The 57,671-nt window shown below is 71.4% G+C and carries 46 protein-coding genes (1 of these 46 cut by a window edge); 27 read left to right on the top strand and 19 right to left on the bottom strand.

Annotated features, from left to right (window positions below):
• Window positions 1-244 precede the first annotated feature (244 nt).
• Both ASG91_RS03410 and ASG91_RS03405 read right to left on the bottom strand, forming a co-directional pair.
• Window positions 245-904, bottom strand: a complete 660-nt coding sequence (locus tag ASG91_RS03410) for a response regulator transcription factor (RefSeq protein WP_056921158.1) — start codon at window positions 902-904, stop codon at window positions 245-247.
• On the bottom strand, window positions 901-2,049 hold the full coding sequence (locus ASG91_RS03405) for a sensor histidine kinase (RefSeq protein WP_056921157.1): 1,149 nt from the start codon (window positions 2,047-2,049) through the stop codon (window positions 901-903). The genes ASG91_RS03410 and ASG91_RS03405 overlap by 4 nt, the downstream gene beginning before the upstream one ends.
• Window positions 2,050-2,209: 160 nt before the next feature.
• On the opposite strand from ASG91_RS03405, the gene ASG91_RS03400 reads away from it, so the two are divergent.
• Both ASG91_RS03400 and ASG91_RS03395 read left to right on the top strand, forming a co-directional pair.
• Entirely contained in the window at window positions 2,210-2,734 is a 525-nt protein-coding gene (locus ASG91_RS03400; protein WP_056921156.1) for a DUF6326 family protein, read from the top strand.
• A 71-nt stretch (window positions 2,735-2,805) separates the two neighbouring features.
• Window positions 2,806-3,174, top strand: coding sequence for a DNA polymerase ligase N-terminal domain-containing protein (locus tag ASG91_RS03395; protein ID WP_056921155.1), 369 nt, complete (start codon window positions 2,806-2,808; stop codon window positions 3,172-3,174).
• Between the two features lie 13 nt (window positions 3,175-3,187).
• Here ASG91_RS03395 and ASG91_RS03390 read toward each other — a convergent pair whose 3' ends face one another.
• A complete protein-coding gene (locus ASG91_RS03390) occupies window positions 3,188-4,081 on the bottom strand; it encodes a hypothetical protein (RefSeq protein ID WP_157605963.1) in 894 nt (297 codons plus the stop codon).
• Between the two features lie 271 nt (window positions 4,082-4,352).
• Between ASG91_RS03390 and ASG91_RS03385 the strand changes: the two genes are divergently transcribed.
• The 3 genes from ASG91_RS03385 (at window position 4,353) to ASG91_RS03375 (ending at window position 6,370) form a co-directional block, all read left to right on the top strand.
• On the top strand, window positions 4,353-4,979 hold the full coding sequence (locus ASG91_RS03385; protein ID WP_082592476.1) for an ANTAR domain-containing response regulator: 627 nt from the start codon (window positions 4,353-4,355) through the stop codon (window positions 4,977-4,979).
• A gap of 2 nt (window positions 4,980-4,981) precedes the next feature.
• Complete coding sequence (locus tag ASG91_RS03380) at window positions 4,982-5,512, top strand: GNAT family N-acetyltransferase (RefSeq protein WP_157605960.1); 531 nt, start codon at window positions 4,982-4,984, stop codon at window positions 5,510-5,512.
• Window positions 5,513-5,785: 273 nt separating this feature from the next.
• Window positions 5,786-6,370, top strand: a complete 585-nt coding sequence (locus ASG91_RS03375) for a GNAT family N-acetyltransferase (RefSeq protein WP_157581932.1) — start codon at window positions 5,786-5,788, stop codon at window positions 6,368-6,370.
• A 3-nt stretch (window positions 6,371-6,373) separates the two neighbouring features.
• Here the strand turns inward: ASG91_RS03375 and ASG91_RS03370 are convergent, their stop codons facing one another.
• The gene (locus ASG91_RS03370) at window positions 6,374-6,766 is read right to left on the bottom strand and encodes a PaaI family thioesterase (RefSeq protein ID WP_235545370.1); all 393 of its coding nucleotides are present in this window, start codon (window positions 6,764-6,766) and stop codon (window positions 6,374-6,376) included.
• A 97-nt stretch (window positions 6,767-6,863) separates the two neighbouring features.
• Here ASG91_RS03370 and polA point away from each other — a divergent pair, with 97 nt between their 5' ends.
• Complete coding sequence (gene polA, locus ASG91_RS03365) at window positions 6,864-9,536, top strand: DNA polymerase I (protein WP_056921150.1); 2,673 nt, start codon at window positions 6,864-6,866, stop codon at window positions 9,534-9,536.
• 34 nt (window positions 9,537-9,570) lie between these two features.
• On the opposite strand, the gene ASG91_RS03360 is transcribed toward polA, so the two are convergent.
• Complete coding sequence (locus ASG91_RS03360; RefSeq protein ID WP_056921149.1) at window positions 9,571-11,610, bottom strand: hypothetical protein; 2,040 nt, start codon at window positions 11,608-11,610, stop codon at window positions 9,571-9,573.
• A gap of 26 nt (window positions 11,611-11,636) precedes the next feature.
• Window positions 11,637-13,109 (bottom strand): bifunctional glycosyltransferase/class I SAM-dependent methyltransferase, encoded by a 1,473-nt coding sequence (locus tag ASG91_RS03355; RefSeq protein WP_056921148.1) that lies wholly within the window; start codon window positions 13,107-13,109, stop codon window positions 11,637-11,639.
• Between the two features lie 109 nt (window positions 13,110-13,218).
• On the opposite strand from ASG91_RS03355, the gene ASG91_RS03350 reads away from it, so the two are divergent.
• Window positions 13,219-14,064, top strand: coding sequence for a 2OG-Fe(II) oxygenase (locus ASG91_RS03350; protein WP_056921147.1), 846 nt, complete (start codon window positions 13,219-13,221; stop codon window positions 14,062-14,064).
• Between the two features lie 43 nt (window positions 14,065-14,107).
• Here ASG91_RS03350 and ASG91_RS03345 read toward each other — a convergent pair whose 3' ends face one another.
• Both ASG91_RS03345 and ASG91_RS03340 read right to left on the bottom strand, forming a co-directional pair.
• Entirely contained in the window at window positions 14,108-15,238 is a 1,131-nt protein-coding gene (locus tag ASG91_RS03345; RefSeq protein WP_162257497.1) for an acyltransferase, read from the bottom strand.
• A 91-nt stretch (window positions 15,239-15,329) separates the two neighbouring features.
• Window positions 15,330-16,502: an acyltransferase gene (locus ASG91_RS03340; RefSeq protein ID WP_056921145.1), complete on the bottom strand. Its 1,173-nt coding sequence runs from the start codon at window positions 16,500-16,502 to the stop codon at window positions 15,330-15,332.
• Window positions 16,503-16,648: 146 nt separating this feature from the next.
• On the opposite strand from ASG91_RS03340, the gene ASG91_RS03335 reads away from it, so the two are divergent.
• Window positions 16,649-18,397: a hypothetical protein gene (locus ASG91_RS03335; protein WP_056921144.1), complete on the top strand. Its 1,749-nt coding sequence runs from the start codon at window positions 16,649-16,651 to the stop codon at window positions 18,395-18,397.
• A 31-nt stretch (window positions 18,398-18,428) separates the two neighbouring features.
• Window positions 18,429-18,569 carry a hypothetical protein gene (locus ASG91_RS20500; protein WP_157581938.1) on the top strand — a complete coding sequence of 47 codons (141 nt, stop codon included), beginning with the start codon at window positions 18,429-18,431 and terminating at the stop codon, window positions 18,567-18,569.
• Between the two features lie 35 nt (window positions 18,570-18,604).
• Here the strand turns inward: ASG91_RS20500 and ASG91_RS03330 are convergent, their stop codons facing one another.
• Window positions 18,605-19,771 (bottom strand): glycosyltransferase family 4 protein, encoded by a 1,167-nt coding sequence (locus tag ASG91_RS03330; RefSeq protein WP_056921143.1) that lies wholly within the window; start codon window positions 19,769-19,771, stop codon window positions 18,605-18,607.
• A gap of 67 nt (window positions 19,772-19,838) precedes the next feature.
• On the opposite strand from ASG91_RS03330, the gene ASG91_RS03325 reads away from it, so the two are divergent.
• Both ASG91_RS03325 and ASG91_RS03320 read left to right on the top strand, forming a co-directional pair.
• A complete protein-coding gene (locus ASG91_RS03325) occupies window positions 19,839-20,570 on the top strand; it encodes a class I SAM-dependent methyltransferase (RefSeq protein ID WP_056921142.1) in 732 nt (243 codons plus the stop codon).
• Window positions 20,567-24,769 (top strand): alpha-(1->3)-arabinofuranosyltransferase family protein, encoded by a 4,203-nt coding sequence (locus ASG91_RS03320; RefSeq protein WP_162257496.1) that lies wholly within the window; start codon window positions 20,567-20,569, stop codon window positions 24,767-24,769. The genes ASG91_RS03325 and ASG91_RS03320 overlap by 4 nt, the downstream gene beginning before the upstream one ends.
• On the opposite strand, the gene ASG91_RS03315 is transcribed toward ASG91_RS03320, so the two are convergent.
• The gene (locus tag ASG91_RS03315; protein ID WP_162257495.1) at window positions 24,711-25,814 is read right to left on the bottom strand and encodes an acyltransferase; all 1,104 of its coding nucleotides are present in this window, start codon (window positions 25,812-25,814) and stop codon (window positions 24,711-24,713) included. The genes ASG91_RS03320 and ASG91_RS03315 overlap by 59 nt on opposite strands.
• Before the next feature lie 179 nt (window positions 25,815-25,993).
• Between ASG91_RS03315 and ASG91_RS03310 the strand changes: the two genes are divergently transcribed.
• Window positions 25,994-26,953 carry a DUF3068 domain-containing protein gene (locus ASG91_RS03310; RefSeq protein WP_056921140.1) on the top strand — a complete coding sequence of 320 codons (960 nt, stop codon included), beginning with the start codon at window positions 25,994-25,996 and terminating at the stop codon, window positions 26,951-26,953.
• 80 nt (window positions 26,954-27,033) lie between these two features.
• Here the strand turns inward: ASG91_RS03310 and ASG91_RS03305 are convergent, their stop codons facing one another.
• Window positions 27,034-27,849, bottom strand: a complete 816-nt coding sequence (locus ASG91_RS03305; RefSeq protein ID WP_056921139.1) for a class I SAM-dependent methyltransferase — start codon at window positions 27,847-27,849, stop codon at window positions 27,034-27,036.
• Window positions 27,850-28,001: 152 nt separating this feature from the next.
• Between ASG91_RS03305 and rpsA the strand changes: the two genes are divergently transcribed.
• Complete coding sequence (gene rpsA, locus ASG91_RS03300) at window positions 28,002-29,519, top strand: 30S ribosomal protein S1 (protein WP_056921138.1); 1,518 nt, start codon at window positions 28,002-28,004, stop codon at window positions 29,517-29,519.
• 102 nt (window positions 29,520-29,621) lie between these two features.
• Here rpsA and ASG91_RS03295 read toward each other — a convergent pair whose 3' ends face one another.
• Genes ASG91_RS03295 through ASG91_RS03275 form a run of 5 tightly spaced genes read right to left on the bottom strand, consistent with a single transcriptional unit; the run spans window position 29,622 to window position 35,510 of the window.
• Window positions 29,622-30,581, bottom strand: coding sequence for an ABC transporter permease (locus tag ASG91_RS03295; RefSeq protein WP_056921137.1), 960 nt, complete (start codon window positions 30,579-30,581; stop codon window positions 29,622-29,624).
• A 7-nt stretch (window positions 30,582-30,588) separates the two neighbouring features.
• A complete protein-coding gene (locus ASG91_RS03290) occupies window positions 30,589-31,569 on the bottom strand; it encodes an ABC transporter permease (RefSeq protein WP_200961205.1) in 981 nt (326 codons plus the stop codon).
• The gene (locus ASG91_RS03285) at window positions 31,566-32,645 is read right to left on the bottom strand and encodes an ABC transporter ATP-binding protein (RefSeq protein ID WP_056921136.1); all 1,080 of its coding nucleotides are present in this window, start codon (window positions 32,643-32,645) and stop codon (window positions 31,566-31,568) included. The genes ASG91_RS03290 and ASG91_RS03285 overlap by 4 nt, the downstream gene beginning before the upstream one ends.
• Window positions 32,642-33,700 carry an ABC transporter ATP-binding protein gene (locus ASG91_RS03280; protein ID WP_056921263.1) on the bottom strand — a complete coding sequence of 353 codons (1,059 nt, stop codon included), beginning with the start codon at window positions 33,698-33,700 and terminating at the stop codon, window positions 32,642-32,644. Before ASG91_RS03280 ends, ASG91_RS03285 begins: the two co-directional genes overlap by 4 nt.
• Window positions 33,701-33,710: 10 nt before the next feature.
• Window positions 33,711-35,510, bottom strand: a complete 1,800-nt coding sequence (locus ASG91_RS03275; RefSeq protein ID WP_162257494.1) for an ABC transporter substrate-binding protein — start codon at window positions 35,508-35,510, stop codon at window positions 33,711-33,713.
• 239 nt (window positions 35,511-35,749) lie between these two features.
• Between ASG91_RS03275 and ASG91_RS03270 the strand changes: the two genes are divergently transcribed.
• The 8 genes from ASG91_RS03270 (at window position 35,750) to ASG91_RS03235 (ending at window position 44,025) form a co-directional block, all read left to right on the top strand.
• Window positions 35,750-36,433, top strand: a complete 684-nt coding sequence (locus ASG91_RS03270; RefSeq protein ID WP_056921134.1) for a response regulator transcription factor — start codon at window positions 35,750-35,752, stop codon at window positions 36,431-36,433.
• Between the two features lie 80 nt (window positions 36,434-36,513).
• On the top strand, window positions 36,514-37,836 hold the full coding sequence (locus ASG91_RS03265; RefSeq protein ID WP_056921133.1) for a HAMP domain-containing sensor histidine kinase: 1,323 nt from the start codon (window positions 36,514-36,516) through the stop codon (window positions 37,834-37,836).
• Between the two features lie 13 nt (window positions 37,837-37,849).
• Entirely contained in the window at window positions 37,850-38,398 is a 549-nt protein-coding gene (locus tag ASG91_RS03260) for a GerMN domain-containing protein (RefSeq protein ID WP_056921132.1), read from the top strand.
• Between the two features lie 352 nt (window positions 38,399-38,750).
• Window positions 38,751-41,456, top strand: coding sequence for a hypothetical protein (locus tag ASG91_RS03255; RefSeq protein ID WP_056921131.1), 2,706 nt, complete (start codon window positions 38,751-38,753; stop codon window positions 41,454-41,456).
• A 185-nt stretch (window positions 41,457-41,641) separates the two neighbouring features.
• The gene (locus ASG91_RS03250) at window positions 41,642-42,106 is read left to right on the top strand and encodes a PPOX class F420-dependent oxidoreductase (protein ID WP_056921130.1); all 465 of its coding nucleotides are present in this window, start codon (window positions 41,642-41,644) and stop codon (window positions 42,104-42,106) included.
• Between the two features lie 38 nt (window positions 42,107-42,144).
• The gene (gene coaE, locus ASG91_RS03245) at window positions 42,145-43,335 is read left to right on the top strand and encodes a dephospho-CoA kinase (protein ID WP_056921262.1); all 1,191 of its coding nucleotides are present in this window, start codon (window positions 42,145-42,147) and stop codon (window positions 43,333-43,335) included.
• Window positions 43,328-43,705 carry a YidH family protein gene (locus tag ASG91_RS03240; RefSeq protein WP_056921129.1) on the top strand — a complete coding sequence of 126 codons (378 nt, stop codon included), beginning with the start codon at window positions 43,328-43,330 and terminating at the stop codon, window positions 43,703-43,705. Before coaE ends, ASG91_RS03240 begins: the two co-directional genes overlap by 8 nt.
• The gene (locus tag ASG91_RS03235; protein ID WP_056921128.1) at window positions 43,702-44,025 is read left to right on the top strand and encodes a DUF202 domain-containing protein; all 324 of its coding nucleotides are present in this window, start codon (window positions 43,702-43,704) and stop codon (window positions 44,023-44,025) included. Before ASG91_RS03240 ends, ASG91_RS03235 begins: the two co-directional genes overlap by 4 nt.
• Before the next feature lie 188 nt (window positions 44,026-44,213).
• Here ASG91_RS03235 and ASG91_RS03230 read toward each other — a convergent pair whose 3' ends face one another.
• Window positions 44,214-45,437, bottom strand: coding sequence for an MFS transporter (locus ASG91_RS03230; protein ID WP_235545354.1), 1,224 nt, complete (start codon window positions 45,435-45,437; stop codon window positions 44,214-44,216).
• A gap of 93 nt (window positions 45,438-45,530) precedes the next feature.
• Here ASG91_RS03230 and uvrB point away from each other — a divergent pair, with 93 nt between their 5' ends.
• The 3 genes from uvrB (at window position 45,531) to ASG91_RS03215 (ending at window position 53,385) form a co-directional block, all read left to right on the top strand.
• Window positions 45,531-47,639, top strand: a complete 2,109-nt coding sequence (gene uvrB, locus ASG91_RS03225; RefSeq protein WP_056921127.1) for an excinuclease ABC subunit UvrB — start codon at window positions 45,531-45,533, stop codon at window positions 47,637-47,639.
• Window positions 47,640-47,800: 161 nt separating this feature from the next.
• Window positions 47,801-49,519, top strand: a complete 1,719-nt coding sequence (locus tag ASG91_RS03220; RefSeq protein WP_157605957.1) for an MFS transporter — start codon at window positions 47,801-47,803, stop codon at window positions 49,517-49,519.
• Complete coding sequence (locus ASG91_RS03215; RefSeq protein ID WP_056921125.1) at window positions 49,516-53,385, top strand: AAA family ATPase; 3,870 nt, start codon at window positions 49,516-49,518, stop codon at window positions 53,383-53,385. The genes ASG91_RS03220 and ASG91_RS03215 overlap by 4 nt, the downstream gene beginning before the upstream one ends.
• Here the strand turns inward: ASG91_RS03215 and ASG91_RS03210 are convergent.
• Window positions 53,376-54,323 carry a hypothetical protein gene (locus tag ASG91_RS03210; RefSeq protein ID WP_157605955.1) on the bottom strand — a complete coding sequence of 316 codons (948 nt, stop codon included), beginning with the start codon at window positions 54,321-54,323 and terminating at the stop codon, window positions 53,376-53,378. The two genes, ASG91_RS03215 and ASG91_RS03210, sit on opposite strands and share 10 nt — an antisense overlap.
• A gap of 155 nt (window positions 54,324-54,478) precedes the next feature.
• Between ASG91_RS03210 and ASG91_RS03205 the strand changes: the two genes are divergently transcribed.
• Both ASG91_RS03205 and ASG91_RS03200 read left to right on the top strand, forming a co-directional pair.
• The gene (locus tag ASG91_RS03205; RefSeq protein ID WP_056921123.1) at window positions 54,479-54,832 is read left to right on the top strand and encodes an MmcQ/YjbR family DNA-binding protein; all 354 of its coding nucleotides are present in this window, start codon (window positions 54,479-54,481) and stop codon (window positions 54,830-54,832) included.
• A gap of 275 nt (window positions 54,833-55,107) precedes the next feature.
• A complete protein-coding gene (locus tag ASG91_RS03200; protein WP_056921260.1) occupies window positions 55,108-56,112 on the top strand; it encodes a TerC family protein in 1,005 nt (334 codons plus the stop codon).
• Here the strand turns inward: ASG91_RS03200 and ASG91_RS03195 are convergent.
• Window positions 56,101-56,994 (bottom strand): DMT family transporter, encoded by an 894-nt coding sequence (locus tag ASG91_RS03195; protein WP_056921122.1) that lies wholly within the window; start codon window positions 56,992-56,994, stop codon window positions 56,101-56,103. The genes ASG91_RS03200 and ASG91_RS03195 overlap by 12 nt on opposite strands.
• 488 nt (window positions 56,995-57,482) lie before the next feature.
• Here ASG91_RS03195 and ASG91_RS03190 point away from each other — a divergent pair, with 488 nt between their 5' ends.
• A protein-coding gene (locus tag ASG91_RS03190; protein ID WP_056921121.1) for a sensor histidine kinase KdpD crosses the window boundary here: on the top strand, window positions 57,483-57,671 show its 5' portion. Its footprint extends 300 nt past the window's final position; 189 of the gene's 489 nt are visible here — the first part of the coding sequence; the start codon lies at window positions 57,483-57,485; its stop codon lies off the right edge, out of view.

Here is a 57,671-nt window from a genome sequence, read left to right as displayed (position 1 = left end):
GCACAACGGTGCCTGCGTCAAAGTGGTGCCGGAAAGCCGCGTGGTGGCAGCGAGCGCGGCAGAGGCTCCAGCCGCACTGCGATGCCATCGGGGCGCGAGCCGGTGGACACATCCAGGCCTCCGCTGATGACGGCCGACATCGAGCCAACTGGCTGTCGCTGGCCAGACTCCTCAGCGGCATTCCACTGGGCGAATTCCCGCCTACGGCACCCACGTGACCTGAGGAAACGACTCCAGGCAGTGGTCAGTTTCGCGCCTGCACTCGGCCGGTCTCGTGGGCCCAGATGGCGACCTCGACGCGGTTGCGGGCGCCGAGCTTCCTCATCAGGCTGGCGAGGTGGGCCTTGACGGTGCTGGGGGTGATGTAGAGCTCAGAGGCGATCTCGCTGTTGGTCCGGCCCTGGGCTACCGGCAGGAGGACTTCCTCCTCGCGGGCCGTGAGCGGTTCGATCGGCTGGCGGGGCGGTGAGGTCTGGGTCTGCGCGAAGGTGGCGAGGAGTCGGACGGTCACATTGGGTGCGATCAGTGCGTCTCCCTCGGCAGCGGCGTGGATGGCCTGGGTCAACAGGGCGGGTCCGGCGTCCTTGAGGAGGAATCCGCGGGCGCCGGCCTTGAGCGCGCCGTGGACGTACTCGTCGAGGTCGAACGTGGTGATGACCACGATCGGCAACGGGTCGATGACGTCGGGGCCGGCGAGTCGGCGGGTGGCTTCGATGCCGTCCATCAGCGGCATCCGGATGTCGAACAGGCCGACGTCGGGGCGCAGCTCGAGCGCCAGGCGCACCGCCTCTCGCCCGTCGGCGGCCGCGCCGACGACCTCGATGTCGGGTTGGGCGTCGAGGAGCATCGTCAGCCCGGTGCGCACGATCGGCTGGTCGTCGGCGATGAGGACCCGGATGCTCATCGTGACGTCGCCGTTCGGGGCAGGTTCGCTTCGACCCGCCAGCCCCGGCCGGCGGTGGGGCCGGCGTGGAACGTGCCACCGAGCAGGGTGGCGCGCTCGCGCATCCCGACCAGGCCGTAGCCGGCTGGGGCGCGGCCGGTGGGGCCGGACGCGCCGTCGTCGTCGACGGTCAGCCGCACCTGGTCCGCGTCTCCTGTGACGGCCACGGTGACCTGGGTGGCGTGGCGGGCGTGCCGGCGAGCGTTGGTGATGGACTCCTGGGCGAGGCGGTAGATGGCGGCCCCGACCGCGGGGCTGAGATCGTCGAGCTCCCCGGCGAGCGTCACCTCGACGCAGGGACGGGTCTGGCCATCGCTGGCGAGCTGCTCGACCTCGGCCACGCCCGGCTGCGGCTCGAACTCGGTGTGCTGCGATGCCCGCAACACACCGACGATGGCGCGCAGCTCGGTCAGCGTCCGGGTGGCCGCGTCCTCGATGGTGGCCAGGGCTTCGATGGCCCGATCGGGGTGGGCGGCCGCGATGGCCCGGCCCGCCTGAGCCTGGATGGCGATGCCCGAAACGTGATGGGCGACGGTGTCGTGGAGCTCGCGCGCGAGCTGCTCGCGCTCGCGGGCCTTGGCTTCGTCGATGTCGCGGAGTCGGATCCTCGCGCGATAGCGGATCGCGGCCCCCAGCGCTGCGGCGAACAGGAAGAACGCGTACGCCGCGACCCTCTCGGCCAGGCTCACAGGGTCGGCGACGTTGGTGATTGGCAGCCAGACGAGGATCACGGCGAGACCGCCTGCGGCCTCCCGACCGGAGCCCCACCGGAACAGCGCGTAGGTCAGGACCAGGGTGGCCGACACACTCGAGGGCAGAGCGCCGTGCGATCCGGTGAGGATCCTGACGAGGTCGACCACCGTCAACGGGCCGAACGCCACCGCAGCCGCCGCGAGCGGGTGCGCACGTCGCCACGGCAGTGGGGCGACGGCGGCCAGCGCAGCGAGCAGCAACAGCGGGGGAGGCGCCATGTCCTGGCGCAGCAGTGTTTCGAGCCCTGACCAGCAGAAGAAGGCCGCGACCATGGCCCAGTCCCGAGGCCCTCTGTCCGGGGGGTCCGTGGGTCGGGGTTCGACCCACAGCGAGCGCAGTGCGTCGGTGGCCACCCGCTCAGCCTAGGCAGCCGGCGTCACGGGCGTACCGGCCGAAAGTACAACAGGACGACTGGGCCAACGGCCAGGTCAGATCCCGCTCCGGGGCCGATGTGCCCGCCGCCGGTAGTCGTGAAGGTGGAAGCACCTACCCGATCAAACCGAGGAGCATGTGATGAGAACGCCTGAGTCCCGCACCGCGCTGGAGAGTCCGCCATCCGAGAGCACGCTGGAAAGCCTGCGCATGCCCGTGCAGGCCAAGCTCGCCGCCGCATGGGCCAGCTTCATGTTCCTGTACCTCTACGTCGACTACTTCCACCTCTACAAGCCAGGCGTCATCGACGACCTCCGCGCCGGCGTCGTCTTCGAGTACGACATCAGCCCGACGTTGTTGACCGTCATGCTCGCGTCCGTGGCGATCCCGGCCCTGATGGTGTGGCTCTCCATGACGCTGCCGGCGAAGGTGAACCGCGCCACGAACCTCGTCTTCGCATCGCTCTACATCCCCTACTCGGTGGTCAACGCGGCAGGGGAGTCGTGGGACTGGGCCTTCTTCTACGGCCTCTCCATCGGACTCGAGGTGCTGCTCCTGGCCTTCATCCTGCGCTCCGCCTGGACCTGGCCACGCCGCACCCCAGCTCCGGCGACCCCGGCAGCCGGCCGTGCCAGCGAGCCGCTCCGAACGCCACAGCAGGCGTGACAGGATCAGCGGCAGTCCTGCTGGTTGAAGTCCCGCCTTCGGCACCCAGCCGGCGCAGCTCGGAGGTGCTCGTGTCCGTTGAGCAGGGGAGTGGTCGGCCGGTCTTCGTGCTGCACGAGCACGACAAGCCGCAGCACCACTTCGACCTGCGGCTCGAGGAAGACGGTGTGCTGCGCTCGTGGGCCGTGCCACGCGGACTGCCGACCAGCCCGGCGAAGGACCGGCTCGCGGTGCCCGTCGACGACCACGCGCTCGAGCACGCGACCTACGAGGACGAGACGAAGTCGATCGCGGACGCCGGCTGGTGGGAGCTCGAGGACCGCAACGACCGACGCACCGTCTTCGTGCTGCACGGCCGCCGGGGAGCGCGCCGCTACGCCCTCGTCAGCACCGACCGGGGCGCACTGCTCCACCTCCTGAAGGACCAGCCGTACACCTGAGTGGCGGCGGTCGCTAGCGCCAGCCGGTCGTGTGGACGCCGCAGCGCGCCGGGTCGGTGGCCGCCGTGCGGCGCACGAGGCTCCGCACCGCCCACCGGATCCGGCGGCGGGCCAGGAGCAGCACGACCCCGATCCACAGGGCGATCGCCCACCCCTGCGGCCCGCGAGGCGGGTCGGGCGGCGCGGGGTAGGCCCCGTCGAACAGACCCGCGGCCTGTTCGAAGTGGTTCTCCGACCCGGGGTAGAGCGTGTCGTCGACGAGGTAGAGGACCGGGAGCAGCGAGATGCCGCCGACGATGGTGCACACGGCCCACTGGTCGACGTGGCGTGACTCGTGCTCGGCCAGGTCGCGGGCCCGCACCGGGTTGATCCGGGGCACGGGCGAGGCCAGGAAGACCTCGCCGACCATGCTGCCCATGTGCTCGCCGGCCTGCGGCACGAAGGCCAGGGTGATGGGCGGGTCGCCGACACTGCACAGGCCCTGGCCCCGGGCCTCGGCGAACCCGAGCGCCAACCCGCTCACCGGCGCCGTCATCACCGAGCGCACCGTCGACCACGGCGGCGGCCGGCTCGGGGCCCGCGGGTCGATGACGCGGCGGCCCTCCGCGATCGAGGTGTCCGCAGCACAGGCCGGCAGCTCACGGGCCCGCTGCGAGACCCGCAGCCCGAGGCCGGCGACGGAGAGCAGGGCGAGCACCACCATCGCCGCCAGCAGGCGTCGGTGTCGTCGCTGGCACAGGTCACAGGCGAGCACGCGGCGTGGGCGCAGCATCCGGGTGCGGGGGAGGACGAGGAACAGCCCGAGCAGGCCGCCGCCCACGAAGGCCACGAGCATCCACACCACCCGCATCGACGCGGACGTCGGTCGGCGGCGCGGACGGGCAGCCGCACCCACCACGTTCTCCACTTGCCACGGCTCCCACTGCCATGCCACGGGCGGCGACACCACGGACAGCCGGACCGCGACGGACGAGGACGCCCGGTCGGCTCCGGGACCGGCTCCATTCTGGTCCTTCGGCGGGCCCACAACCAGAGCCGGTATGCCGCGTGCGGTGCCTGCGCGGCATACCTCGGGTGCGCTTGGTTGCGGGTCCGCGTCGGCGCCCGCGCCGAGGGCGGCGGGTCCGTCCGTGGACCGCCGCAACCTGCCGTTAACGCACGTCCCCTAGGCTCCTTCCGTGAGCGACACCCGTGACACCACCACGCCCCTGCCGACGCCCGCGGCCTCCGCGCCCACCCGGATCCTGGTGGCCGAGGACGAGGCCCTGATCCGCCTCGACCTCGCCGAGATGCTCGTCGAGGCGGGCTACGACGTGGTCGGACAGGCCAGCAACGGCGAGCAGGCCGTCGAGATGGCGACCGAGCTGACCCCCGACCTGGTGATCATGGACGTGAAGATGCCGGTCATGGACGGCATCACCGCCGCCGAGCAGATCGGCGCCGCCCGGATCTGCCCCGTCGTCATGCTCACCGCCTTCAGCCAGACCGAGCTGGTCGAGCGGGCCCGTGACGCGGGGGTGATGGCCTACATCGTCAAGCCGTTCACGGCCTCCGACCTCACGCCGGCCATCGACATCGCGCGGCACCGCTGGACCGAGGTCAAGGCACTCGAACGGGAGATCAGCGACCTGGGCGAGCGGCTCGAGACCCGCAAGGCGGTCGACCGCGCCAAGGGCGTGCTGATGAAGAAGCTCAAGATCAGCGAGGCGGAGGCGTTCCGCTGGATCCAGAAGACCGCGATGGACCGTCGCCTCGGCATGCGTGAGGTGGCCGAGGCCGTCGTGGCAGGGATGGACAAGGCCTGAGCGTGGACGCGGTGGTTCGCCCGGCTGGTCAGGGTGATGCTGGTGTGCTGGCCCAGGTGGCGGCGGCGACGTTCGCGCTGGCCTGCCCTCCGCACATCACCCCGCAGGCGATCGACGCCTTCATCGCCGAGGTCCTGTCGCTGGAGTGCTTCGAGCGCTATCTCGCCGACCCGGCCCGTGACCTGTTCCTCTCGGTGGGGGACGACGTGGTGACCGGCTACGCGATGGTCGTCCACGGGGAGCCCACCGACCCGGACGTGCGGGCTGCGCTGACGCTGCGACCGACCGCCGAGCTGAGCAAGATCTACGTCCTGCCCGACCACCACGGCGCAGGCACCAGCCGGCTGCTCATGGCGGCCTCGATCGACGCGGCCCGGGCTCGTGGCGCGGTCGGGGTGTGGCTGGGGGTCAACCAGGAGAACGAGCGGGCCCAGCGGTTCTACGCCAAGAGTGGCTTCGCCAGGGTGGGCACCAAGCGGTTCCTCGTGGGTGACCGCTACGAGGACGACTACGTCTTCGAGCGCCCCGCCTGACCGGTCGGGACCCGTCCCGGGGGACCCGGATGGCGAGTCCGCGCGGACGCCGTGCAACGATGGCCAAGCAGCGAATCGGCGCCGACCCGTGATGTAACAGCCGTGGAACAAGGGCTGCGACAAGAGTTAACACGGGAAAGTTGTTGAACTCTTCACGAGCGCCCTCGAATGGGCCTAGAGTCCTGAGTCGGTCGCCTTTCGAGGCGCCGCGGCCGTCGGGGGAGCCGTCTGCAGTGGTGAGCAGTCCAGACCGACGATGATGGAGGAACCCCGGTGAGCCGTCCCGTGATCAGCGTCAGGCGCGTCTCCGCGGATGAGGAGCGGTCCTTCACCGAGCTCTGGATGACCTCAAGGGTCGAGGCCGGGGTCAGCCCCGAGGTGGTCGCCCGCGCCGCCTCCGAGGGGCGCATCTCGACCGCGCTGCACCGCGAGGACGTCCGGGCCTACGTCGCCATGGCGGACGGCCAGCCGGTCGGGTTCGCGGTCGCCGCCACCAGCCCGTTCTCGTCCCTGACCGACGCCCCCTGCGTCACCATCGACCAGCTCTACGTCGTGCCCGACTCGCGCAAGCACGGGGTCGCCCGCCAGCTGATGAGTGCCGTCACCCTCTACGCAGACTCCCGCGGGTGCGAGCAGATCGGCTGCAACGTGCCGGCCCAGCACCGCGACGCGAACCGCTTCTTCGCCCGCCTCGGCTTCTCCTCGCAGATGGTGCGCCGGGTAACCAGCGTGTCCGCGCTGCGTCGCCGCCTGGGCCAGGACGAGCCGCGGCACCACTCGATCGAGGCGCTGCTCCACCGCCGCCGCTCCCTGCGCGCGCGGGCGACCGCGAGCGCCGAGAGCCGGCTGGCCGGCTGACCGCTAGGCGCCGGGAGCTGCGTCGCGCAGCAGGCAGGTGATCCGGCAGGTGCAGATGCGCCGGTCCTGGTCGTCGGTGATGACGATCTCGTAGCACGTGAGGGTGTTGCCCAGGGACAGGGCAGTGGCGGTGCCGGTCACGAAGCCCGAGCGCGCGGCCCGGTGGTGGGTCGCGTTGATGTCGAGACCCACGGCGACCCGGTCCGGGCCAGCGTGCAGCGCGGAGCCGACCGACCCCAGGGTCTCGGCCAGCACCACGGAGGCGCCACCGTGCAGCAACCCGTAGGGCTGGGTGTTGCCCTCGACGGGCATCCGGGCGACGAGACGCTCGGGCGAGGCCTCGAGCACCTCGATCTGCATGCGCTGGAGCAGGGAGTTCGGGTTCATCGCCAGCATCGCCTCGAGGGCGGCGGCGAGCTCGGGGTCGGTGGGGCCGGCGCTCGTGGGGCTGGCGGTCGCGGGGGTGTCACTCATAACCAATAGGCTGCCATGCGTGAGTCGCCTCCTGCTCCTCGACGGTCATTCCCTTGCCTACCGCGCCTTCTTCGCGCTGCCGGCCGAGAACTTCTCGACCAGCACGGGCCAGCACACCAATGCTGTCTACGGCTTCACGTCGATGCTCATCAACGTGCTGCGCGACGAGCAGCCGACCCACGTGGCGGTCGCGTTCGACGTGTCCCGGCAGACCTTCCGCCTGGCCGAGTACGCCGACTACAAGGCGGGTCGCTCTGCCACACCCAGCGAGTTCTCCGGCCAGATCCCGTTGGTGCGCGAGGTGCTGGACGCCCTCAAGATCCGGTGGGTGGAGGTCGACGGCTACGAGGCCGACGACGTGATCGCCACGCTGGTCACGGAGGCGACCGCGCAGGACATGGACGTCGTCATCTGCACCGGCGACCGCGACGCCTTCCAGCTCGTCACCGACCGGGTCACGCTGCTCTACCCCGTGCGTGGGGTGTCCGAGGTCTGGCGGATGACCCCGGCCGCGGTGGAGGAGAAGTACCTCGTCGCCCCGGAGCGCTACAGCGACCTCGCAGCCCTCGTGGGCGAGACGTCCGACAACCTGCCCGGCGTGCCGGGGGTCGGTCCGAAGACCGCGGCGAAGTGGCTCGGCCAGTACGGCGACCTCACCGGGGTCGTGGCCCACGCCGACGAGATCAAGGGCAAGGCGGGCGAGTCGCTGCGCGAGCACCTCAACGACGTGCTGCGCAACCGGCGGCTCAACCAGCTCGTGCGTGACCTGCCGCTGCCGGTGACGGTCCCCGAGCTCGAGCGCCAGAACTGGGACCGCGAGCTGGTCCACACCGTGTTCGACAGCCTCGAGTTCCGGGTGCTGCGCGACCGGCTCTTCGAGTACCTCGAGGCACCCCAGGAAGAAGCCGACCACGGCTTCGAGCTCGACGGCACGGTGCTCGCTCCTGACGAGGTGGCCGGCTGGCTGGAGGAGTATGCCGCGCCCGGCACCACCGTGGGTGTGCACCTGGTGGGACAGTGGGGCCGGGGGACCGGCGACGCCACCGCCCTGGCGCTGGCCACCGACGGTGACGCCGCGGCATACCTCGACCTCACGGCGCTCGACCCGGCCGGCGAGGCCGCCGTCGGCGCGTGGCTGGCCGACCCCGAGCGTCCCAAGGTGCTCCACGACGCCAAGGGGCCGTTGCTCGCGCTGGCAGCCCGTGGCTGGCACGTCCACGGCATCGCGACCGACACGGCCCTGGCGGCCTACCTCGTGCGCCCCGACCAGCGGTCCTACGACCTGGCTGACCTCGTGCTCCGCCAGCTCGGCCGTGAGCTGCGGGCCGAGGCCGACAGCTCGGGCCAGGGCCTGCTCGACTTCGGCGACGAGGGCGACGCCGGCGCGCAGGACGCGATGGTCCGGGCCCGCGCAGTCCTCGACCTGGCCGGTTCGCTGGCCGAGCAGCTGGAGGCCACCGGCGGCACCTCCCTGCAGCAGGACCTCGAGCTGCCGCTCGAGCAGGTGCTGGCGGGCATGGAGCGCACCGGCATCGCGGCCGACGTCGACGTGATGACGGGGCTGGAGGCCGACTTCGCGGCCAAGGTGCGCGAGGCCCAGCAGGACGCCTACGACGCGCTCGGTGGCGACCAGATCAACCTCGGGTCGCCCAAGCAGCTCCAGGTCGTGCTCTTCGACACGCTCGGGCTGCCCAAGACCCGACGCACCAAGACCGGCTACACCACCGACGCCGACGCGCTCAACGACCTGTTCACCAAGACCGAGCACCCGTTCCTCGAGGCGCTGCTGCGGCACCGTGACTCGTCCCGGCTGCGGGTCACCGTCGAGGGCCTGCTCAAGTCCGTGGCCGACGACGGGCGCATCCACACCACCTACCAGCAGACCATCGCGGCGACCGGCCGGCTCTCCTCGACCGATCCCAACCTCCAGAACATCCCGATCCGTACCGACGAAGGACGCCGGATCCGCGAGGTGTTCATCGTGGGCGAGGGCTACGAGTCGCTGATGTCCGCCGACTACAGCCAGATCGAGATGCGGATCATGGCGCACCTGTCCGGCGACGAGGGCCTGATCGAGGCTTTCCGGTCGGGGGAGGACCTGCACCGGTTCGTCGGGTCGCGGGTGTTCTCGGTCGAGCCCGAGGACGTCACGGCGGCGATGCGCTCCAAGGTCAAGGCGATGTCCTACGGCCTGGCCTACGGCTTGTCGGCGTTCGGGCTGTCCAAGCAGCTGACCATCTCGACCGGCGAGGCCCAGGGCCTGATGGACGAGTACTTCGCGCGGTTCGGCGGGGTCAAGGACTACCTCGACTCGGTCGTCGCCGAGGCGCGGGGGACCGGCTACACCGAGACCATGCTGGGGCGGCGGCGCTACCTGCCCGACCTCACCTCCGACAACCGACAGCGTCGCGAGATGGCCGAGCGGATGGCTCTCAACGCGCCGATCCAGGGGTCAGCGGCCGACATCATCAAGCTCGCGATGCTGCGGGTCGAGAAGGCGCTGGCCGAGTCCGGTGCCCGCTCCCGTCAGCTGCTCCAGGTGCACGACGAGCTGGTGCTCGAGATCGCCCCAGGTGAGGCAGCCGACGTCGAGGCGCTGGTCCGCAAGGAGATGGGCGGGGCCATCGAGATGGACGTGCCGCTCGACGTCAGCGTCGGCGTCGGACGCTCCTGGTTCGACGCGGCGCACTGACCGTCAGGGGCCGCGAGGGTGGCACCCGCTCGGCTCAGCGGGTGGCCGAGCTCTTGGCGTCCTGCAGGAGCCGTTGACACAGGGCGGGCTCGCGACCCCAGCTGTTGCTGACGCGCACGTGGTCGGTGCGGCCGCCATCGTGCCCGGTCATGAACGTCAGCCGGGTCAGGTCGTTGTACCAGTCCGTGTTCCATTCGCCGACCGGGACGTAGAGGTCGTAGTCAGGGTTGTCGTCGACCCGGATCCGGGTCTGGAAGACCTCGGTGACCGCGTGGGCCGTGACCCGGATGCTGTGGCCACGCGCGACCTCGAACCACGGTGAGTAGAAGTTGCCGTCCTTGTCCTCGACGACGAGCCGAGCCTGGGGGGTGTCCTTGTCGAACTCCAGCGAGACGTAACGCATCTCCACACCGTCCTGCTCGAGCAGGCGCAGGGTGCCGGGGCGGTAGTGGACGGAGACCGGCGTGACGTCGACGACCATGTCCCGCTGCTCGACGAGGTTCCATGGTTCGTACTGGTCGCCGGTGTTGACGTAGAGCGACGCGCAGTCGCCGGTCACGTGCAGGTCGTCTGCCGTGCCGGCACCGGGCAGCTCGTCGGACTGCGACACCAGCCTGGCGAAGGAGGAGCCCGGCCCGCCACTCAGGCGTTCCTGCAGCGACAGGTAGGAGGTCAGCTCGTCGCCGCGGTGGGTCTGCGCCGCGATGAGGGACCCGGTGGCCACCTGTGCCACCACGCTGAAGGCACACAGCGTGGCCATCGCGACCACGAGGACCGGGCGGAGCAGGGCGGCGCGCGGGAGGCGCCGGCGGGAGGTCGACCAGAGGCCGATGGTCCCCACGACGACCAGCGCCGGCACGAAGTCGCTGGTGTAGCGGTTCGCGAGGTAGCCGTAGCCCATCACGCCGCCACCGACGAGGATCGTGCCGAGGGCCGGCCACCGCAGCGCGGCCACCGGGCCCTTGGCCCGACGGTCGAGCAGCACGGGGAGCGCGGCCAGCGCGAGCAGGAGCAGCAACGGCATGAACGCCGTGACGCTGCCGGTGCGGTAGGACTGGTCGAGGAAGGCGCCGGCGTAGGCGCGGGCCGGCTCCGCGGGCAGCGTGACCCACGGGAAGTAGTCCACGAACCGGATGCCGTCCGGCCGGAAGTAGTTGACCAGCGACGTCTCGAAGAACTGTGGCCCGGTGATGGTGCCGCCGTTGGCCGCCAGGGCCTGGCGCCGGTGGGCGTTCACCTGCGTCCAGACCTGGGACTCCAGGGGGAAGAGGTAGGGGTGGCCGAACTTCACCCAGTTGTAGGTGATCGAGGCACCCAAGGGGACCAGCCCGGCACTGAGGACGGCCAGCGGTCTGAGCAACACCAGTCGACCGCGGTTCGGCCGCCGACGCCGCAGCGCCGTGAGGAGCATCCAGCCGGCCAGGGCCATCGCCGCCCCACTCATCGCCCACCCACCCGGCGTGCGCGTCAGTGCCGTCGCCAGCGTGAAGCCGCCGAGCCACAGGATCGCCGTGCGTGAGGGGTCGAGGGCGACCCGCAACAGCCAGTAGGCGCAGCCCACGGCGAGGGCCGACGCCCAGAGGTAGACCTCGTGGTAGACCCACGGCAGCGCGGCGTCGAAGGTGAGAACCGTCCCTCCGGTGGCTGCGGCCAACAGGATGGCCGCGACGAGCCCGTCGGTGCGGCTGACGGCCTCGCCCGGCCGCAGGCAGTCCCTGACGAGCCAGACCATCCGCGTCGTCATGACTGCGAGCACCACCCAGGCGAGCACCATCGACGGCAGGGTGAGGCGGCCGTCGAACTCGTGGGTGAGCAGCTGCACGGGGATGCGCAGCAGGGCAGGGAAGGGCGGGAAGTACATGTAGGTCTTGCCGTCGATGATGAAGCCCTCGATCCCCAACGACCCGTTGGGGACCGCCAGCCGCCCATGGAGGAAGGCGGTGGCCTGCAGGTCGAAGAAGTTGGAGGCGAACCGTTGGGCGACGGCGGTGCGCAGGGCGTCCGTGCGGAAGTTGAGCAGCACGAGGAAGAACGGGATGCCACCGAGGACCAGTCCTGCGATGGAGGCGACCACGACTCGTCGTGACCGAGGGGCGGAGCTCAAACGCGCTCCAGCTTGTAGAGGAACTGGTAGCCGAAGAGCGTCGGCCAGACCCGCACGGCGGCCCGGTCGACGGCCGAGGCAGCCCGGGCGACCCGGCCGATGACGGGGTTGCCCCCTCGCTCGAGCACGTCCAGCGGCGAGCCCACGGTCCGGCGCTCCACGATCCGCAGGCCCGCGCCCGCGATGAGGCGCTCGAAGCTGCGGCGGGTGAAGAACCGCACGTGGCCCCGGTCGAGCGGGCCACGCTGGTCGTAGTCGAAGTTGCCGGAGGCGGTGCGCAGGCGCGGGTACCAGTGCCCGAAGTTGGGGATGCTCACCAGGATCGTGCCGTCGTCGCCGAGCCGCGAGACCAGGTCGGCCATCAGCGAGTCGGGGTCGATGACGTGCTCGAGGACGTCACCGGCCACGATCACGTCGTAGCCGGAGCCGGCCTCGGTCGGGAGCCCCTGGTTGAGGTCGGCCTCGACGAACGCGTCGATCCGCTGGCCGATGCCTTCGTGCTTGACCAGGTCGACGCCCACCACGTGGTGGCCCATCGAGCGGACGAGCCCGGCGAAGAGGCCGTCGGAGCAACCCACGTCGAGCACCGAGGCCGACGGGATCCCGGTCAGCCAGGTGAGCAGCTGGCCGTGCGAGGAGTGCGGGCTGTGCTTGACCTCGTAGGCCGCGGTGTCCACCCCGCCGCCACCGGTGGACCCCCCGAACCCCATCTGGTGGGCCCGGTGGCGCAGCACGTCGACGGCGACGTCGCGGGCGTAGGACATCCCGTTGACGTAGCAGATCTCGTCGCCGTAGTAGGTGGGGATCGGCACCTCGACGATCCGCTTCCGGGCGGCGAGCATGCCCAGGATGATCTCGGTGTCGAAGTCGAAGTCGTTGGAGTAGTCGGCGAAGGGCACGTCGCGCAGCGCGTCGGTGCGGTAGGCGCGGTAGCCGCTGTGCCACTCGGTGAGGGAGGCACCCGTCACGGCGTTCTGGAAGCGCGTGAGGATGCGGTTGCCCACGTACTTGTAGAGCGGCATACCGCCCTTGAGGGCCGACCCACGCTTCATCATCCGCGAGCCCATCACGACGTCGGCCTCGCCGGTCATCAGCGGCGAGACGATCTGCTCCATGACCTCCGGGGCGTACTGGCCGTCACCGTGCAGCAGCACGACGATGTCGAGCCCTTCCTCGATCGCCCAGCGGTACCCGAACTTCTGGTTGCCGCCGTAGCGCAGGTTCTCGACGTGCTTGATCACGGTCAGGGGGAGGGTCGAGCCGGACTTGTACTCGAGGCCGATCTCGTAGGTCTCGTCGACGCTCGCGTCGTCGCAGACCAGCACGTGGTCGAGCTGGTCGCGGAAGTCGGACGGGATGCGGTCCAGGGTCTGGCGGAGGGTGGTGGCCGCGTTGTAGGCGACCACCAGGACACCGATCCGGACTGCGGCCGGCTCGGCCGAGCCCACGCCTTCTGACGTCACTGTCATCCCTCTCGTGCTGCCCCGTGGAGTCCCGACTCGCCTCGCACTTCGATGGGCTCGGGGAATCTTACCCGTTGGTAATGAGGCGGCAGGACGTTCTGGCATACTCCGCGCCATGACCGCCGCCCTCGTCGACCTCGGCACGCTGCAGGCCCGCTTGCCCGAGCTCGCGGAGCAGTACCGCTCCGCCCAGCCGTTCCCCCACATCGTGCTCGACGACGTGCTCTTCGCGGACGCCTTCACCCGTGCCGCGCAGGAGTTCCCGGCCATGCGGGACCCGTTCTGGAAGGGCTACCTGCACGTCAACGAGACGAAGTACGGCAACACCCAGCCCGACACCTGGGGGCCGACGCTGACCGAGGTCGCCAAGGAGTTCGTGTCACCCGAGTTCGTCGGCTTCCTCGAGGAGCTGACCGGCATCAGCGACCTGCTGCCCGACTGGAGCATGGACGGCGGCGGCCTGCACCAGACGCTCCGCGGCGGGCACCTCAACATCCACGCCGACTTCACGACCCACCACGTCAACGAGCAGTGGAGCCGGCGGGTCAACATCCTGCTCTACCTCAACGAGGAATGGCGCGAGGAGTGGGGCGGCGAGCTCGAGCTCTGGGACAAGGAGATGACCGCGGCCCAGGCGAAGGTCCAGCCCGCCGGCAACCGGATGCTCATCTTCACCACGAGCGAGGACAGCTTCCACGGCCACCCGGACGCCCTCACCTGCCCGGAGGACGTGGCCCGCCGCTCGATGGCGCTCTACTACTTCACCGAGGAGGAGAACGCGGTCCGCAAGTCCACCAACTACCGGGCCCGCCCCGACGAGGCCGGCATCAAGCGGGCCGCGATCGCCGTGGACCGCGGCGCCGTCGACCTCTACGACCGCGCCAAGCGCAAGCTCGGCATCTCGGACGAGCGGGTGAGTGGCGTGCTCGAGCGCGTCAACAAGCTGCGCCGCAAGGGCTGAGTCGCCGGCGCCGCCCGAGCGGCAGCCACCCACGAGGCGGGTGTCAGGCGTCGGTCGTGACCGCGGGCCGGGGGCGCCCGATGCGGGCGGTCCACCGCTTGAGCGGCTCGTCGACCCCGCGGTGCAGCACCACGGTGATCGCCGCGAGCAGGACCACCGCCAGGATGGCCCGCGCCGAGGCGTCCCAGGACGGGGTGTGGCGGGTGATGGCGTAGAACAGCGGCAGGTGCCACACGTAGAGGGTGAGCGACGAGCCGCCCAGGACCCGCAACGGTTTGAGGTTGAAGAGCCGCACTGCCGGGTTGTCCCGGACCTGGTCGGCCGAGGCTGCCACGACGAAGAGCGTGGTGGCCGCGGCGATGGCGATGCCCTGCCACCCGAAGTAGGCATCGATCCCGAGCCGGGAGGCGCTGAAGATGACACCGATGATGACCAGGGCCGACGCGCCGATGATGGCCGTCGCGTCCCGCCTGACCATGTCGAGCCGATCCCACAGCAGCGCCGCCAACACTCCCCAGAGCGCGGCGTCGACCCGGGTCGAGGTGCGCAGCGACGCGCTGTACCAGCCCTCGGTCTGGTAGACGTGCCACCGCCACCAGGTGGCGGCAACCAGCAGGATGGCCACGCCGGCAGCGATCTTCAGCCGGTGCCGACCCCAGAGGGCGAGCACCACGGCGAGCACCACGAAGAACTGCATCTCCACACTGAGGTACCAGAGGTGGCCGAGGTCGCCCCTGGCGTCGAGTGCGTTGTCCCGCACGTACCAGTTCCACGTGTAGGTCACGATCGCCCGCACGGAGTTGGTCGTGGCCGACGAGGTGGCGGTGTCGGTGTCGTCGACCTGCGCCACGATGAGGATGACCGCGACCAGCAGGTAGACCTGCGCGCTGATCCTGATGAACCGGCGCACCAGTGTCGTGAACGGCGCGCGCTGTCCGGCCCGGGCCAGCCCTCCGAGCATGCTGCGCGTGACGAGGAAGCCGCTCAGCACGAGGAACATCGAGACCCCGATGCTCCCGGCCTTGAACCATCCGTCGAACGGTGCGATGTCGGACAGGTTGGTGAAGGGGTAGACCACCCACGCGTGCGAGAGGACGACGACCAGGATCGCGAGCCCACGCAACCCGTCGAAGGTCCCGTTCCGCGCCTCGACCTGGCGGTGTGATCCTGACACGCCGGTCACGGTATCCCACCGGCCACGCGCTGGAAGCCACCCTGCGAGGACGACACGGGAGCTGTCCGGGTCCCGGTCCGGCAGGGCCGGGTCACGACGCGTGCCGTGCCCCTCGCGGCTCCTCGGAACCGGTTGGCCTGGGCGGGCTGCGGAACAACGTCGACCTGCTCAGCCAGCGGCGGGTGGGCTCTTCGATGAACCGCTGGGCGGCATACACGATGACAGCGAGGAGGGCGACGGCAAGGACGGTCCGCGACCCCGGTGACCAGTCCTGGGTGTGCCGTGACACCGCCCAGAAGAGGGGGTAGTGCCAGACGTAGATGGCCAGCGAGGCGTTGCCGAGCCACTGCAGAGCCGGGTGCTCGAGAAAGCCACGAGCCGGCGTTGGGGGCGGCACGGAGGAGTGGCCGTCCAGTCCCTGCACCAGCGTCGCGACGAGCAGCGCCGACACGAGCGTGAACGCCAGGCCCCACTCGCGCAGGTACTGGTCCTGGGGGAGCTCGGGGGAGAGCAGCACGAGCCCGCCGAGGGCGGCCAGGCACCCGGGGACCAGCCAGCGGTCGCGCCGCTCGAGGAGCCCGAGCCCGGGCAGCAGCACCGCGATGAGGGCGCCGAGCAGCAGCCCGTCGGCGCGGGTCGTGACGAGCAGGGACGCGGGCCAGGTGCCCCCGTCGTGGAGCACGACGTAGCGGTTCACGACGACCAGGACGGCAGCCACCCCCAGCCCGACCGCGAAGACCCGCCGGAACCCGGCGAGCAGGATGACCGCCAGGGGGAGGACGAGGTAGACCTGCTGCTGGACGCTGAGGTACCAGAGGTGGCCGAGGTCTGCGCGGGCCTCCAGCGCGTGGTCGACCAGGTAGGTGTTCCACGTGTATGTCAGCACGCTCACCAGCGAGCGCTGGGTGGTCGTGTCCGAGGTCGCGTCGGTGGGGTCGAACCGGTTCATGAGGAGGACCGCGGCGGCCATCGGCACGAGCTGCACGCCGATGCGGACGATGCGCCGCAGGTAGAACCGGAACGGGTCGAGCACACCGCGCTCGCGCTCGCGCAGCAGGTTGTGCGTGACGATGAAGCCACCGACCACGAAGAAGACGGTGACGGAGCCGCCGTGGAAGAGCCCGCGCACCACGGGGATCGCCTCGATGGTCTCCTTGGGATAGATGATCCAGGAGTGCGTCAGCAGCACCAGGATGATCGTGAGGCCGCGCAGGCCGTCGAGCGCAGCAACCCGTGAGCCCGGGCGGGTCGACTGCGTTTCCATGGCACGCACGGTATCCGTTGGGTGGAGTTGTCCCGAATCGCCACGGCCGCCCCACGGTGCCGCTGGTAGGTTCTGCGCGACCGGAGGACGGGGTGCGGATGACGACGGGCCAGGCGCCTGCGAGACCAGGGTGGCGCGAGGCTCTCGTGCCGGTGGTCGTCACCGTCGTCACGGCTGCCGTGGTGCTGGGGCCGGCGCTGCGTCCCGGCGTCGTCCTCACGTACGACCTCGCCTGGTCTCCCGATGCGCGGCTCACGCCCTTCGCCACCGGTGTCGACACCCCGGCTCCGCGCGCCGTCCCGAGCGACGCGGCGACCTGGCTGCTCGGGCTGCTGGTCACGCCGGGCGTGGCGCAGAAGCTCGTCCTCGGGGGAGTGCTCGTGCTGGCCGGCCTCGGTGCCACCGGCCTGGTCCGGGTGCTGCGTCCGACTGCGGGCCGCCTCGCGGCCTGCGCCGCCGCGGTGGCGGCCGTGTGGAACCCGTTCGTGGCCGAACGCCTGGTGATCGGTCAGTGGACCGTCCTGCTCGGGTATGCCGTGCTGCCCTGGGCGGTGCGCGCCGCACTTCGCGTCCGAGCCGGGCGCGGCACGGTGACAGCCCTGTGCGGGTGGGCGGTGCTCGCCTCCGTCGGCGGCGCGAACTCCCTCGTGCTGGTCGGTCCGCCGGTCCTGGTGCTGCTCCTCCTCCCGCAGCCGGTGTGGCGCGCGGTCCTCGCCTGGCTCGCGGTCGTCGCCGGGGGCGCGGGAGCCTGGGCGGTGCCCGCCCTGTGGGGTGGCCTGGCCTCGGACCCCGCCGGCTTCACGGTCTTCGCGGCCCGCTCCGACGGCCCGATGGGACTGGTGGTCTCGCTGGCCGGGGGCGGCGGCTTCTGGAACCCCGCGTCCTACCCAGCCGAACGGCGGGTCGCCGCGCTCGCCGTGGCTGCCGCCGTGCTGACCACGGCAGGTGTCGTGGCCGTGGCCCGGCAGGCCCGGCAGTCCCGCCGGGCCCACCGAGCCCGGGACCGGGAGCGGCCCGGACCGGCCGACCACGCCGGCCAGCGCGTGGGCAGCGGCGTCCCCGTGCTGGTCGCGGTGGCGTTGCTGGGCCTGCTGCTGGCCGTCGCCAGCGGCACCGCGTGGTCGGCCGACGCCTGGGCGCGGCTGGCCGAGGTCCCGGGCGGCGCGCTGCTGCGGGACAGCCAGAAGGTCGTCGCGCTCTGGGTCGTCCTCGGGGCGGCCGGCGTGGGCCTCCTCGTCGACGGGCTGGTCCACCACCGAGCCGCCGCGCTCGTCCCGGCCATCGGCCTGGCCGTCGTGGCACCACTGGTGCTGCCCACCCTGGCCTGGGGTGAGCGGAGCCGGATCGAGGCGGTCACGGTGCCCGCGGACCTGCGCGCTGCCGCGGCCGAGCTGTCCAGTGCCCCGGCGGGAGAGGTCGGCCTCCTGCCCTGGCGGCAGTACCGCCGCTACGGCTGGAACGACGCCCGGGTGAGCCTGAGCCTGGTGCCGCGGATGGTCGACCAGCGGGTGGTCTACGACGACTCGTTGCCGCTGAGCTCGGGCCGGATCGCGGGGGAGAGCCCACGGTCCGCGGCCGTCACCGCCGCGGTCGACGGCGGCGCCGACGCGTGGGATGCGCTGGTGGCGCAGGGCGTTCGCTACGTCGTCGTCGAGAAGGACACCGGGCTCCCGACCCCGGACCTGCCCGCCGGTGCCGGCCGAGTCCTCGCGGACACGGCTCACCTGCAGGTCGTCGAGGTGGCCGGGTCGTCCGGCGCGACGACGGGGGCGACCACGGGAGCGACCGGTCAGGGTGGTCGGGCCGGCTCGGCCACGGGCTGGGGTGTGACGCTCGCAACACTCGCCGCGTGGCTTGTCCTGGCGACCCGGCGGGTCCTGCGCAGAAATGGCTGAGCGAACCGAACTCGCTGGTAGGGTTCCGCCCATGACCAATGCTGTTAGCGGCATCGCCGCCCTCGTGACCGGTGCCGTGCTGGCCCTGCTGGCCATCTTCGGCGGCACCGCGGCGCTGACCCCGTCCGTCGCGGCGAACAACTCGCCGGTCGTCAACTACGACGGCAACTGACCGCACCTTCTTCGCTGGCGGGCTGCTGACCTCGGTCAGTGGTCCGTTTCGCTGTCCGCGACCTGGTCGGGCTCGCTCGGGGGATCGAGCTCTGGCGCCGCCGCGGCATACAGCAGTGACTCCCACCGGCTGACCGTCTCCGACCAGCGGAACCTCGTCACCCACTGCACGACGCGCTCACTCATCGCGCTCCTGGCCGCGGCGTCGTCGAGCAGCGCACCCAGCGCGGCGGTGAACTCGCGCGGTCCGCCGTGGACGAGCACCCCGGTCTCGCCGTCGCGGACCGAGTCGTTGAGGCCGCCGACGTCGGCGAACGCCACGGTGGGCGTGCCGTGCACCCCGGCCTCCACGACCACCAGGCCCCAGCCCTCCTTGAGGCTGGGCAGGGCCAGCACCCAGGCCTCGGCGAGGAGCCGGTGCTTCTCTGCCTCCGAGACGTGGCCGGTGAAGGTGGTGCGGTCCCGGATGCCGAGCTCGTCGGCGACTCGGTGCAGCTCGGTGTCCCAGTAGCCGGAGCCGACCACCCACAGCTCGAGGTCCGGTCGGTCGACGGCGAGCTCACGCACGGCCTGCATGGCGATCTCGACGCGCTTCTGCGGGACGAGCCGGCCGAGGACCACCACGACCGGGTGGTCGGCCCGGCTCACGTGCTCGTCCGCGACGGCGTCGGTGCCGTTGTGGATCACCGTCACCCGCGACGGCTCCACGCCGAGCCCACCCAGCTCGTCGCGGGTCGACTCCGACACGGCGACGTAGCGGCTGTGGCCGTACACGCGGGGCGCCACCTTCGACTCGAGGAACCACCCGGCCCGCGCGACGGTCGGCCCGAACACCACGCCCCACTGCTCGCGGTGGACGTGGTGGACGAGGTTGACGACCGGGCTGCCGGACCGGACGAGGGGGCTGAGGAAGGGCACGCCGTTCTGCACGTCGACGACCACGTCGGCCCGGTGCCGGCCCAGGGCGAGGGCAGCCAGGGAGCGCAGGTAGACGCCGTAGCGCCCGCCCCGGCGCAGGTACCGCACGCCGTCGACGGTCTCGCGCGGCAGCGCTCCCGGGTAGGCGGCGGTGCGGACGGTGACGCGGTGACCGCGGCCGGCCAGCCCGGTCGCGACCTCGCTCAGGTACTTCTCGGAGCCGCCGGCCTCAGGGTGGTTCATGTCCCGCCAGTTGAGCAGCAGGACGGACAACGGCTTGCGCACTCAGAAATCCTTGGTGGTGTGGGCACGCCCGAACGGACCACGCGGTCCGGCTGGCTAGCATGCACGGGTGGATCAGCGACCGACGCGACGGTATCGCACCGCTGGTCGGTCGCTCCGCCTCTTCCGGTCCTTCCTCGTGGAGCAGAGCGACCCCGACCGTTTCTACGGCGACCTCGCCGACGACACGGTCGCGCTGCTGTCCGGGCACACCGACCTCGCGGGGGCGGCCGTCCTCGACGTGGGCGCCGGTCCCCGGCAGTTCGCGGCCGCCTTCGCCGGTGCCGGGGCGCGCTACGTGGGCCTGGACGTCGCGGTCGGCGACCTCGCCGACGCCGCGGCCCCTGACGTGGTGGGCGTGGGGGAGCGGCTGCCGTTCGCCGACGCGAGCCTCGACGTCGTCCTGTCGAGCAACGTCATGGAGCACGTCCCGAGGCCCGGGGTGGTGGCCCGCGAGATGGTGCGCGTCGTGCGCCCGGGTGGGCTGGTGTTCATCTCCTACACCGCGTGGGCGTCGCCCTGGGGCGGCCACGAGACCTCGCCGTGGCACGTCTTCGGCGGGGAGTATGCCGCGCGGCGCTACGAGCGGGTCAACGGCCGCCCGCCCAAGAACCGGTTCGGGACGTCCATGTTCGCGGCCAGGGTCGGCGACGGAGTCCGGTGGGCCCGCTCGCAGGACGACCTCGTCGTCGAGGAGCTCTCGCCGCGCTACCACCCCGACTGGGCGCGCGCGGTCGTCGAGGTGCCGGTGCTGCGCGAGGTCGCGACCTGGAACCTCATGATGGTGCTGCGGCGCCGGTGACCGCTTCCCCCCTGTCCGCAGGTCGCCGACCCGCCGGTGTCCGGGCGGCCCCGGACCCGACGGTGCCCTCGCTGGTGGACCGGGTCCGCACCCTCACCTGCCTGCTGGTGCTCTGGACCGTCGCCTTCGCCCAGCAGCCCGGCAAGGTGGTGGCCGACACCAAGATCGACCTCGCCCTCGACCCGTGGGGACTGATGTCCCGCGCGCTGCACCTGTGGGACCCGAGCACGACCTTCGGCGTGCTGCAGAACCAGGGCTACGGCTACCTCTTCCCCATGGGCCCGTTCGCGGCCGTGGGCCAGCTGGTCGCGGCCCCGTGGGTGGTGCAGCGGCTCTGGTGGGCGGCCCTGCTGACCGCGGGCTTCCTCGCGATGCGGGGCCTCCTGGCTGCCTGGCGGGTCGCCGACCCGGTCACCCGACAGGTCGCCGCCGTCGCGTTCGCCCTGTCGCCCCGGGTCGTCAGCACGCTGGGGCCGATCTCGTCGGAGTCGGCTCCGGCACTGCTCGCGCCCGCGATCCTCCTGCCCCTGGTGCTCGCCGGCGAGGGCCGACTCGGCCAGCGTCGGGCGGCCGCGCTGTCGGCGCTCGCCGTGCTCTGCTGCGGCGGGGTCAACGCGACGGCCACGGCGTTCGCGGTCGTCCCGGCCGGCCTGTGGTTGGTCACGCGACGAGCGTGGTGGCGCACGCCGCTGACCTGGTGGTGGGCCGGGTCGGTGGCGGCGGCGTCGGCGTGGTGGGCCGTGCCGCTCGTGGTCCTGGGGCGCTACTCGCCGCCGTTCCTCGACTGGATCGAGTCGTCCGACGCGGTGACCCGCACCATCAGCCTGCTCGACGACCTGCGCGGGACCTCCCACTGGCTCGGCCACCTGGTCACGCAGGCCGGGCCCTGGTGGAACGCCGGGTACGACCTCGTCGCCTCGCCGGGGCTGGTGATCGGGACCGCTCTGGCCGCCGCGGTCGGTCTCGCCGGCCTGACCTTGCACGGGTTGCCGCACCGCGACTACCTCGTCGGTCTCGCCCTGGTGGGGGTGCTCGTCCTGGCGCTGCCGCACAGTGGCCCCCTGGACAGCCCGCTGCGACCGTTCGTCCAGGACCTGCTCGACGGCCCACTCGCGCCGTTGCGCAACGTGCACAAGGCCGACCCGTTGCTCCGGCTGCCGCTGGCGACCGCCTTGGCCCACGTCGTCGGCCGGCTGGCCCAGCGCGACCGTCGGGTGCCTCACGTGCCCGCTCGGGCCGCTCGGCCGGCGGTCGTCCTCGCCGCGCTGATCGCCTGCGTCGCCGCGCTGAGCCCGGTGCTGCCCGGTCTCGCGGGCCAGCTGGCCTCCCGTGGCTCCTTCGTCGCGGTGCCGCAGGAGTGGCGCCAGGCCGGCCGGTGGCTCGACCGCCAACCCGGTGGGGGGACCGCGCTCGTCGTCCCTGCGTCCAACTTCGACGAGTACACCTGGGGCCGGCCGCTCGACCTCGTCCTGCGCACCCAGACCTCGACCGACACCGCCGTCCGCGACGCCGTGCCGCTGACGCCCGCCAACACGGTGCGACTGCTCGACTCGGTCGAGACCCGGCTGCAGACCGGACGTGACCTCGGTGGCGTCGTCGACGTGCTCCGCTCGGCCGGGGTGCGCCACGTGGTGCTCCGCAACGACCTCGACACCTCCTCGACCGGCGGGGTCCCGGTGTCGGTGGCGCGCTCGGCCATCGCCCGGACGCCCGCGCTGACCCAGGTGGCGGCCTTCGGCAACACCTACGTCGACGGCACCGGCCAGCGCCTCCGGCCCGTGGAGATCTACGCGGTCGACGGCTCGTCCGCCCCCGCCGCAGAGCTCACCCCACTCTCGGAGGTGCAGTCGGCGTCCGGGGCGAGCGAGAGCCTGCCCGACCTGCGCGACGCGGGCATCGACGGGCCGGTGGTCTTCGACGGCGACGCCTCCTCGAGCGCGGCGGCGGCTCGGGTCGCGCACGACGCCTCGGTCGGTGGACGCCGGGTGGTCACCGACGGCCTGCGGGCTCGCGACCGCGCGTTCGGCGCGACCCGGGGCAGGGACGTCAGCCAGACCCTGTCGGCCGACCACCTGTCCGGGGCCCACGACTACCTGCCGTGGAGCGACCCACGACTGCGCACCACTGTCGCGTGGACGGGGCTTCGGGACCTCGAGGCGTCCGGGTCGCTGGCCACCGACGCCGGTCCCGGTGGGCTCGACCCGGCCGACCGGCCGTTCTCCGCCGTCGACGGTCTCGCCACCACGGCCTGGGTGGTCGCCGCCGACGGGCGGCCCTCGCTGACGGTGACGTTCGACCGGCCGCGGTCGGTCGACGGTCTCGAGGTCTCGGCGCTCGCCGACAAGGCCCGCTTCGGTGACTTCCTCGGCATACCCACGCGACTGAAGGTGACCACCGACTCGGGCGACACCGTCGTCCCACTGGCCGCCACCGGTCGGTCGCAGGTGGTGACCGGGCTGCCCTCGGGCAGCACGACGCGACTGCGGATCGAGATCCTCGGGACCGACCGGGGCGCCGACGCGCTGGTCACCGGCCTCACGGAGGTGCGGGTGCCGGGGCTCGTGGCCAGGGAGAGCGTCGTCGTGGCCCACCCGGGTCCGGCGCCCGCCGACGCCTTCGTGCTGTCCGAGCAGTACCGCGGCACCGACGGCTGCGTCGAGGTCCGCGACGAGTTCGTCTGCGGCGGCGAGCAACGTGCTCCCGAGGACGCGGCGGGACTCGACCGCACCGTCCCGGTCACCGACGGAGTCGCGTATGCCGTGCGCGGCACCCTGGGTGCCGTCCCCGGTCCGGGACTCGACGCGGTGCTCGACCTCGGTGCGCCCGGCACGGTGACCGCGAGCAGCCGGCTGTCGCGGGCTCCGCAGGCTCGTCCCGGTGCCGTGCTCGACGGCGACCCGGCGACCGCCTGGGCGCCCGACCCGGCGGACGCCACGCCCACCCTGTCGGTGGAGCTCGCCCGGACCGCGACGGTCTCCCACCTCCGGCTGCAGACCCGCGGCGAGTGGCTGACCGGGCGCGACGTGACCGCCCAGGTCACCGTCGGCGGCACCGTGCAGCTGGCCGAGGTAGGCCAGGACGGCAGCTTCGCCATCCGCCCGGCCACGGGTCGCAGCCTCCGCATACGGCTCCTGCTCGCCGCCACGCGACAGGACGCCGAGCGCGACGCCAAGCCCGCCGCGGGCATGCAGGTCAGCGAGCTGGTCATCGACGGCGTGCAGCCCACGCCCGCCCGGGAGCAGGTCGCGGCGGAGTGCGGCACCGGCCCCCAGCTGCTGGTCGAGGGCGTGTCGGTGCCGACGCGGGTCAGTGGTCCACGTGCGGCCGCCTTCGGGGTCGGCGAGCTCGACTACGAGGCCTGCGAACCGGTGCGGATGAGTGCACCCGAGGGGCGAGTGGTGGTGGAGTCGTGGGGTGGGTTCGTCCCCGACCGGCTGGTCCTGACGCGCAGCGACCAGGCCCCGCCGACGGCGACCCCGGCGCGGTCGGTCCGGGTGGGGGCCACGGCGGTGGGTCAGGTGTCGGCCGAGGTGGGTCCGGGTGCGGCCGGGCTCCTCACCCTGCCCCAGAACGCCAACCCGGGCTGGCGCGCGACCCTCGACGGTCGACGGCTCGACCCCGTCACCGTGGACGGCTGGAAGCAGGGGTTCGTGGTGCCGGAGGGGGCCGGCGGGACGGTGGCGGTGAGCTTCGGTCCGGACGGCCCCTACCGCTGGGGACTGCTGCTGGGCCTCGTGCTGGTGCTGCTCGTCGGCGCCAGCGCCCTCACGCCCTCGAGGCGTCGAGCCGGTGCCGATCCAGCGGCGGTTTCCGCGGGGCCGGCTGCGCCGCGGGGGTCGGTGCGAAGGTCGGCGGCCATGCTGGTCCGGGCGTGGGCCGGGCCGGTCGTGGCGCTGCTCGTGGGCTTCCTGCTCGCCGGCTGGTGGGGCGCTGTCACCGCCGGGCCCTGCGTCCTGCTGACCAGCGGACCCCTTCCGCGCGTGCCGCGCCGACTGCGACCCCTGCTGGTCGGCGGTCTGGTGGTCGGGCTGGTCACGGTCGCCGGGGTCATCCAGGCCTGGTGGGCCCCGGGGCGGCTGGGCGGGGCGGGCGTCGAGGGCACCCTTCGGCTGCTGTGCGTCGCGGCCCTGGCCCTGGTCGTCAGCGGGTCCTGGCGTGCACCCGGTCCATCAGCGGACGCTCGACCAGACGCTCGCTGAGCGCGGCCAGCCCCAGGGTGACCGGCACGCCCACGGCCAGGAGGGCGAGCGCGCCACCGGTGAAGTAGTTGATCCCCGTCACGGCGTAGATCGCCTCGAACACCGGCAGGTGCCACAGGAACACGCCGTAGGAGATCCGCCCGAGGTAGCGCGCCGGCGCCGACCCCAGCGCGCGGCTGAACGCGTCGCTCCCGCCGCCGAACAGCAGCGGAACCATGAGACCCGCCGTCACGACCGAGCCCAGCACCCCCTTGCCCGCGAGCTGGATGCCGGCGACCGGACCCAGGGTGAGTGGCCCGGCGACGGTGGTGGTGGCGAGCAGGTATGCGCCGCAGGCCAGCGCCAGGCAGGTGCCCGGGTAGGCGGCCAGGTCGCGCAGCACGCGGTGCGCCCGCAGGGCAGGGGCGGCGCGCACCACGGACAGCGCCATCCCGAGCGCGAACTCCGGCCAGTGTGCCGGCAGCCAGCGCCCTGCGAGGCTGTCGCCCCCGATCTGCACCAGCCCGGACACGACGGCTGCGGCGAGCCCGAGCACCCAGCTGGCCGCGAGGACGCGCAGGACGACCGACGGGCGCGCGGTGCGACGTCGCAGGGCGAGGAAGGCGAAGGGGAGGACGAGGTAGAACGCGACCTCAGTCGCCAGGCTCCAGGTCTGCGTGTAGCCGTCGAGCAGCGCGTCGGGGAGGTAGATCTGGGTGAGGGACGCGTTGGCCAGCCAGACCCGCGCGGGCGGGCGCACCGCGACGCCGACGACCAGCAGGCCCACCCAGAAGGCCGGCAGCACCCGGACCGCCCGGCGGGCGTAATAGCCCGGCAGGTCCACCCGGCCCGACCTGGCCCACTCGCGGCCCATCGCGGCATACAGGAGGAAGCCCGACAGGGCGAAGAAGATCGAGACTCCCAGGTCACCGCGGCCGAGGAGGCGACCCACCACCCCGAAGGACACTGCGCCGGTCAGGAAACCGACGTGGGTGAGCACCACCAGACCCGCTGCGACGGCCCTCAGACCGTCCAGCGGGCCGAGTCGTTGCAGGTCAGGGGACACGCTCGGCGGGTTCGTCGAAGGTGCGCTCGTCGCCGCCCTACTCGCTGGTAGAGTCCCGCCAGTCGGGTCGGCTTCGGCCATGCCCGCAGGATAGTCATCAGTCAGCTGGCCGCCGGGGTCCAGCCGCGCCAGCACCTGCGCTGCGCGGTCGCCGTCGGACCGCAACGAAAGGTTTCTGGATGCGCAAGGTCGCTGGTCTCATCGGGTTGGGGCTGGGAGCTTTTCTCCTCGTCTCGGCACTGATGCTCAAGGTCTACGCCTACCCGGCGCTGGCGAAGGTGCCGCTGGACCAGTACTCCAAGTCCGTCTCCCAGGGTCAGAACATGGAGGCGTTCTACGTCGCCGACCTGGAGACCAAGACCGGCCTGACCCTCACCTCGACCCGCTTCGTCAAGGCCGACCAGGCCGCCCAGACGAAGCAGGGTGGCAACGTCGCCGTCTGGGACAGCTTCGTGCGCTCGACCGACCAGAACGGCGTGGTGCTCTCCGCTGGTCTGCAGCGGGTCGCCATGGACCGCACCACCGGTCAGGCCGTCCAGTGCTGCGACACGTACAACTCCGCCACCGAGGACCCCGCCGACCGGACCGCGACCGCCTACAAGGGACTCATCTTCAAGATGCCCTTCAACGCGCAGAAGCAGACCTACCAGTGGTGGGACAACACCCTGCTGAAGCCGGTCGACGCCAAGTTCGTCCGCACCGAGAACCTGTTCGGCACCGACGTCTACGTCTACCGCATGGTCATCCCGGCCACGCCGTACACCCAGCAGGACATCCCGGCCTCGCTGGCGGGTGACCCCAAGGCCACCGGCAACGTCACGGTCGACCGCGTCTACGAGAACACCCGCACCATCTGGGTCGAGCCCAACACCGGCATCGTCGTCAAGGGTGAGGAAGTGCTCAACACCCGCTTCCAGAAGGACGGCGCGGACATCGTCACCTTGCAGAAGGGCACGATCAAGTACGACGACGCGACCGTGAAGGCCAACGCGGAGGACGCCGGCGACAAGGGGTCGAAGCTCGCGCTCGTGCACAGCACGCTCCCGCTGACCTTCCTCATCCTCGGCGTCATCCTGATCCTCGTGGGCTTCCTCGCCGTCCGCGGCAGCGCCCCCCGAGGACGTCGCGAAGCAGTCTGAGGCACCACCCAGCACGTCCATCGAGGGCCGACCGGAGCGATCCGGTCGGCCCTCGAGGCCTGTCGAGGTCGAAACGTCCGTCAGGCCCGCAGGCAGACGAAGATGGCGGTGCCGGGGAAGTAGCCGCCGCGCAGGGGTGACCAGCCGCCCCAGGCCGCCTGGTTGCGCTCCGGCCACTCGGGCTCGACGAGGTCGACGAGGACCAGCCCGGCGGCCACCAGCTCACGCACCCGGTCGCCCACGGTGCGGTGGTGCTCGACGTAGGTGGCCTCGCCGTCGGAGTCGGCCTCGACGTACGGGGTGCGGTCGAAGTAGGACTGGGTCAGCGTCAGGCCGCCGGCACCGGGGTCGTCGGGGAAGGCCCACCGGAAGGGGTGCGTGGTCGAGAACACGAACCGGCCGCCGGGCCGCAGCACCCGCGCGACCTCGCGCATCAGGCGCGCGGTGTCCGCCACGAAGGGGACGGCGCCATAGGCGGTGAAGACCGTGTCGAAGCTGCCGTCGGCGAACGGCAGCTCGACCGCGTCGCACTGGGCGAACGGCACCGGCTCGGCCGGGGGTGTGACCGTGCGGTTCAGGTCGAGACCCTGCCGGACCATCCCGGCCGACAGGTCGGTGGCGACGACCTCTGCTCCGGCGGCGGACACCCAGCGGGCGCACTGCCCGGCGCCGGCCCCGATCTCGAGCACGCGGCGACCGGCCAGGTCGCCCAGCAGCCGGAGCTCGTCCTCCCGCCAGCCCTCGGGCCCCCAGACGAAGTCCGCGTCACCCAGGAAGGTGCCGTGCTCGGCGTAGTAGTCGCCGGCCTCCGCGTCCCACCACGACCGGTTCGCGGCAGCGGTCTCCTCCGGACCCGCCTCGCGACGGCTGACCTGCGCATACTCACTCAACGGCATACCTCTCGCGTTTTGACCCTGCAGGGACGGCGTCGGTAGGGTAGGGAGGCACTTCCGTGTGCGCGCTTCGTCGTGCCGCCGTCCGGCGGCCCGGTTCGCGTGAGCACAACCAACACCTTCTATTCACTGTCCACCATCGGAGTTCCTACTACATGACTGCCAGCACGGTCGAAAAGACCGCCCCTCAGGTTGCCATCAACGACATCGGCACCGAGGAAGAACTGCTCGCCGCGATCGACGCGACGATCAAGGATTTCAATGACGGAGACATCGTCGAGGGTGTCATCGTCAAGGTCGACCGGGACGAGGTCCTGCTCGACATCGGCTACAAGACCGAGGGTGTCATCCCCTCCCGCGAGCTCTCGATCAAGCACGACGTCGACCCCTCTGAGGTCGTCAAGGTCGGCGACGAGGTCGAGGCCCTGGTCCTCCAGAAGGAGGACAAGGAAGGTCGGCTGATCCTGTCCAAGAAGCGTGCGCAGTACGAGCGCGCCTGGGGCACGATCGAGAAGATCAAGGAAGAGGACGGCGTCGTCACCGGCACCGTCATCGAGGTCGTCAAGGGTGGACTCATCCTCGACATCGGCCTGCGCGGCTTCCTCCCCGCCTCGCTCGTGGAGATGCGTCGCGTCCGCGACCTCCAGCCCTACGTGGGCAAGGAGATCGAGGCCAAGATCATCGAGCTCGACAAGAACCGCAACAACGTGGTCCTGTCGCGCCGTGCGTGGCTCGAGCAGACCCAGTCCGAGGTGCGCACCACGTTCCTCAAGGAGCTCCAGAAGGGGCAGGTCCGCTCCGGCGTCGTGTCCTCCATCGTCAACTTCGGTGCGTTCGTGGACCTCGGCGGCGTCGACGGTCTCGTCCACGTGTCCGAGCTGTCCTGGAAGCACATCGACCACCCGTCCGAGGTTGTCGAGGTCGGCCAGGAGGTCACCGTCGAGGTCCTCGACGTCGACATGGACCGCGAGCGTGTCTCCCTGTCGCTCAAGGCGACCCAGGAAGACCCGTGGCAGCACTTCGCCCGCACCCACGCGATCGGTCAGGTCGTGCCGGGCAAGGTCACCAAGCTGGTCCCGTTCGGTGCGTTCGTCCGCGTGGACGACGGCATCGAGGGCCTGGTCCACATCTCCGAGCTGGCCGAGCGCCACGTGGAGCTGCCGGAGCAGGTCGTCACGGTCGGTTCCGACATCTTCGTCAAGGTCATCGACATCGACCTCGAGCGTCGCCGGATCTCGCTGAGCCTCAAACAGGCCAACGACGACAGCGCGCCCGTCGCCGAGTTCGACCCGACCCTCTACGGCATGGCCGCGGAGTACGACGAGGCCGGCAACTACAAGTACCCGGAGGGCTTCGACCCGGAGACCAACGAGTGGCTCGAGGGCTTCGACACCCAGCGTGAGAAGTGGGAGAAGCAGTACGCCGAGGCCCACACCCGCTGGGAGGCTCACAAGACCCAGGTCGAGGAGGCCACCAAGGCCGACGCCGAGGCAGCCGCCAACGCTGGTGCCGCGACGTCCTACTCGTCCGACTCGGGTTCTTCCGCAGCAGCCGACTCCGACAGCGACTCGGGCAGCAGCAGCAGCAGCCGCCCGGCCGTCCCGGCGTCCGAGGGCACCCTGGCCTCTGACGAGGCCCTCGCCGCACTGCGCGAGAAGCTCACCGGCAACTGAGCCCACGCCACGCGGCATACCTCGTGTGCCGCGTGGCCGGCTCGGTCTGTGACGTAGCGAGAGGCCCGGTCCCCGTCTGGGGGCCGGGCCTCTCGCCGTGCCTCAGTGCAGGCGGACGCGCGGGTCGAGCACGGCGTACGCGAGGTCGACCAGGATGTTGGCGACCACGACCGCTGCGGCCGCGAAGAGGACGATCCCGATGATCACCGGGAGGTCCTGCTGGTTGATCGCGTCGATCGCGGTCTTGCCCAGCCCGGGGAGGCTGAACACGGTCTCGGTGACGACCACCCCGCCGAGCAGCGACCCGACGTCGATCCCGAACTGCGTGACGATGGGGGTGAGCGCGGCCCGCAGCCCGTGGCGCAGGACCACGCGTCGCTCGCCGATCCCCTTGGACCGGGCGGTGCGCACGTAGTCCTCGCCGAGCACGTCGAGCATCGACGCCCGGGTCAGTCGCGTGTAGGTCGCGGCCGACACCAGCGCCAGCGTGAACCAGGGCAGGACCAGGTGCTGCGCCCAGGGCCCGAGGCCACCGCCGAAGGGCGCGTAGCCCCCAGCAGGGAAGGCCGTGTGCCCGGCGAGGGTGAGCCGGAAGTAGAGGACGTAGAGCAGGAGGATGCCGAGCAGGAACGTCGGCGTGGAGTAGAAGAACAGGCTGAGCGCGGTCAGTGACCGGTCGGTGAACGAGCGTGGGTGGGTGGCCGAGATGACGCCGTTGAAGACACCCAGGCCGAGCCACAGGAAGGCGGCCCCGAACACCAGCGACAGGGTGATCGGCAGCGCCGAGCCGAGGATCGTCGTGACCGGCACCTGGTGGTAGTAGTCGTAGCCGAGGTCCCCGTGCAGCGCGTTGCCGACGAAGTCGAGGTACTGCTTCCACAACGGCTGGTCCAGCCCGAGCCGGTGGGAGATCGCCGCGACGGTCTCGGGCGTGGCCTGTCGGCCGGCCAGCGTGCGGGCGACGTTGTTGGGGGCGACGAAGAACAGGCCGAAGACCGCCACGGTGATCAGCCACAGGACGAGGAAGCCCAGCGCCACGCGCCGGATCAGGAAGCGCACCATGAGGTCCTCACTTCGCCATCAGGCGCTCGGAGCGCGGGTCGAAGGCGTCGCGGATGCCGTCGCCGAGCAGGTTGAAGGCCAGCGTCGTGATGAGCAGCGCGGCTCCGGGGAAGACGACGAACCACCACGAGGTCGTGTAGTAGGTCTGGGCCTCGCTGATCATCCCGCCCCAGTCGGCCGTGGGCGGGGCGAGGCCGAGCCCGAGGAACGACAGGGTCGCCTCGACCACGATGACCACGGGGATCAGCAGTGACGCGTAGACGATCACCGGCGCAAGGACGTTGGGCAGGATGTCGACGAACATGATCCGCGAGTTGGAGGCGCCCAGGGACCGGGCGGCCTCCACGAACTCGCGCTCCCGCATCGACAGCACCTGCCCCCGCACGATGCGGGCGACCGACGCCCAGCTGAAGAACCCGATGACCAGGACCGTCACGATGAGGCTCGGCCCGGTGATCGAGACCAGGGCGATCGCGACCAGCAGGAACGGCACCGACAGGACCACGTCGATGAGGCGGGCCAGCACCGTGTCGACGGCGCCGCCGAGGAAGCCGGCGGCCAGGCCGATCACCACGCCGATCACGACGGTGAGGATCGTCGAGGCCACACCGACGAGCAGCGAGATGCGGGCGCCGTACGCGATGCGGACGAGGATGTCGCGGCCGAGGTCGTCGGTCCCGAGCCAGAACTCGCTCGACGGGCCGCGGGGGAGGCCGTCCGGGGTGAGCCCGATGGTGCGGTACTGCTCGTTGACCGGGTGACCGGTGACCAGCGCGGCCAGGGGCGCCGCGATGGCCATCAGGACGATGAGGCCGATGACGACGAGCGACACCATCGCCACGCGGTCGCGGCGCAGCCGTTGCCACGCCAGCTGCCACGGCGTGCGGCCCTCGATGCCCTTGGCCGCGGTGGGTCGGGTGGTGGCATGCGGGTCGGACTCGGGGCCCGATGGGCTCATCACGGCCACGACATCTGCGGTGTCGCTCATGCGGACTCAGCCTCCTCGGCCCGGCGCGGCCGGGTGTCGATCTCGGTGTCACTCACCCGCGGCCTGGCCAGCGAGAGGTCCTCGCCCACGGCCAGCGGGTGCAGGCAGGCCGTCAGGTGCACCGGCCCGTCCCCGAGCACCGGCACCAGCCGCGGGTCGGTGACGGCACAGTCCTCGCGCGCCTTGGGGCACCGCGTGTGGAACCGGCACCCCGACGGGGGGTTGGTCGGCGTGGGCAGGTCGCCCACGAGCACGATCCGCTCCCGGCTGTCGGCCACGTCCGGGTCGGCGTGCGGCAGCGCGGAGAGCAGCGACCGGGTGTACGGGTGGCGGGTGTGGTCGAACAGCTGGGCCGCGGGGGCGAGCTCGGCGATCTTGCCCAGGTGCATCACCGCGATGCGGTCGCTCACGTGACGGATCACCGAGAGGTCGTGCGAGATGAAAAGGTAGGTCAGCCCGAAGTCGTCCTGGAGGTCGACCAGCAGGTTGATGATCTGCGCCTGGATCGACACGTCCAGTGCCGACACCGGCTCGTCGCAGATCACGAGCTTGGGCCGCAGCGCCAGCGCACGGGCGACCCCGATCCGTTGTCGCTGGCCGCCGGAGAACTCGGCCGGGAACCGGTTGTAGTGCTCGGGGTTCAGCCCGACCCGCTCCATCAGCTCCTGCACGGTGCGCTTGCGGTCGGCGGCCGAGCCGATCCCGTGGATGACGAAGGGGTCGCCGATGATCGAGCCCACCCGCCGCCGGGGGTTCAGCGAGCCGTACGGGTCCTGGAAGATCACCTGGATGTCCTGGCGCAGGGGCCGCATCTCGCGACCCGACAGCGTGCTGATGTCGCGGTCCTCGAAGGTCACCGTGCCCGACGTCAGGTCGTAGAGCCGCGCCAGGCAGCGCGCGAGGGTGGACTTCCCGCACCCGGTCTCGCCCACGAGGCCGAGGGTCTCACCGCGCCGGACCTCGAGGCTGACCCCCGCCACGGCCTGCACCACGTCGTGCGTGCGGCGCAGCCCCGACGAGCGCACGGGGAACGACTTGACGACCTCCTCGGCGCGCAGCAGGACCTCGGACCTCATGGCCCGACTCCAGCCGGGGTCGGCGTGCGGTCGCTTGAGCCAGCTGCTGCCGCCTCGGCTGCGTTGCGGGCCTGGTTGTCCCTGCGTCCCTGGGCGTCGTCCGCGAGCCAGCAGGCGGAGCGGTGCGCGGGGTCGTCGTGGACCATGTCCAGGGGCGGCGCGACGCTCCAGCACCGGTCGAACGCGTAGCGGCAGCGCGGTGCGAACGGGCACCCGGCCGGCAGGCTGATCAGCGAGGGCGGCGACCCCGGGATCGGGGTGAGCCGCTGGCCGGTGCCGCCTTGGGACGGCAGGGACGCAAGCAGTCCCTCGGTGTACGGGTGGTGGTTCCGGTAGAACAGCGTCCGGCGCGGGGCCCGCTCCATCACCGCCCCGGCGTACATGACCACCACCTCGTCGGCCATCTCGGCGACCACGCCGAGGTCGTGGGTGATGAGGATGATGGCCGTCCCGAACCGTTCCTGGAGGCTACGCATCACGTCGAGCACCTGTGCCTGGACGGTCACGTCCAAGGCCGTCGTCGGCTCGTCCGCGATGAGCAGCGCCGGGTCGAGGGCCATCGCCATGGCGATCATGACGCGCTGCCGCATCCCGCCCGAGAACTGGTGCGGGTAGTCGTGGATCCGTTGCTCGGCGCGGGGGATCCCGACGATGGACAGCAGCTCTGCGGCCCGTTGCTGCGCAACGGCTTTGGTGACCTTGCGGTGCGCCCTGATCATCTCGACGATCTGCCAGCCGACGGTGTAGTAGGGGTGCAGGCTCGACAGCGGGTCCTGGAAGATCATGCCGATCTGCGCGCCCCGCACCCGGCGCAGGACCTCCGGGTCGGCCCCGATGAGGTCGATGCCGTCGAACCGTGCGGTGCCGCTCACGCGGGCGCCGCGGGTCAGGCCGGCGATGGTCTGGGTCGCCACGCTCTTGCCCGAGCCGGACTCCCCGACGATGGCGAGCGTGCTGCCACGCTCGACATCGAAGGAGAGTCCGCGCACGGCCTGGACGACACCGTCGGCGGTGTTGAAGGCGACCTCGAGGTCACGAACCTCCAGCAGTGCCATGGCGGTCTCCTCAGCCACCCTGCTTGCCCGCGGCGAGCCACACGTTCGCGGGGTCGAACTGCTGGAAGGCGGGGATGAAGACCGCGTTGTTCACCTGGGCCGCCCGGTAGTTCGCGGTGATCGGGTTGGTGATCGGGAAGAAGATCGCGTCGTCCATCACCTGGTGGTCGGCCTTGGCCCACAGGACCCTGGCCTCGTCCTCGGTCTTGGCCGTCGAGGCCTGGTCGATCAGCGCGTTGGTGGTCGGGCTGTCGTAGAAGCCGAAGTTGCTGCCGACCGGCGGGAAGGCCGCCTTGCCGAAGTAGAGCGGCTTGAAGAACGACAGCGCGGCGTTGCCGTACCAGTCGGCTCCCCACCCGGCGATCGCGATGTCCCACACGCCGCGCTGGGCGACGGTCGGCACCTGCAGGTACTTCGTGTAGAAGTCTGCGCTGGGCGACGGGACGCCGACGACCTTGATGCCGATCTTCGACAGGTCCTGCTGCACGGTCTGGAAGGACTTGCTCTGACCCTCGGAGGCGTTGCGGTACAACATCTTCAGCGTCAGGCCGTTGGGGTAGCCGGCTGCTGCCAGCATCGACTTGGCCTTGGCCGGGTCGTTCGGGTACGGGTCGAAGTTCTGCTCCCCACCGACGACGTTGCTCGGCAGGACGTGGGTGAGTGGCGGGTTGACCTTGGGTCCACCGAGCACCTGGATGATGTTGGTGCGGTTGAGCGCGTAGGACAGCGCCTGCCGCACCTCCTTCTTCTGCAACGCCTTGTTGTTGCTCGGCGAGACGGTGTTGTAGACGAGGTACGGGTTGTTCGACGAGCCCTCCCCGAGGTTGAGCAGCGGGTCCTTCTTCGCGATCAGGGCCGACAGCTGCGACGGCGGCGGGAACGTGTCGAAGGCCATGTCGGCGCTCGGGGTGCCGGTCTGGAGCTGCTGCTGGACCGAGTCCTGGCTGACCGTCTCGTTGATGACGACCTTGTCGACGTACGCCTTGCGGATCGGGTCCGTGGCGCCGTCCCAGGCTGGGTTGCGGCTGAAGGTGATGTTCTTCGTCGGGGTGTAGGAGTCGACCTTGTAGGGGCCGTCGGAGATGGTGTGCGCGGCCAGCTCGGGGCTGGCCGGCAGGTAGGCGTCGTACTCCTTGGGGGCCGGGGAGAAGGACGGCAGGGTGAGCATGTCGACGAAGTAGCTGGCCGGGTGGGTGAGCTGGAAGACCACCGTCTGGTCGTCCTTCGCCTGGAGACCGGCCACCGGGGTCTTGTCCACGTATGCCGCCAGGGCGGCGGGCGTCTTGGCCACCTTGGCGAAGCCGTCGCAGAACGACTGGAAGCCGACGATGAGGTCGGCGTAGTCCGGCAGGCCGCCGAACGGCTGGACCGGGTTGCAGGTGCGCTTGACGCCTCGCACCATGTCCTGTGCCGTCACCTGCCGCGCCGGGCTGGTGTCCCACTTCGCGCCCTGGCGGATGGCGATGGTGTAGGTCTTGCCGTCGGCACTGATGCCGTTGCCCTCGGTCGGGATCGCGGTCGCCAGGTCAGGGGCGGCCTTGGTGGTCTGGTCCTTGATGGCGGGATAGGTGAAGAGCTGGCGGCTCCACAGTCGTAGGGCCACGTAGCCACCCGAGTAGTAGCTGATGTTCGGGTCCATGTAGTCGACGTCGCCGACACCCAGCATGTTGAGGGTGCCGCCCTTGACGGCGGTGCCGCTGGTGGCCGACGAGCCGGTCGTGGTGCCGGTGCTGCTGGCGCAGGCAGCCAGTCCGAGACTCGCAGTGCAGGCGGTGGCCACCGCTGCGAGCCGACGTTTCCTGGGGGTCATCTCGTTCTCCTCGGGTGGGTGGACGGAGCTGGGTTGAAGGAGGAGCTGCCCGGTCGTGCAGGGCAGGTCGACTGCGAACCTAGGCACCGCACCGCAGCCGTGGGAGGGCGCGCCGGGAAGCGTCATGGGACCGCAAATGCGCTGTCACACGGCCCGTGGCTTCATGACGATTGCGTGACGGAACGCCATGAGCGACAGAACTTCCGGACGGCTCACGCGGGCGGTGTGATACTGACGACGTGACGCGGCGCGTGCTGCTGGTTGAGGACGACCCCCGGGTCAGGCGGGTGCTCCGCCTGGCCCTGGAGGACGAGGGCTACCACGTGTCCGAGGCGGCCACGGGGGAGCAGGGTCTGGCCGACCTGCCGCGCGAGGAGCCCGATGTCGTGCTGCTCGACGTGATGCTCCCGGACACCGACGGCTTCTCGGTGTGCCGTGAGATCAGGCATCGCAGCACCGTCCCGGTCATCATGGTCACCGCCCGCTCCGACAGCCACGACGTGGTCGCCGGGTTGGAGGCCGGTGCCGATGACTACGTGACCAAGCCGCTCGTCGCCAAGGAGCTCTCGGCGCGGATCCGCGCGCTCCTGCGACGGGTCGAGCCCGCCGTCGACCACCGCCCCCGACGACCCACGGTGGGCGACCTGTCGATCGGCCTCGACGACGGCGTGGTGCTCCGTGACGGGGAGCCAGTTGCCTTGACCCGCACGGAGTTTCGTCTCCTGGCCGAGCTCGCCGTCGCCGAGGGGCGGATCCTGAGCCGTGAGGACCTGCTCGACAAGGTCTGGGGCTACGGCTACTTCGGCGACTCGCGGATCGTCGACGTGCACATCCGCCGGCTGCGGACCAAGGTCGAGCGCGACCCCGCCAGCCCTCGCTACGTGGTCACGGCCCGGGGGCTGGGCTACCGGCTGGCGGGCTAGTGGCCGGCGGGGGAGCGGGCGCTGGTGCGCGGGGCCTGCGTCGGTTTCTTCCCGCGCGCAGGTTCGGGGTCCGGGGGCGGGTGACCCTCGGGTTCGGGCTGCTGGCGCTCGGGCTCTCGGCGTTGCTGTCCGGGCTGGCCTGGACGCTCGTGACGCGCACGATGGTGTCGCAGACGGAACAGACCGCGCTCGTCGAGACCTCGCTCGACCGGGGTGAGGTGGAGACCGCCCTCTCGACCGGCGTCGCCGACCTGCCGACCGTGCTCGAGGGAGTGCCCGGCACCGACTCGGCCGCGGTGCTCGCCCACGTGGACGGGCGGTGGTACGCCACCTCGCCGAGCCTCGGCCCGGCCAGCCTGCCGACCTCGCTGGTGACGCTGGTGGGCGGCGGGCAGGAGGCCACCCAGCGGATCCGGGTCGACGGGACGCTGCACCTCGCGGTGGGCCTGCCGTTGGACGGGGGACGAGGGAGCTACTTCGAGATCTACTCCCTCGACGAGATGCAGCGGACCGCCCGCGCCCTGTCGCTGGGCCTGGTCGCGGCCGCCGTCGTCACCGTGCTGATCGGTCTGGGCGTCGGACGGTTCGCGAGCCGGTTGGCCCTGCGCCCGCTGACCGAGCTCAACCGCGTGGCCGCCGACGTCGCGGCGGGTCAGCTCTCGGCGCGCCTCGACGCGGACGGGGACCCCGACCTCGAGGAGCTGGCCGGCTCCTTCAACCGCACCGTCGAGGACCTCCAGCGCCACGTCGTGGCCGATGCCCGGTTCGCGGTCGACGTGAGCCACGAGCTGCGCACGCCGATGACGACCATGCTCAACTCGATGCAGGTCATCCAGAACCGCCGCGAGCAGCTGCCGGAGTCGGTGCGGGAGCCGGTCGACCTGCTGGCCGACGAGCTGGAGCGGTTCCGGGCCCTGGTCGTGGACCTGCTCGAGATCTCCCGCCACGACGCCGGCGACCAGGTGGTCCGGGAGACGGTCCGGGTGGGAGACCTGGTGCGCCGCGCCGCTGACGCCGCGGCCGGCCGGGTCGTCACCACGGTGGACCCCGCCGTCGCCACCCTGACCATGGAGGTCGACAAGCGGCGCCTCGAGCGGGTCGTCGCCAACCTCGTCGGCAACGCCGAGACCCACGGAGGTGGGTGCACCGCCGTCCGCGTCGAGCCCGGCGCCCACCGGCTGCGGATCGTGGTGGAGGACGCCGGCCCCGGCATCGTGCCCGAACGCCGCGCGCGCGTGTTCGAGCGCTTCGCACGGGGAGGGTCGAGTGAGCGCACCGGTGTCGGCCTGGGGCTGTCCATCGTGCAGCGGCACGTGGCCCTGCACGAGGGTCAGGTGCTCGTCGAGGAGCGGCCGGGAGGAGGTGCTCGCTTTGTCGTGGAGCTGCCCACCATCTCGTCCTAGCCCGGTATGCCGCGTGGCCGGCATCGTGGTCGCCGTGGCACTGGGGCTGTCGGCGTGTTCGATCGGCACCCAGGCCGGTCCGGTCCCCGCCTCGGCCCCGACCACGACCGCGACGTCGTCGGGTCCCAGCCGTCAGGGAGTGCCGCTGACGGTGGCGGTCTACTTCGTGCAGGGCGACCACCTGGCCCGGCTGACCCGCACCGTGCCGCCCGGAGCCGGCCTCGAGCCGTCCTTCGTCGGGCTGGCCGTGCCGGTCACACCGGCGATGGCGGCAGCCGGCATCCGCAGCGCCCTGCCGATCGCCAGCACCCCGCTGCGTGGAGTCGTCGACGAGGACGGCGTGGCCCGGATCACCCTGCCGCCCGGCTTCGAGCGGATCTCCGTGCACGAGCAGTCGCTCGCCATGGCCCAGCTGGTGTTCACCGTGACGGCGAACAGCCTGGCGCAGAGCGTCCAGCTGGTGCAGGGCAGCCGCTCACTGCCGATGCCGGACCCCAGCGGACAGCTCGTGACGAGGCCGGTCACGCGAGTGGACTACGCGGCATACAACCCGCCGGGCTAACAGCCCGGTCGTGCTCGTGGCCCGCGCGGTGGCCCGCGGCGGGATGTCTTCACGTCGTGAATCACGAGCAGTGCTGTCTTCACGTCGTGAATCACGAGGAGTGGAAGTTGAAGGATCTATCCACGATCTACGTCATTCTACTGATGGCGAACGCACGCCAGTGGCCCTATACCTGATGCTGCTGCGACAGCAGGGGGGGCCGACACCGTCGGATCCTGGCGCAGCACAGGGGATGTGTGCACGTGACGTCGCGGTCCGCGGCCGTCCACCAGCGCAGGGGGCGCGGTGACGACCGGGGGACAGATGCGGGTCGCAGGCGGGCGGCACACAAGAGTCTTGGGGAGGACTCGGCATGAAATCAACCACCACTGGGCTGCGCCGTTCGGCGCGGTTCGCCACCGTGCTCGTCACGGCCGGGGCAGCTTTTGCTGCTGCCGCCGCGACGGCACAGACAGCCGCTTCGGCGGCACCATCGATCACCATCCAGAAGGCGCCCGTCGCGGCGGCCGTGGTCGATGCATCCGCACCGTCGGCCGCGACGGCCATCGCTGCGAAGGTGTCACCCGGCAAGGGCGTCGCCACCGGCTCGAAGACCTCGGGCGTGGGCGGCGTCTCCGGAGCAGCGCCATCGACCTATGCACAGCTGACGGTCCACGGCGGCTACACCGCCTCGGGCGTCGGCCTGCGCAACCGGGGTGCCGGGTCGATCTACGTGTCCGGCGTTCCGGCCGGCGCCAAGGTCGTGGAGGCCTATCTCTACTGGAGCATCCTCGGCAACCGCGAGTCCTCGTCGTTCTCGGCAGGGACGTTCAAGGGTGTGCCCATCCGGGGCATCAAGGTCGGCCAGGGGGCCAGCCCCTGTTGGGCCGGCACGACGACCGGGTACGCGTACCGGGCCAACGTCGGCAGCTACGTGACCGGCAACGGCTGGTACTCCCTCAAGGGGTTCGCCTCCAGCCGGCACGACGGCGCCGACCCGTTCAAGACCTCTGCGGCGGCTCCGCTCGCCGAGGGCGCATCGCTCGTCGTCGTCTACGACAAGCCCAGCTACCCGCTGACCCAGGTCGTCGTCGCCAACGGCTACGGCATGACCTCAGGTGGCGCCATGACCACGTCGCTGCCCTTCGGCTTCTCGGCATCGAACCCGGTCGGTGAGTTCCGCACCACCTTCATCGGTGGGGACGGACAGTCCAACGCCAGCGAGCCGTTCAGCAAGGTCAACGGCGTCGACGTCTTCCCGCCGGACTGGGACGGCACCGACCGGCCGGTCCCGCGCTACAGCGCGGGCAACCTGTGGGACACCGACAGCATCTCGTTCGGCCGCCTGGTCCACCCGGGTGACACCAGTGCGAGGTTCACGGTCGACGGTGGTCCGGACTGCCTTGCCTGGGTGGCCCAGGTGATGTCGGCGCGCTACTACGGCCAGATCGACACCGACGGCGACAAGCTGCTCGACGGGTGGGAGGCCAACGGTCTCGACTCCGACGGCAACGGCACCTTCGACGTCGCGCTCCCGGGTGCGACGCCGGTCCACAAGGACCTCTACGTCGAGATGGACTACATGGGGGCCGAGGCTGTCTGCCCGTGCCACCTGCCGCTCGCCGCAGACCTGAACCGCATCGTGGCTGCCTACGCAGCTGCCCCGTATGCCAACAACCCTGACGGGCTCACAGGCATCCGGTTGCACCTCGACGCCGGTGCGGCGCGTGGTGCTGCGTTCAACCTCGGTGGAGGCAACCTGGTGCCGTTCGACGCGGACCTCAACCCGGTCGCCGCTCAGTTCAACGCGATCAAGTCCGCCAACTTCAACGCCGCTCGGGCCAAGGTCTACTACTACATGATCTGGGCCCACGGCTACGACGGTGGCAGCAGCAGTGGCAACGCCTTCAACATCCCGAACGACAGCTTCGTCGTGACGCTCGGGCTCTGGGGTGGCGGCGGCAGCTCTGACGCCAAGGTGGGCACGTTCATCCACGAGTTCGGGCACGACCTCGGACTCCGCCACGGCGGTGACGACCACGCCAACTTCGAGCCGAACTACCTGAGCGTGATGAACTACGCGTTCCAGGTGACCGGCATCCCGCGCACGGGAACCATCCCGCCGAGCTTCACCTACTCATCGTTCACCCTGCCGAACCTCAACGAGGCGGCCCTGAACGAGAACGCGGGGCTCGGGAGCGCCAGTGCCGCGACCTACCGCACCCGCTGGTTCTGCCCGAACGGCACGCAGCGCACCACCGTCGGTGGGGCGAACCTGCCGATCAACTGGAACTGTGACGGTGTCACCGGTGGGGTCGTCGCATCCGACATCAACAACGCCGGCGGCCTGTCGGTCCTGGGCACCCAGAACAACTGGGCGAACCTGACCTACGGCGGCGGCACGGTCGGTGGCGGGGTCTCCGCTGGGCTGAGCGCGACGGAGAAGGCTCCGCACGAGCTCACCTACCAGGAGGCGAAGGAGCACCACCTGCACGGCTGGCGGGGAGCTTCGGCTCCCCGCCAGTCGGGCGACCGGGGGGAACCACGGTCCGAGGGGAGGCGTCGAAGTTTCATGAGCACCAACCTGTTCCGACAGCTGACCACGGTCAGCGCGACCGTCACGGTGCTGGCCCTCGCCGGGTGCGGCTCGACGGTGGCCGAAGACCACCAGCCCGAGGTCTCGGCCCCGACGAGCGCTTCGGCACCCAGGGTGTCCACGTCGGCGAATGCTGCTCCGACGTCGGTGCCCCAGGAGCTCACCGCCGAGGAGCAGCTGCGGGTGAACCCGCCACCACCGCAGCGGGTCTCCGTCAGCCGGGACGGCGCTGCCGTGAAGCTGACCTGGTCGCCGCCGCCGGCGGTGACCGTGCCGCACACCTACTCGGACGCCGTGGTGGAGTACCGCATCTACCGCACCGTCGACGGTGGCCCCGAGCGCCTCGTGGGCACCAGCGCGACCCTCACCTTCACGGATGCGGAGCCGGGCGCCGGGACACCCCGGTATGCCGTGAGCAGCGTCCGCGAGCACGGCGTCGAGGGTCCGCGGTCGGACGCCGTCGCCGCGCCGGCGGCATCCTGACCCGCGCTGCCCGGTCCTCGGACGTCGGGCCGGACCCCGCGACACCTTCGCGCTGCCTGCGTGGGTGGTCGGGTCGCAGACCGAGCTGGTGCTCCACATCGGCGTGGTCCGTGGCGTCAGCGGGCTCGCCTCGCGGCGTGCGCCGTCGCGGGGTGGTGGCACCTGAGGGTGTCTAGGCTCGGGGGATGGCACGCACGATCGCGACCAACACCCATGTCGACCTCGACGGGCTCCTCGACTTCATCCGGCCCCGTCACCACATGCTCGTCATCACCAGCCGGGCCGACGGACGACCACAGGCGTCCCCGGTGACCGGTGGGGTCGACGACAGCGGACGCATCGTCGTCTCCAGCTACCGGGACCGGGCCAAGACCGTCAACGCGCGCAAGCGTCCGGACGTGTCCGTGGTCGTGCTCTCCGACGACTTCGGTGGCGCGTGGGTGCAGGTCGACGGGGAGTGCGAGGTGATCGACGCTCCCGAGTCGGTCGAACCACTGGTCGAGTACTTCCGCAACATCTCCGGTGAGCACCCCGACTGGGACGAGTACCGCCGGGCGATGGTCGACCAGGACAAGTCGATCCTGCGGATCACCCCGACCCGCTGGGGCCCGGTCGCCACCGGCGGCTTCCCGCCTCGCCTCGCTGACTGACCCTGCCTCGCGACCGCCATGCGGATAGGGTGGTGGCCATGCTGCGCGTCGGCCTCACGGGAGGCATCGGATCCGGGAAATCGACTGTGGCACAACGGCTTTCGTCGCACGGAGCCATTGTCATCGATGCTGACCTCCTGGCGCGGGAGGTCGTCTCCCCGGGGAGTCGTGGCCTGGCCGCCATCGTCGAGCGGTTCGGCGACGCCGTGCTCGACGACGAGGACGCCCTGAACCGCCCCGCCCTCGGAGCGCTGGTCTTCGCCGACGAGGCCTCGCGCCGTGACCTCGAGGCGATCACGCACCCCCTGATTGCCGAGCGCACCCGGGAGCTGGTCGCCGCTGCTCCTCCGGACGCGGTGGTGGTCCACGACGTCCCGCTGCTCGTCGAGAAGCACTACGGGCCCGGCTACCACCTGGTCGTCGTCGTGGGTGCCGACGAGGAGACCCGGGTGAAGCGCCTCAGGCAGACCCGCGGCATGACCGAGGCCGACGCCCGCAGCCGGATCGCCGCGCAGGCGACCGACGAGCAGCGCCGCGCTGCGGCGGACGTGTGGCTGCGGAACGACGGCCCCAAGGACGAGCTCCTCGCAGCTGTCGACGACCTCTGGGAGTCGCGACTCGTGCCGTTCGAGGAGAACGTTCGGCGCGGCACACGGTCGCGCCGACCCGAGCAGGTGACGCTGGTGGAGACTGACCCGACGTGGCCGGCGCAGGCGGCCCGCGTGGCCGAGCGGCTGCGGCTGGCCTTCGGCGAGCTCGCCCTGACCGTCGACCACGTGGGCAGCACCGCGGTGCCAGGGCTCATCGCCAAGGACGTCATCGACCTCCAGGTCGGGGTGCGCTCGCTCACCGACGCCGACGACGGGGCCCTGGTCGCGCGGCTGGCGGCGGCAGGCTTCCCGCGCTCGGAGGCGGTGGCCCACGACAGCTCCAAGGACGGCGTGCCCTGGCCGAAACGGTTCCACGGCAGCAGCGACCCCGGTCGCCCGGCCCACGTGCACGTGCGCGATGTCGGCAGCCCGGGGTGGCGCTGGGCCCTGATGTTCCGCGACTGGATGCGCGCGGTTCCCGAGGCGCGCCAGGAGTATGCCGCGCAGAAGCGGCGGATTGCGGCCGGCGGGGCGACCGTGACCGAGTACGCCGAAGCCAAGGAGCCGTGGTTCGACGCCGCGCACGACCGGGCCGAGGCGTGGGCGGCGGAGACAGCCTGGGACCCGTCAGGTGACTGAGCAGCGCCGGCCCGCGAGTGTCTACGGGGTCGGCGAGGAGCCGGACCCGCGGGCGTCCCTGTCCAACGAGCGGACCGCCCTGGCATGGATGCGCACGGCGCTGGCCCTGGTCGGTGGCGGCATCGCTTTCGTGTCGCTGGCGAGCCTGTCGACGCTCCCCGCCTGGGCCGCCCTCGTGGGTGCCGCGGCCTGCATCGGCGGAGCCGCCCTGGCCGTCCGGGCCGTCACCGCCTGGGCGCGGGTCGAGCGCGCGCTGCGGCTGGGCCGACCGTTGCCCGCACCGCGGGCCCTCGTCATCCTCGCGGGAGGCGTCGTCGTCCTGGGTGGCCTCACCCTGGTCCTGGCGCTGGTGGAGGTCGCCGGGCGGTGAGCGACTTCCCGGACCGTGCTGCGCTCCAGCCCGAGCGCACCGCCCTGGCCTGGCAGCGCACGGCGGTCACCGCGCTGGTGGCCCTGGTGCCGCTGGTGCTCGTGGCACTGCGGACCGACCGACCGCTCCAGGCTGTGGCCGGTGCCGTGGCGATGGGGATCAGCGTCGTGCTGGTCGGGTCGGTGCGCCGCCGCTTCGTCCAGCTCCTGGACGACACCCGTGGCTACTCGCCGTTCCAGCCGATGGTCGAGGTCGCCGTCGTGACCGTGCTCGCCGGCGTGGGGGGCGTCGTGCTCGGCGTCACCGCCTGGCTGGGCTGACCAGGCCTGGAGGACCGTTGGGCGACCGGGCGCCCGGGTCCGAGGACCCACCGGCGACAGGGGTGTCTCCGTCGCCGGCGGGCGCCTCAGGGACCGGTTGTTTCCCTGCCCGGTCCTCCTGTGAGACAACCCAGCCCGCCATCCGTGACGCAGGGGTGCCTGGGGAGTCGTCGGTCGGTGCGCAGTCGTCAGCGATCGCGGAGGTCGTGCTCGTCCCGCACCGGGACCAGCGGCAGCGCGACCAGGGCGAAGACGGACGCGGAGGCGAACGTCACGGCATACCCGGTCCAGCTCACGAGGGCACCCGCGAGCGGGGGCACCGCAGCAGCGGTGAGGAACTGGCCGGTGTTCTGGACGCCGAGCGCCCGCCCTGACCAGAACGGCCCCGCGCGCTCGGCGACGGCGGTGAAGGCGAGGCCGTTGTCGGCCACGGTGACCGTCGAGGCGACGACGAGCAGGAGCACGGCGACGCCCCACTCCTCGTGGGCCGCGGCGCCGAGTAGGCCCATCGTCACGACGACGGCGACGGCAACCCACCGCAACGGGCGCATCCGGCTCCCGACCCGGTCGGACAGGTCGCCCACACCGATCCGGCCCAGGGCTCCGCAGACCTGGGTGACGGCGACCAGGGCGCCCGCGGAGGCCGCCGACCAGCCACGGTCGGTGACCAGCCAGGCGAGCGAGTAGGTCCACACGAGGAACTGCGGCACGACCAGCAGCATCGAGACGCCGTGCACCCGCGCCAGCGTGTGGTCACTGCGGTAGGGGTTGCGGGCCGTGTCGACCGTGCGTCGGGGACGCGGCGGGTCCTTGACGACGACCGCCACAGCGACGCACGCGAGCGCGGCGGCCGCAGCCGGCACCGCCAGGGCCACGCGGATGCCGTGGTGCTCGGCCAGCACCGGCATGGTCACCGCGGCGACCGCCACCCCGAGTGGTTGCGCCATCTGGCGGATGCCCATCGCGAGCCCTCGCCGGCCCGCCGGGAACCAGCCGACCACGACCCGCCCGCTGGCGGCGTTCGCGCTGGCGGCTGCAGCGCCCGCGACGAACAGCCAGCCGCACCAGCCCACCGGCCCGTGCGCCGTCGTGCTCGCGAGGGCGGCGAGGGCGGTGACCCCGAGGCCGGTGACGAGGGCCAGTCGCTCGCCCCCGCGGTCGACGACCACGCCCCACGCGACGAGCGTGAGCATGACGCCCACCATGGGCGCGGCGCTGACGAGTCCGGCCGTGGCCAGCGAGAGCCCTTCGCGGGTGTGCAGGACGGGGATGAGGAAGGCGGGGCCGTGCAGGGCGACCGCTGACGCGGTCTGGGCGAGCGTGCTCACCGCGAGCATCGCCCACCGACGGCCGGCTCCCACGTCCGAGGACGGTGAGGCGGTCCTTCCGTGGGAGCTCGTCGCGGTGGCCACGCTCCAGTCCTACGCCTCGCGCGGTCGGCCGTGCAGGCCGTCTCACCGCATCCTGAGACGGGCACTGTCGGAGGGTCGGCCTACGCTGGACGCATGCGTCCCACGACAGACCTGCAGCGCACGGTCGCCCCGTTCGAGGTGATCTCCGACTTCCAGCCGGCCGGAGACCAGCCCACCGCCATCGCCGACCTCGCGACGCGGATCCGGGCGGGGGAGAAGAACACCGTGCTGCTGGGTGCGACCGGCACCGGCAAGTCCGCGACCACCGCGTGGCTGGTCGAGCAGGTGCAGCGCCCGACCCTGGTGATGGCGCCCAACAAGACGCTGGCGGCCCAGCTGGCCAACGAGTTCCGTGAGCTGCTGCCCAACAACGCCGTCGAGTACTTCGTCTCCTACTACGACTACTACCAGCCCGAGGCCTACATCCCGCAGACGGACACCTACATCGAGAAGGACTCCTCGATCAACGACGAGGTCGAGCGGCTGCGCCACAGCGCCACCAACTCGTTGCTCACCCGTCGGGACGTCATCGTCGTCGCCTCGGTCTCCTGCATCTACGGTCTGGGCACCCCCCAGGAGTACGTCGACCGGATGGCCCGGCTGCGGGTCGGCCAGGAGGTCAACCGCGACGACCTGCTGAGGCGCTTCGTCCAGATGCAGTACACCCGCAACGACCTGGCCTTCACCCGCGGCACCTTCCGGGTGCGGGGCGACACGGTCGAGATCATCCCCGTCTACGAGGAGCTCGCCGTCCGGATCGAGTTCTTCGGCGACGAGATCGAGCGGATCTACACCCTCCACCCGGTCAGTGGCGAGATCATGCACGAGGAGCAGGAGATGTACGTCTTCCCGGCGACGCACTACGTCGCCGGTCCCGAGCGGATGGAGCGGGCGATCCGGGGGATCGAGCTCGAGCTGGCCGACCAGCTCGCCGCGTTCGAGAAGCAGGGCAAGCTGCTCGAGGCCCAGCGGCTGCGCATGCGCACCACCTACGACATCGAGATGATGCGCCAGGTCGGGTCGTGCTCGGGCATCGAGAACTACTCGATGCACATCGACGGCCGGGGCCGCGGGACCGCCCCGAACACCCTGCTCGACTACTTCCCGGAGGACTTCCTCCTGGTCATCGACGAGTCGCACGTCACCGTGCCCCAGATCGGCGCGATGTACGAGGGCGACATGTCGCGCAAGCGCCAGCTCGTCGACCACGGCTTCCGGCTGCCCTCCGCGATGGACAACCGACCCCTGCGGTGGGAGGAGTTCCTCGACCGGATCGGCCAGACCGTCTACCTGTCGGCCACGCCCGGCCCCTACGAGCTCGCGCAGAGCGAGGGGATCGTCGAGCAGATCATCCGCCCGACCGGGCTGATCGACCCCGAGGTGGTGCTCAAGCCGACGAAGGGTCAGATCGACGACCTGCTCCACGAGATCGGCGAGCGCGTCAAGGTCAACGAGCGGGTGCTCGTGACGACGCTGACGAAGAAGATGGCCGAGGACCTCACCGACTACCTGCTCGACAAGGGGGTGCGGGTCCGCTACCTGCACAGCGAGGTCGACACCCTGCGCCGGGTGGAGCTGCTGCGAGAGCTGCGGATGGGGGAGTACGACGTCCTGGTCGGCATCAACCTGCTCCGCGAGGGACTCGACCTGCCCGAGGTGTCGCTGGTCAGCATCCTCGACGCCGACAAGGAGGGCTTCCTGCGGTCGGCCCGTTCGCTGATCCAGACCATCGGTCGGGCGGCCCGCAACGTGTCCGGCCAGGTGCACATGTACGCCGACAAGGTCACGCCGTCGATGCAGGAGGCGATCGACGAGACGCAGCGCCGCCGTGAGATCCAGATCGCCTACAACCTCGAGGCCGGCGTCGACCCTCAGCCACTGCGCAAGAAGATCGCGGACATCACCGACCTCCTCAACCGCGAGGACGCCGACACCGAGGCGCTGCTCGGGTCGGGTCGCAGCCAGTCGCGCGGCAAGAACGCCAACCGGGGAGGGCGTGGCGCCCTCCAGGCCGATGCCGGCGTCGCCGCCGACCGGTTGCGCAACCTGCCGGCCAACGACCTCGCCAACCTCATCCAGGAGCTCTCCGCCCAGATGCACCAGGCCGCCGCGGACCTGCACTTCGAGCTGGCAGCCCGGCTGCGTGACGAGATCGGTGACCTGAAGAAGGAACTGCGGCAAATGTCCGCTGCGACCCAGTAGGTGTCGTTTGGCGCCTGACGAGGGCTCCTGAGGCACATGACGCGTGGTGTGCGTCATTTGCGTGAAGACACCGCGGGTGGGTCCCTGACAGCCTGAGGGTGGAGGTGCACCATGGCTGCAGGACCCTGCCGCGCCAACAGCTTCATGAGCGTGATGGCCCAGTGAGTGTGCTGGGCCAGGCCGTCCGCGAGTCGTCGACCGCGGTACGGACGGTCTTCGGCAACCGCAACCTGCGCCGCATCATGCTCGCCTTCGGGGGGTCGCTGATCGGCGACTGGGCCTACGCGACCGCGATCTCCGTCTGGGCGTACAGCGTGGGCGGGGCCAAGGTGCTCGCGGTCTGGGCGGTGGTGCGGTTCATCCTGATGGCGGTCTGCACGCCGTTCGCCTCGACCTTTGTCGACCGCTACTCCCGCAAGGGAATCATGATCGGCGTCGATCTGGCCCGCTGCGTCCTGCTGCTGGTGATCGCCGCGATCATGGCGACCGTGGACCCGCTGGTCGTCTTCGTGCTGGCTGGTCTCGCCTCCGTCCTGGGCACCCCGTTCCGCCCCGCACAGCGCGCGATGATGCCGTCGTTGGTCTCCCGGCCCGAGGAGCTCACCGCGGTCAACGGCACGTCCAGCACACTGGAGAGCCTGGCCTTCTTCGTCGGACCGGCCCTGGCTGCCGGCCTGCTGGCGTCGACGTCGGTCGAGGTCGTCCTCGTGTTCGATGCGGCGACGTTCCTCTGGTCCGCTGCCCTGGTCTACGGCGTGCACCCGCTGGCCGCGGCCGCGGAACCGGCGGCGGTCCCGCAGGCCGCCGAAGCCGGAGCCGGAGCCGCGACCGAGGCCGAATCCGCTTCCGAGGCCGCGGCCGAGGACAGCAAGCGGTTCGCCTTCCTGCGCGAGACGGGTGAGGGCTTCACCTACATCTGGCGCAACCGCGACCTGCGGGTCCTCATCGCGCTCACCTGCGCGCAGACCCTCGTCGCCGGCGCGTCGGCAGTCTTCGTCGTCTCGATGGCCTTCGACCTCGTCGACCTGGGCCCGCCCGGGGTCGGCTTCCTCGACTCCATGCTCGGAGTGGGCGCCCTGGTGGGCGGCTTCGTGGCCCTGTCGCGGGCGTCGCGCCAACAGCTCGGTCTCGACTTCTGCGTGGGAGTCGTCCTCTGGTCGCTCCCGCTGGTGCTGGTCCTGGTGTGGCCGACCGTGGCGGTCGCCGTGCTCGTCATGCTCCTGCTCGGGCTGGCCAACCCGCTCGTGGACGTCAACCTCGACACGTTGCTGCAACGGCTCACCCCCGACCACCTGCTCGGTCGCGTCTTCGGCACCCTCGACTCCGCCTACATCGGCTCGATGGCGGTCGGCGCAGGCGTGATGCCGGTGCTGATCGCCCTCGTCGGGCTCCAGTGGGGGATGGCCCTGCTCGGACTGCTCGTGACCGCGATGGTCATCCCCGCGGTCCCACGGATGCGTCGGCTCGACCTCACCCTCCGTGCGCCGGAGGGACTGCCGCTGGTCGAGTCGGTGCCGATGTTCGCGCCGCTGGACCGCACCGCCCTGGAGGGCCTGGCCAGGCAGCTCACCCGGGTGGAGGTGGCCGCGGGTGCGGTCGTCTTCGACGAGGGCGACGAGGGCGACCAGTTCTTTATCATCGAGTCGGGCGCCGTGCAGATCTGGCACGACGGTGTGCTGCTGCGCACCGAGTACGCCGGTGACTACTTCGGCGAGATCGCCCTGCTGCGCCAGGTGCCACGGACCGCCCAGGTGCGCGCCGTCGAGCCGACCGTTCTCCGCGGGCTGGGGCGCCGGGCCTTCCTCGACGCCGTGCTGGGGAACGTCGAGGCGGTGACAGCTGCCGAGACCGTCATGGCCCGCCGGATCCTCGCGGGGTGACGGTGGACGACCTCGACACCCGGCTCGAGCCCTACCTCCCTGCCCTCCTGCGCGGGCCCATGGCGGCCGACCCCACCCCGGCGCACTGGGCGTTGTCCGGCAGCCTCGTGGTCCTCGACATCAGCGGTTTCACCCGGCTCACCGAGCGGTTGGCCGCGCGGGGACGAGCGGGCGCCGAGGAGCTCAGCGACGTCCTCGACGACGTGTTCGGGCCACTCGTCGAGGTGGCGCTGGCCGAAGGGTGCGACCTCCTCAAGTGGGGCGGCGACGCGGTGCTGTTGCTCGCCACCGGCGAGGGCTCGGCCGTCCGCGCCACCCGGGCCGGCGCGAGGATGCGCGCCGTGCTGTCCCGGGTGGGGCACCTGCGCACCTCGGTGGGGGCGGTGGTCCTGCGCGCCTCCACGGGCGTGGCCACCGGTGACGTGCACCTCGTCCTCGCCGGAGACCCGGGTGCCCACCGGGAGCTGATGGTGCTCGGACACCTGGCCAGCCGGGTGACGGCGACCGAGGCAGCCGCCGCGGCGGGGCAGGTGCTCGTGGACGCGGCGACGGCTGAGCTCCTGCCGGAACGGTTCGTGGGGGAGGCGACCGGGCCGGGCTTCCTCCTGCGCGGCCTCCCGCCCCCCGTGACCCGGGGTCCCGAGGTGACTCCGGACCTGACGAGGGTCCTGCCCCAGCCCTCGGGCGGACCGACCACGGACCGGGCCCGACTGGTGCCCAGCCAGCTGCGCGCCCACGTCGCACACGGGAACCGCGAACCCGAGCACCGCGTCGCCGCAGCGGCGTTCGTCCGCTTCTCCGGCACCGACGCCCTGTTGGAGCAGGACGGACCGCAAGCCCTCACGAGCGCGATCGACGAGCTGGTGCGCACCATCCAGGAGGCGACGACCCGGCACGGGGTGTCGTTCCACGAGACCGACATCGACGTCGACGGCGGCAAGGTGATGCTGGTCGCCGGCGCCCCGCAGAGCACCGGCGACGACGTCGACCACCTGCTGGCCGCGGTGCGCCACGTGGTCGACCGGCCGGGTCGCCTACCGGTGCGGGTGGGCGTCGCGCAGGGACGGGTCTTCACCGGAGACCTGGGCCCGGCCAGTCGCCGGACCTACTCGGTGAAGGGGGGTGCCGTGAACCTCGCGGCCCGCCTCGCCGCGCGCGCCACCCCCGGGACCATCAGCCTGCCGGCCGAGCTGCTCGAGCACAGCCGCACCCCGTGGGAGGTGGAGTCGACGAGCTCGCTGCGGCTCAAGGGCCTGGCCGAACCGGTGGCCAGTGTGACCCTCGGCCGGCCGACCTCGCGGGTGGTCGACCAGGTCGAGACGGCGATGGTCGGACGCGAGCTCGAGCTCGGGGTGATCAGGACCGCCCTCGACCGCCTCGGCGACGGAGCGGGCGGCATCGTCACGGTGATCGGCCAACCCGGCATGGGCAAGACCCGCCTCGTCGCGGAGGTGCTCGCGGGTGCCGAGGACTTCGAGGTGCTCAAGGCCGAGTGCGGGCACAGCGGTGCCACGGCGCCCTACGCGACCGTGCGGCTCCTGCTCGCCGCAGCCCTCGGGCTGTCCTCCGAGGTCGACCCGCAGGAGGGTTTCCGGCGGGCCGCCACACTGGTCGCGACCCGCGACCCACAGCTCCTGGGGCAGCTGCCGATGCTCGGCCTGGTGTTCGACGTCCCGCTGGACCTCCCGCTCGACCTCCCGCTCGAGCTCCCGCTCGACGAGGCCGAGCTGGGGGAGGAGTTCCGCTCCGACGTGCTGCACCGGTTGGTGGTGGCCGTGATGGAGGCGGCGCTCCAGACCCCGACGCTGATCGTGGTCGAGGACGCCCACCTCATGGACGGCGACAGTGCGCGCGTGCTCGAGCAGCTGGCGGCCCGCTGCGACGAACGACCCTGGCTGCTCCTCACGACCCGCCGCGAGCTCGACGACCGCACACCCGCCGACGGGGTCGTGGTCGAGCTCGGCCCGTTGGGTGCGGGCGCCAGCGAGCTGATGACCGAGCTGGTCGACCCCGAACGTCCGCTCCCACCGGACGCGGCGCGCGCGCTGGTGGCCCGGGCGGGCGGGCACCCGCTGTTCATCCGCGAGCTGGTGCTGGCCGCCGCGCGGGGCGACCGGATCGACGACCTCCCCCTGTCGGTGGAGGAGCTGGTGGCGGTGCAGATCGACTCCCTGGCCCCCCGCCAGCGGTCGCTGTTGCGGCGGGCTGCCGTCCTCGGGGACTCGTTCACCCTCGCCCTCCTGGCCGAGCTGGTGGCCGACCTCCCCGACGGGCGGACCCTGCGCGACGACGTCGCGGAGCTGTCGGCCTTCCTCGAGCCGGCCGGGAGCCGGCGGTGGCAGTTCCGGCACGCGGTGCACCGGGAGACCGCGTATGCCGGGTTGCCCATCAGGGTGCGCACCCGGCTGCACGCGACGGTGGGCGAGGTGCTGTCGCGCTCCCCGCGCGCCCGGCGCCGCCGACCGGAGGTGCTGGCGCACCACTTCTTCGCCGCGGGACGGTTCGCGGACGCGTGGGAGTGCGCCCGGCGGGCGGGTGCCAAGGCGCTGGCCGCGGCCGCCCCCGAGGCGGCTGCCCATGCCTACGCCCAAGCGGCCGAGGCCGCCCTGCGGTCGGGGTCGGTGCCCACGGAGGAGCGGGCGGCCGACCTCGAGTCGTGGGGTGACGCGCTCTTCCTCGCTGGCCGCTCCGGCGCCGCAGACCACGCCTACGCCCAGGCCAGGCGGCTCTGGGTCGGGGAGCCGGTGCGGTCGGCAGCGCTCTCGCTCAAGGCGGCCAAGGTCGCCCAGCGCCAGGGCCGCCACCCCGTGGCGCTCCGGCGGACGGCCACGGGGTTGCGGATCCTGGCCGGAGCCGACGGTCCCGACGCACTCGCGGCCCGGGCCCGGCTGCTCTCCCGCAGGAGCGTGGTGCTGATGAGCCAGGGGCGCTACGCCCAGGCTGCCCGGTGCGCGCTGGAGGCGGTGCAGACCGCCGAGCAGGCCGGTCAGGACGACGCGCTGGCGCAGGCCCACCTCGTGCTGCACGGTGTGGAGGTCTTCACGGGCTCCAGCTCGGGCGTCGACCACGGGGAGACGGCCCTGGCTCTCTACACCGAGCTCGGCGACCTGAGCGGCCAGGCGCACGCGCACAACAACATCGCCATGCGGTTGCTGCTCCAGGGTCGCTGGACCGAGGCGCTCGAAGGCTTCCAGCGCGCCGCGGCCAGCTTCGAGAAGGTGGGCGACGCGCCCAACGCCGCCAACGCGGCATACAACAGCGCCGACCTGCTGAACCGGCAGGGCCGGCCCCAGGCGGCCCTGGACGTCCTGGCCGGGGTGCTGCGGATCGCGAAGGCGGTCGACGACGAGGAGCTGCGTGCGCTGGTGCTGCGCGAACAGGGCCGGGCCCACCACCGCGCGGGGCGCCCGGACGAGGGTGGTCGGCTGCTCGAGGAGGCGCGGGCCCTCTTCCACTCCCTGCACGAGCCCCACGAGGTCTGCGAGACCGACATCGCCGTCGCCGAGGGACACCTGCTCGCCGGGCGGTCCGCCGAGGCGCTCGCGGCGACCCAGAGCGTCCTGACGACCATCACCGCGCTGAGGGCAGCGACCCTGCTGCCGTCGGCCCTGCGCGTCCGCGCGAGCGCGCAGTCGGTGCTGGGTGACGTGGCCGGTGCGTGGGCGTCGCTGCGCGAAGGTCTGGCCGTGAGCGCGGCACCCGACCTTGCCCACGAGCGCGGGTTCCTCCTGGCGGTCCAGGCCCACCTGGAGACGGTGGACCTGGCCGACCACGAGGCGTTCGCCGTCCTCGAACGGCTGGGGGTGCTGCGGGCGCCGCTACCGTGGCTGACGCCGGCCAGTCAGGACCAGCCGGGTCACGGGTAGCTGCCCCGGATGTCGTAGGTGAAGAGGATGACGCTGTAGACGTCACCGGCGTTGTCGCGGGTGGACTGCACGGTGTCGCGGCAGGCGGTCTGCCCGGTGCCCAGCACACCCTTGGACGGGCAGTCCGGCACCTGGGTGAAGGCCCCCGTGTTCGTGACGTCGATGGTGACGGGGAACGAGCTGACGCCGCCCTGACCGCAGAGCGTCTTGTCGCAGGCCAGGACGAAGGTGGCCGGAGCAGACGGCGTGTAGAGCGGCGCGCCGTTCTCGTCCTTGAGCGAGACCTCGGCGGTGACCAGTCGAGCGGTGGTGCCCGACTTGGTGCGGCAGCTGAGGATGGTGTCGCAGGACCCGACCGACATCAGCACCGTGCCGTTTCCGCCGTTGGGGAGCTGGAGGAAGCCGCACACCGGCGAGCTGGGCGTGGGCGCCGGGCACCCGGGGTCGGTGACGTTGAGGTTGCTGCGCGGTGAGGCCTGGGCCTTGACGGCGGTTGCGGCCACGTTGATCGTCGTGGTCGTGCTGCTCAGGGCCGTCCCAGAGACGACCGCGACGCCGAGCTTGACCGCGTTCCCGAACGGGGCGTAGGTCGCGCCGGCGATGGTGCCGCGGGTGGTGCCCTTGGCAATGGTGCCCTCGAGCACGCCGGCCAGGGTGCCCGAGCCGGTGACCAGGCTGAGCCGGACCGTGGTGCTCTGGCTGGGCGCGAGGGGAACGCCCAAGGGGTCCCTCGCCTCCACGACGACGGTGAACGGGCGACCGGCCACGGCACCGACCAGTCCGGTGCCCTGGTCGCCGACCGAGATGACCGCCAGTGACCCCTTCACGGGCCCTGCCATCGAGGCCGACGGCGCCACGAGCAGGAGAGCCGCGGCCCAGAGCATGGCCACCACGGCCACCACCGGGACGGGACGCGGGCGGAGTCGGCGAACGGACATGACAGACCTCGGTTCGGCAGGTGGACGTGGGCTTCCCATCGTGGCCCGGCTCGGCCGGTGCGTCCTACCTCACTTGTCCTAGCCCCCTGCCGCCATCGGGCGCGCTTCGTCCTCGTTCGGCCCGGTTCGGCCGAGTCGGGACTACCGTCGCTGCTGTGACCACGTTCGACGCCGAAGCCCTGCGTGACTACTGCCTGGCCAAGCCCGGCGCCTGGGCGGACCAGCCCTGGGAGGGCGACTTCGTCGCCAAGGTGGGGGACAAGATCTTCGCCTTCATGGGCACCGAGTCGGTCGGCCTGAAGTGCGGCGCCACCCGCACCGAGGCGGACGAGTGGCTCCTGCAGTACCCCGACGACGCCTCGGTGATGGCCTACATCGGCCGATCCGGCTGGAACACCCTGCGCCTCGGTGGCGCGATCCCCGACGACGAGCTCCGCGAGGCGGTCGACGCCTCCTACGACACCGTCGTCGCCAAGCTCCCCAAGAGCCGCCGACCGGTTCAGGACTGACCAGCAGGCGCCGCACCTCGCCGTCTCGCGCCACGCACCCGAGTTGGGGGACTGGCGCGAGTCTGGGAGACTACTGCTGACCATCGGAGGGGAGTATCCCCACACGCGGTGTCCTCGTCATCACGGCCGCTTGTCGCACGGGCTGATCCAGCCGCGCGGCATACCGACCCGGGGAGCCGGTCCGCACCTCATGGGGCGGGAGAGACCTCCGGCCACCTCGTTGTGACCGGAAGGTTCCCCCTGTGACCGCATTCGTGGCGACCACCGCCACCCAGATGGAAGTCCCCACCTGGGTCTGGTACCTCACCGTCGGCCTGATGGCCGCGGTCCTGCTGTTCGACGTCTTCATCATCGCGCGCCGTCCGCACGTGCCGTCGACCAAGGAGGTCAGCATCTCGCTGGCCTTCTACATCGGTGCCGCGCTGCTGTTCGGCCTCGGCATCTGGTACTTCACCCACGATCAGGCGGGTGGCAAGTTCGCCACCGAGTACTACGCCGGCTGGCTGACCGAGTACTCGCTGTCGGTCGACAACCTCTTCATCTTCCTGCTGATCATGGCCAGGTTCGGGGTGCCGGAGAAGCTCCAGCAGTCGGCCCTGCTCATCGGCATCATCATCGCGATCGCCCTGCGAGGGGTCTTCATCGCCGCCGGTGCCGCCGCGATCAACCGGTTCTCGTGGGTCTTCTACATCTTCGGCGCGTTCCTCATCTACACCGCGGTCAAGCTCGGCAAGGAGGGCGAGACCGACGACGAGGAGTACGAGGAGAACCGCTTCATGAAGTGGGTGGAGCAGCGCTTCCCGGCCACCGACCGGTACGACGGCGCCAAGCTGTTCACCCACATCGACGGCAAGAAGCTCGCCACCCCGATGTTCATCGTCATCATGGCGCTGGGCACCACCGACCTGCTCTTCGCCCTCGACTCGATCCCCGCGATCTACGGACTGACCAAGGAGCCCTACCTGGTGCTCACGGCCAACCTGTTCGCGCTGATGGGCCTGCGCCAGCTCTACTTCCTCATCGGCGGCCTGCTCAAGAAGCTGGTCTACCTGAGCCTGGGCCTCGCCGTGCTGCTCGCCTTCATCGGCGTCAAGCTCGTGCTGCACGCCCTGCACGAGAACGAGCTGCCGTTCATCAACGGCGGCGAGAACGTCCACTCGGCCCCCGACATCCCGATCTCGGTCTCGCTGGGCGCCATCGTGGTCATCCTCGGCGTCACCACCGTCGCGAGCCTGTGGAAGTCCCGCAAGGACGAGCGCGAGCGGCTCTCAGCCTCCTGACAGGGCGGGGTCGGGGCGCTCGTCACCCTGACCCGCACGGCGCTGGCCGGCGCCCATCACCAGGGCGCTGGCCAGCACCACCAGGGCCATGCCCAGGAGCTGCAGGTGGCCCAGCCGCTGGCCGAGGACCACGAGCCCGGCCAGGGCGGCGGCCGCGGGCTCGAGGCTGAGCAGGATGCCGAAGACGCGGGGGCTGAGCGTGCGGAGGGCGGCCAGCTCCAGCGAGTAGGGCAGCACCGACGACAGCACGGCGATGCCGAGGCCCTTGGCCACCGACTCGCCGGTCCAGTCCGGGAGGCTCGTCACGCCGAACGGCAGGGTCACGACCAGCGCGACAGCCATCGCCAGGGCGAGGCCCTCGAGCTTCGGGAACTCGCGCCCGGCGCGACCGCTCGCGAGGATGTATGCCGCCCAGCAGGCGCCCGCGAGCGCGGCCAGTCCCAGCCCGGTCCACTCCACGTCCGCGAAGGGGGTGTCGAGCGCCTCGGAGATCAGCACCACCCCGACCGCGGCCGCCACCACCGCAGCCAGGTCACGGAGTCGCCTCGACAGGGCGGTGGCGAGGGCCAGCGGGCCGAGGAACTCGACCGTGACGGCCACCCCGATCGGCAGGTGGGCGAGCGAGGAGTAGAAGGCCAGGTTCATCAGGCCGAGCGCCGCGCCGAACCCGAGCACGGTCAGCCAGGCGGCCCGGCGGTGGCCGCGGACCCGGGGGCGGGCGATGGCCCAGAGGATGGCCGTCGCGAAGACGAGTCGCAGGGTGACCGACCCGCCGGCGCCGATCTCGGGGACCAGGGTGGCCGCGAGGGCGCCCCCGAACTGCACCGAGACGATGGCGGTCAGGACGAGGAGCAGCGGCCGGGCCGGCGTCCTCGTGGTCATGGTGGGCGACTCTAGCCAGCCGTGCGGCGGGCAGCGTCCTTCTATACCACCTCCGAACGAAAGATATGCGTTGTTGACCAGCTGTCAGACACAAGTCATCCAAATACTGAGAACGTCCACCCACCGATTTTCACTTAGACCGTTCACATTCGCTGCGCCGTCGCACGGCACGTGAAGCACCCCATGGTGAGAGCAGGCAACCGGCATGTATTGGTGAGGTCACCTAGTCCCTAATGACTATTGCTGCCCGTCTTTTTGAACTCATACCTTTGACCAGTCGCGAACCACAAGGAGACCTCACAGGGGGTGCTGGTCTCCGGTCTGCGGGGTTGTGAGGGACATACATGGCTGCTTTGTTCGAAGATATCCAGCGCCCAGTCGCTGGTGGGGAGATCGACACGGTTCGCGCGTTGCTGCATGACTTGCGGCAACCGCTGGCTGCGATTCTCCTGCTTGCCGGCACCGAAGGCGGTGACGTCGGTCGAAAGATGGACGGCATCGCCGGTCAGGCACGGTGGCTCGCCGAGCTCGTGGAGACGAGCCTCAGCGAGGCCGCTGCCGACGAGGTGACCACCACCGACGTGGGCGCCATCGCCCACCGGGCGGTGGTCCGGGCCCGGGCCACCGCGCACTGTGTCATCAGCATCAACGTGGTCGAGGGCCTCGAGGCCTGGGCC

The sequence above is a fragment of the Phycicoccus sp. Soil802 genome (genome assembly GCF_001429605.1).
In the GTDB taxonomy this organism is placed as follows: domain Bacteria; phylum Actinomycetota; class Actinomycetes; order Actinomycetales; family Dermatophilaceae; genus Pedococcus.
This window is presented reverse-complemented; position numbering and strand designations above follow the sequence as displayed.

What these genes read in the sequence shown, in the direction of transcription:
- ASG91_RS03410 (WP_056921158.1), bottom strand. Translation starts at nt 904, where the DNA reads ATGAGCATCCGGGTCCTCATCGCCGACGACCAGCCGATCGTGCGCACC.
- ASG91_RS03400 (WP_056921156.1), top strand. Translation starts at nt 2,210, where the DNA reads ATGAGAACGCCTGAGTCCCGCACCGCGCTGGAGAGTCCGCCATCCGAG.
- ASG91_RS03370 (WP_235545370.1), bottom strand. Translation starts at nt 6,766, where the DNA reads ATGCTGGCGATGAACCCGAACTCCCTGCTCCAGCGCATGCAGATCGAG.
- ASG91_RS03355 (WP_056921148.1), bottom strand. Translation starts at nt 13,109, where the DNA reads ATGACAGTGACGTCAGAAGGCGTGGGCTCGGCCGAGCCGGCCGCAGTC.
- ASG91_RS03350 (WP_056921147.1), top strand. Translation starts at nt 13,219, where the DNA reads ATGACCGCCGCCCTCGTCGACCTCGGCACGCTGCAGGCCCGCTTGCCC.
- ASG91_RS03340 (WP_056921145.1), bottom strand. Translation starts at nt 16,502, where the DNA reads ATGGAAACGCAGTCGACCCGCCCGGGCTCACGGGTTGCTGCGCTCGAC.
- ASG91_RS20500 (WP_157581938.1), top strand. Translation starts at nt 18,429, where the DNA reads ATGACCAATGCTGTTAGCGGCATCGCCGCCCTCGTGACCGGTGCCGTG.
- ASG91_RS03310 (WP_056921140.1), top strand. Translation starts at nt 25,994, where the DNA reads ATGCGCAAGGTCGCTGGTCTCATCGGGTTGGGGCTGGGAGCTTTTCTC.
- ASG91_RS03305 (WP_056921139.1), bottom strand. Translation starts at nt 27,849, where the DNA reads ATGCCGTTGAGTGAGTATGCGCAGGTCAGCCGTCGCGAGGCGGGTCCG.
- rpsA (WP_056921138.1), top strand. Translation starts at nt 28,002, where the DNA reads ATGACTGCCAGCACGGTCGAAAAGACCGCCCCTCAGGTTGCCATCAAC.
- ASG91_RS03295 (WP_056921137.1), bottom strand. Translation starts at nt 30,581, where the DNA reads ATGGTGCGCTTCCTGATCCGGCGCGTGGCGCTGGGCTTCCTCGTCCTG.
- ASG91_RS03290 (WP_200961205.1), bottom strand. Translation starts at nt 31,569, where the DNA reads ATGAGCGACACCGCAGATGTCGTGGCCGTGATGAGCCCATCGGGCCCC.
- ASG91_RS03285 (WP_056921136.1), bottom strand. Translation starts at nt 32,645, where the DNA reads ATGAGGTCCGAGGTCCTGCTGCGCGCCGAGGAGGTCGTCAAGTCGTTC.
- ASG91_RS03280 (WP_056921263.1), bottom strand. Translation starts at nt 33,700, where the DNA reads ATGGCACTGCTGGAGGTTCGTGACCTCGAGGTCGCCTTCAACACCGCC.
- ASG91_RS03275 (WP_162257494.1), bottom strand. Translation starts at nt 35,510, where the DNA reads ATGACCCCCAGGAAACGTCGGCTCGCAGCGGTGGCCACCGCCTGCACT.
- ASG91_RS03255 (WP_056921131.1), top strand. Translation starts at nt 38,751, where the DNA reads ATGAAATCAACCACCACTGGGCTGCGCCGTTCGGCGCGGTTCGCCACC.
- ASG91_RS03250 (WP_056921130.1), top strand. Translation starts at nt 41,642, where the DNA reads ATGGCACGCACGATCGCGACCAACACCCATGTCGACCTCGACGGGCTC.
- coaE (WP_056921262.1), top strand. Translation starts at nt 42,145, where the DNA reads ATGCTGCGCGTCGGCCTCACGGGAGGCATCGGATCCGGGAAATCGACT.
- uvrB (WP_056921127.1), top strand. Translation starts at nt 45,531, where the DNA reads ATGCGTCCCACGACAGACCTGCAGCGCACGGTCGCCCCGTTCGAGGTG.
- ASG91_RS03210 (WP_157605955.1), bottom strand. Translation starts at nt 54,323, where the DNA reads ATGTCCGTTCGCCGACTCCGCCCGCGTCCCGTCCCGGTGGTGGCCGTG.
- ASG91_RS03200 (WP_056921260.1), top strand. Translation starts at nt 55,108, where the DNA reads ATGGAAGTCCCCACCTGGGTCTGGTACCTCACCGTCGGCCTGATGGCC.
- ASG91_RS03195 (WP_056921122.1), bottom strand. Translation starts at nt 56,994, where the DNA reads ATGACCACGAGGACGCCGGCCCGGCCGCTGCTCCTCGTCCTGACCGCC.